We start from the raw sequence: 57,671 nt of genomic DNA, 5'->3' as shown, positions 1-57,671 counted from the left end.
CTGGTAATGCGGGTGATGTTGATGGTAAATCCCCCGCTGTTGCCGGAATTCAGCGTTTCCCCACTGGAGCTGGCGAGGTAAATGTTGATACTGTTGCCGGTTTCAGAAGATGGATAAGGGCCTGTATGAAACGGCAACTCCGGTACGGCCAGTTTAAACGTAATATAATCGCCCGTATAGGTAGTGCCGGTGATTTCCATTACCGGGTAATCGTTATCCGGGTTGGAATCATCCAGCTTAGGCAGATACGCGGTTGCCTTTGGGTTTTCTGCCAGGTAAATCCGGTTATCCAGTTTCAGGGATATGAACTTCCTGTCGTCGGCGTCAGATTTTGTTTCCGTTTTCTCGCATGATACGCTGAAAAACAGTACAGCACCCAGTATAGCAGATAAATATTTACGCATAGGAGATAGTAATATATCAGATAAAATTAAGATATTATTTTTTTTGGAAGCGATTTATTTTGTCGCCACCCGGTAAAGATACCAACCCATAAACGCAAAGAAGCCCGTTCCAAGTATATAATATCCTCCCTGACCCAACGCGCCAAGGAAAGATTCCTGCAGGTTCAACTTTGCTAGTCCGGCTGCGGTAGAGTCGAAGCCCGCCATGATAGCGATGATCACCCCGGCCACAGCGCCGCCTGCCACAAGGCCGGTGGCAAACAGGTTGCCTCTGCCCAGCTCTTCTTCCCCGGCAGTGGTTTGGATATTGGCCTTCTTCTTCCGGTAATCCACAACGCCCCTGATAGCGCCCCCAATGAAGATGGGCAGGGTGGTGGACAGCGGAAGGTAAGCGCCTACGGCAAACGACAGCGCGTTAACGCCGCACAGCTCAATGGTAATAGCAAGGAAGGCCCCTACAAGTACAAACTGCCAGTCCAGCTTACCGGAGAGGATACCGATATCCAGTGTAGCCAGCAGCGTGCCCTGCGGCGCCGGGTAATACAGGCTGCCGATGGCATGGTCCTTCACGCCATGGGCAATCATATCCGCCGTAGGGCGGTCAAGGAACTTCACGGTCAGCCCGATGACGATGGAAGAAACAATAGCTCCGATGAACAGGGCTATCTGTTGGTTCATCGGCGTAGCGCCAACAATGTAACCGGTTTTCAGATCCTGGCTGGTACCGCCGGCATTGGCTGCGGCAATACAGATCATGCTGCCTACCACAAGGGCCATGGGTTCGTACATCTTACCCGTCCAGCCCACGGCGATGAACACCAGGCAGGTACCCATCAGCGTGGCGATGGTCATACCGGAAATCGGGTTATTGGAAGAGCCGATCAAGCCTACAATGCGGCTGGATACCGTTACGAAAAAAGCACCGAAGACCACTACCAGTGCGCCTACCAGCAGCTTCTGGCCGATGGAGCCTCCCGGCAGTTGCGGCAGGATGGCCATGAGCACCACCAGCGCCAGGCTGCCGAAGATGACCACTTTCAGGCTCAGGTCCTTTTCAGTTCGGGGCGCTGCGCCGGTTTGCTTCCCGGTGCTGTCTTTCACCGCGCCCAGGCTGCCTTTGAAAGTGGAGATTATCGTAGGAATGGTTTTCAGCAGGGTAATGAAACCGCCCGCAGCCACCGCGCCGGCGCCAATCTGCCGCACATAGGCGTAATAGATGGCGGAGGCATAATCTGAAAAGGTATGCGTGGCGGGGTCCCAGTTCCCTTGTCCGCCCGGGGTGGCCAGGTTGGCAAGGTAGCCGAGTTTCACCAGTTGGGTGGCAATCGTATCCGCCGGCAGCAGCGATGACAGTAAAGGGATCAGCGCCAGCCAGGAGAGCACGCCCCCTGCCACAAGTACGCCGGCAATACGGGGCCCGATGATGTAGCCCACGCCCATGTATTCAGGCGTTATATCCGCGCTGAGATTGGCGGACGGGAAGAATTTATTTACCTGGCGGGTCATATACCCCGGCGTTTCCGCGATCACGTGCAGGATCTTTTGCAGGATCGCATATACGAAAGCAAAGCCCAGGCCCCAGAAGGCGGTCTTCGCAAAGTCGCCGCCCTTTTCGCCCGCTACCAGCACATCCGCGCAGGCGGTGCCTTCCGGGTAAGGAAGCGCCCCATGCTCTTTTACAATCAGCGAGCGGCGCAGGGGGATCATCATGAGCGTACCCAGCACCCCGCCGATGATGGCCAGCGTCAGGATGGTGATGTAATTAAAAAATTGCGCGCCGGCGCCATCGCTGAGGAAGAGGAAGCCCGGCAGGGTGAACACCACGCCCGCAGCGATGGACTCGCCCGCGGAACCCGTGGTTTGAATGATATTGTTTTCGAGGATGGTGGTTTTGAAAAACTTACGGCCAAGGGTGATGGCTATCACGGCAATAGGGATGGAGGCGGATACGGTAAGACCGGCTTTCAGCGCCAGGTACACCGTGGCCGCGCCAAAAATGATCCCGAAAATACAACCCAGGATAATGGATTTAAAGGTGAATTCCTTCATCCGGGCAGTCGCGGGAACAAAAGGTTTGAAGTTGTTGTCGGACATATGTTGATTGTGTATGAGTATGGGCAAATATAACGGGTATTCTGTTTTTTTAGGGGGAGAGATCTACGGCTGCGGCGGGAGAATGGCATCGGCCGGGCGGCGGGAGTTACGGGGCCAGGGCCGTATTAAAACACAGAAGCCCCGCGCAGCGAGGCTTCTGTATGATTTTATGCGATACCGTTACTATTTAACGCCGTGCATCCATTTTTTGAGGAATGGAGAAATGAGGAACAGCAGTACAGCCGCTGTACCCGGCAGGATAACGAATACCATGAAGAATTCGAAGAGGTTGTGGATCGTGAAACCTGCAAAGGAAGGATAGGAAGCAGAGAGCTTCAGTTCATTCAGTTTGCTGAGGATTTCAGGCGTTTTAGCCACCGTGCCGTTCAGCACCCCTTGCAGGTCTACGCCGGCCTTAGCGGCATCCGCGTAGTTGTCAGGGTTGGGAGGCAGCAGCGCGCCGAGGGTACCGGCCAGCGCATAGCCGGCAGCGTTAGCAAGGAACCATACGCCCATCAGCAGGGAGCTGAAACGGGCCGGCGCCAGCTTAGCCACGAGGGAGAGGCCTATCGGCGACAGGCACAGCTCTCCGAGCGTGTGGAACAGGTACATGATAATAAGCCAGATAACGCCCAGTTTAGCGCCGCCTTCCAGGGATTTCACCTGCATGGCGATGATGAGGAAGCCGAGGGACAGTAAGGCCAGACCTATCGCCTGTTTAACAGGGGAGATAGGCTCCAGGTTCTTTTTGCCGAGCTTCAGCCACAGCGCAGAGAAAGGCAGTGCGAAAATGATGATGAAGATGGAGTTGGCGTTCTGGATGAAGCTGGGAGGCATATCCCAGCCCAGCAGGCGGCGGTCAGTCTGTTTATCCGCGATGAAAGTCAGGGAAGAACCGGCCTGCTCAAAACATGCCCAGAAGAATATTACGAAGAATGCCACGAAGTAGAGTACGAGGATCCTTTGTCTTTCTTTGGTAGAAATGGATTTATCAGTGAGGATCAATACGGCCAGGGAAATACCGGTCGCATAGATGAACGGATAGATCCAGGATTTGATCGGGTTAGGATCGTTGGCCACAAAATGGAAGATCAGGAACAGTGCGATCAGCAGGCCTGTGCAACCCAGGATAGCGCCGGTGGAGAATTTGGCTTTATCCGCTTCGCCGGTAGCAGTAACGGCGGAAGGGTTGAAGGTAGGCTTGGCGCCGATAGGTTTGCCATCAGGGGTAACTACATACTTGTTCTTCAGGAAGTAGAACAGGATAGTACCGAGGAACATGGCTATACCCGCAGCCAGGAAGCCCCATTTGAAGGCGCTTACCACACGGGTGCCGTCAGTGAGCTTCACGTCCCCGAGGATAGGGCAGATGAGCATACCCAGGAAGGCGCCCATGTTGATACCCATGTAGAAAATGGTGAAGGCCGCATCCAGGCGGTTGTCGTTCTTCGGATACAGGCTGCCTACCATGGAAGAGATGTTAGGTTTGAAGAAGCCGTTCCCGAAGATGATAACGAAGAGCGCGAGCCACATAACCAGGCGGGCTGTGTCCACGCTGCCGGCGTATATCGTGGCGCTAAGCACCATCAGGAGCTGACCAATCCCCATTATGAACCCACCGAGCAGGATACAGTTTCTGTTACCCAGGTAACGGTCGGAGATGTAACCGCCCAGCATAGGCGTCAGGTAGCAGAGTCCCAGGAACCCGCCATAGGCATAAGATGATTCAGCTTCTGAGAATTGCAGTGCGTTTACCAGGAAGAGGGTCAATAATGCCCTCATACCATAAAAGTTAAACCTTTCCCACATTTCCGTGGCAAAAAGCACCGAGAGGCCCTTTGGATGCCCCTTTTCTGAGGCAGTCTCAGGTCCTTGTGCAACAGCAGTTTGCATCATAAATGGTTAGTTTTGTTGTCGATTGTTTTAAGGTTCTGTTAAGCTTTAACCTGAGCAAGTTAAAGAAAATCGGGAATTCGCCTAAAAAAATGCTATAAAAGGCAAATTTTGAGGTTTTTTTGCTCTTACTTTGCATTTTCTTTCGCATCTGTTTTTAATTCATTATGAACATACTTTTATTAGGAAGTGGTGGTCGGGAACATGCACTGGCCCTGAAAATGTCGCAAAGTCCACTTTGCGGAAAACTGTTTATAGCACCTGGCAACGCCGGTACGGCTCAGTGCGGTACCAATGTGAACATGGGTGTGAGCGAATTCGACAAGATAAAAAGCTTTTGCCTGGAGCAGGACATCCAGTTGGTGGTACCAGGGTCCGAAGAGGCGCTGGTAAACGGTATTTACGATTATTTCGGCCAGGACGAGGCCCTGAAACACATCCCGGTGATGGGGCCTTCCAGGGAAGGCGCACAGCTGGAGGGCAGTAAGGCCTTTGCCAAACTGTTCATGCAGCGCCATAACATCCCTACCGCCGCCTACAGGGAGTTCAATGAAGAAACCTATGAAGAAGGAGTCGCCTACCTTAAGCAGCATTCCTTACCAATCGTGCTGAAAGCCGACGGCCTGGCTGCCGGTAAAGGCGTGGTCATCACCTCCGACCACGACGAGGCGGTGGAAGAGTTTACCCAGATGATCAAGGCCGCCAAGTTCGGCGATGCGAGCAAGAAAGTGGTGATTGAGCAGTTCCTGACAGGCATTGAGCTGTCGGTTTTCGTTATTACCGATGGCCATACGTATAAAATCCTACCTGAGGCCAAGGATTACAAGCGGATCGGCGAGGGCGATAAAGGGCTGAATACCGGCGGTATGGGTGCCGTATCCCCCGTTCCGTTTGCAGATGCCGCCTTTATGAAACTGGTGGAGGATAAGGTGATCCGCCCTACCATTGATGGCTTGTCAAAAGAAAAAATTATTTATAAAGGTTTTGTATTTTTTGGCCTGATTAATGTAGCAGGTGAGCCTTTCGTGATAGAATACAACTGTCGTATGGGAGATCCCGAAACGGAAGTAGTGATGCCGAGGTTACAGAACGACCTGGTGGAACTCTTTGTGGCTGTAAATGAAGGCAAACTGGCCTCCCGGCAGATCTTCACCGATCAGCGTGCAGCCGCCACCGTTATGCTGGTATCCAAAGGATATCCTGAGGCTTATGAGAAGAACAAGGAAATTTCAGGTATTCCGGCGCCCGGCAAAGACCAGATCGTATTCCATGCAGGCACCAAACAGGAAGGCGATAAGGTATTGACCAACGGCGGTCGCGTACTGAGCATCACCTCCCTGGCAAGCAGCCTCTCACTGGCCCTGGGTCATTCCGTTCAAACAGCCAACCATATAGCATTTGAGGGTAAGACTTTCCGTCGCGACATTGGTTATGAGTTTATTTAACTGACACAATAAAAGGAGCTTCGATCCGGCATGCGCTCCTGCCCCCGGGCAAAGGGCGAATGCCGGGCACAGGCTCATATCCTGCAACTATGTTAACTGGCGCAGCGAAGGGAGGGCTGTCGATATCACGAGAAAGCGGAGCAGTAAGGCATTATTTTAGCGCGGAATTATTAAAACGGGATTAAAATCCGTCTGATTGATCGGTACTTAAAGAGAGCAGTTACTATACCGTTTGTACAACAAATAAGATTTTTTAATATTTAGCCGTATTATTGCAGGAATATCCATTTTTTGCATCGTATATTCGTTGGAATTATTCATTTTTGCATTCTAATTTTTGACCGTATCAACAATGGGATTTTTTAATTTTTTAACGCAGGAAATCGCGATTGATCTAGGTACAGCTAATACGCTGATAATACATAATGACCAAGTGGTTGTGGACGAGCCTTCCATTGTAGCGATAGAACGGGCTAGCGGCAAAATTGTGGCGGTTGGTAAGAAGGCCATGATGATGCACGAAAAAACTCACGAATATCTTCGTACTATACGTCCCCTGAAAGATGGCGTAATTGCGGACTTCAACGCCGCAGAGGGCATGATCAGGGAACTGATAAAAATGATTTACCCTAAGAAACCTTTGTTTGCTCCAAGCTGGCGAATGGTTATCTGCATTCCTTCCAGTATCACGGAGGTGGAAAAAAGAGCCGTGCGCGACTCTGCAGAACAGGCAGGCGCCAAGGAAGTTTACCTCATACATGAACCAATGGCAGCTGCGCTGGGTATTGGTATTGACGTGGAAGAACCGGTGGGTAACATGATTATCGATATCGGAGGCGGTACCACCGGTATCTCCGTTATCGCGTTAGCGGGTATTGTTTGTGATCAAAGTATTCGTATCGCCGGTGACGAGTTTACCGCCGATATTATGGAAGCACTCCGCCGCTATCACTCCCTGCTCATCGGGGAAAGAACCGCTGAGCAAATCAAAATCCACATCGGGTCAGCCCTTAAAGAGCTGGATAACCCGCCTGATGACATCCCGGTAAACGGTCGTGACCTGGTAACAGGTATTCCTAAACAGATCATGGTATCTTACCAGGAAATCGCCGAAGCGCTGGACAAATCTATCTTTAAAATTGAGGAAGCCATCCTGAAAGCGCTGGAAACAACGCCGCCGGAGCTGGCATCAGATATTTACCGCAGAGGACTTTACCTGACCGGTGGCGGTGCGCTGCTGCGCGGCCTGGATAAACGCCTTGCCCAAAAAATCAAGCTGCCCGTGCATGTAGCGGACGATCCGCTGCGCGCTGTAGTAAGAGGTACCGGCATCGCACTGAAGCATGTGGGTAAATATCCGTTCCTGATGCAATAAACCTATTTTGAGATTTAGGGTAACGGTAACCCTGTTACCCTAAATCAATACATCTCAAAATTTTAGCGCGCTTGTGCGAAACCTGATCATTTTCTTAAGGCGATATTTCAACTTCTTCTTATTTCTGCTGCTGGAAGTGATTTGTATTGTATTGGTCTTTCAAAACAACAACTTTCAGCGGACCGCCTACATTAACTCCGCCAATAACATTAGCGGTAAGCTGTACGACAAATACAACAATATCCAATACTACTTCCACCTCAAAGCCACCAACGATAGCCTCGTAGCTGAAAATACCCGCCTGCACAATGCGCTCGCAAGCAGTTTCGACAGCGTATCCACCGCCAACGGCGTCCGGATCGACACTATCCGCAAATACAGCGATGACAGCGCCCGCAAGGTCATCGGCGCGGAAGTCCGCAAATACTACTACGCAGAGGCAAAAGTGGTGAACAACTCACTGAACAAGCCCATGAACTATATCACCATCCACCGCGGCAGCAAACAGGGCATCAAACCCAATATGGGCGTGATCAGCTCCAGCGGCGTGGTAGGCGTGGTGCGCAGCGTTAGCGACAACTATGCGGTGATCCTCTCCCTCCTGTCCAAATCCAATTCCGTATCCATCAGCGCCAGGCTGCAAAATGGTAAGGAAATGGGCTCCGTACACTGGGATGGCGATGATCCCGAATACGCTACCCTCCGCGATATCCCTAAAAGCGCCAAAATGCATAAAGGAGATACCGTGGTTACCAGCGGCTTCTCCGCCCTCTTCCCTGAAAATATTCCCATCGGCTATATCGTAGGGTATATGCAGGGCGATAAATCCAGCACCTCTCGTCCGGTCAAACTGAAGCTGGCCACTAACTTTTACAACCTGCAATACGTTTACGTGATCGAGAACCTGCTGAAAGACGAACAACAAAGGTTGGAAGACTCGACTTACAAGCTGATTAAATGAGTATCTTATTAAGAAATATCATCCGATTTGTGCTGCTGTTGCTGATACAGGTATTCGTCCTGAACGAAATCCTGATCCATCAGCTGGTTAGTCCGTATATCTACATGCTGTTTATCCTGGCGCTGCCCTTCAACCTTCCCCGCCCGGCCTTAATGCTACTGGGCCTGCTGATGGGCCTCTCCCTGGATATGTTTATGAATACCATGGGTATGCACGCCGCAGCATGCGTGTTCATCGCCTACCTGCGCCCGTTTATTATCAACATCCTGTCGCCGCAGGGAGGATTCGAAACCACCCAGAAAACCCCGTCCATGACAAGCATGGGCGTGTCCCAATTCCTGATCTATGCAGCCATCCTGGTATTTCTGCATCATGCCCTGTACTTCACACTGGAAGTATTCGGCTTTGCCAACCCGTTATACCTGTTGCTGAAAATTATTTTATCCTCCGCAGCCAGCCTTTTCCTCATTATTCTTTACGAAATGTTATTCTTTTCGAGAAAATAACGGAAAACATACATGGCTGATCGTAGGATCAATTGAAGGTTTAAATTTGCAAAAGCTACAACAATTGCATGTCTGTTTTTAATCAGCCCAGGAGAAGAGTAATTCAATTGATTATACTCGGCATGATGTCTATTATCATTGTCCGACTGTTCTTTCTGCAGGTGGTGGAAAAGAAATACGCGAAACTCGCGGATGCCAACGCCGTACTCAGAAAGGTGGTTTACCCGAGCCGCGGTATCATCTACGACCGCAAAGGGAGAGCCATACTCAGTAACGATGTGCTGTACGACCTGGTAGTAACCCCCAGGAGCGTGAAGAACATCGATACCGCCTACCTGTGCACCATCCTCAAAATCGATAAGGAAGAGTTCAAAAAGAAAATCGCCGACTGTATCAAGAAAAACGGTCCGGTGAGGCAATCCGTTTTCCAATCCCTGCTGCCCGCCGAAATATACGGGCAGCTCCAGGAAAGCATGTACCTCTTCCAGCCCGGCTTTGAGCTGATACCACGCCAGATTCGCTCCTACCCCTACGGTGCGGGCGCCAATATACTCGGCTATATCGCAGAGATTTCCCCTGCCATGCTGAAAGATTCCAACTACGTTTCCTATAACTCCGGGGATTACCTCGGCTTTACAGGGCTGGAGAAAACCTACGAAAGCGTATTGATGGGTCAACGCGGGATACAGTACCTCGTGAAGGACAATCTTAACCGCCCGCAGGGCCCGTACGAGAATGGTGAGTTTGACAGCGCCGCCGTCGCCGGGAAGAATTTACGTCTCACCCTGGATATAGAATTACAGGCATTCGGTGAAAAGCTCATGCACGGCAAGATAGGCAGCATCGTAGCCATCGATCCATCCGATGGCGGTATCCTCGCCATGGTGAGCGGCCCCAGCTTCGACCCGAACCTGCTGACCGGCTCATTCCGCAGTGCCAACTTCAACCGCCTCTACCAGGATACCACCCTGCCGCTGTTTAACCGCGCCATCCAGGCGCAATACCCGCCAGGGTCCACCTTCAAGCCGATGATCGCGCTCGTAGGGCTGGACGAAGGCGTGATCACCCCCAGTACCGGCTACCCCTGTACCGGGGCATACTATGGTTGCGGCCGGCCTATCAAGTGCGAACACCACGACGCCGGGCACGCCTCCAACCTGCGCAACGCCCTGTCGCACTCCTGTAACTCCTACTTCAGCCATACCTACCGGCTCAGCGTGGACGCTGCCAAATGGGGCGGCATACGCGTAGGCGGTATGCAGAAGTGGGCCGATTATATGAACAACTTCGGCTTCGGTCATAAAATTGGGGTGGACATCCCCAGCGAAAGACCCGGCCGCATCCCCGATAAAAAATACTACGACGCTAAATACAAAGGCTCCTGGAACTCCTGTACCAACGTATTCCTCGGCATAGGCCAGGGCGAGGTGGAAACCACCCCGCTGCAAATGGCCAACGCCATGTGTATCGTCTCCAACAGAGGTTCCTTCTTTATCCCGCACTTCGTGAAAAGCATCGATAACGATGATACCCACCTGCTGGATAAATACAAGGAGCGCCACGTAGTGGCCCACATCTCCGATACCGCCTACAGCGCCGTAATCCACGGTATGCAGGACGTAATTGAGAGCGGTACCGGCCGTGTGGCACAAATCGACGGTATCACCATGGGAGGTAAAACCGGTACGGCTGAAAACTACGCCATCGTAGACGGTAAGCGTACCAAAATGCCGAACCACGCTCAGTTCGTGGCATTTGCACCGGCCGAAAATCCTAAGATCGCCATCTGCGTGATCGTGGAACGCTCCGGATTCGGCGCCCGCTACGCCGCGCCAATCGCCTCCCTGATGATCGAGAAATACCTGAGAGATTCCATTTCTTCCAATCCGAGAAGACAAGGACTCCTCAAAACCGTACTGGAAACAGTGACCATTCCGGAAGCCATGAGGGCTAAATCCAAACTGGACTCGCTGAACAGTACCGTTATCAAAAAAAGACCATAACCATAACCCGTAAACGCACAAACAGATAAACAGATAATGAACCGCCCGCAAACCAAATTGACGCAAGGGATCGACTGGCCAATAGTTGGCCTCTACCTGGCATTGGTGATCATCGGATTGATGTCCATTTTTGCTGCGGAGTACAGAGGAGATGACAATATCTGGCAAAACATCATCCACCTGAGTAAAAACTATTCCAGGCAGCTGATGTGGTTCGGTATTTCCATTGTAGTAGCCTCGGTCATATGGCTGACGGACAGTAAGTTCTTTACTGCCACGGCCAACCTCGTATATGCGTTCGGGATATTACTGTTGCTATTGGTGTTGGGGATCGGTAAGGATGTAAAAGGCTCGCACTCCTGGCTGGTATTGGGAGGTTTCCAGTTTCAACCGGCGGAGCTGACCAAGCTCTGTACCAACCTGGCCCTCGCCAAATACCTTAGCTCGCAGGAAACAGATTTTAATAAACTCCGCTCCAGGCTGATCGCCGCAGCCATCGCACTGGTGCCTGCCGGCATTATCATCCTGCAGTCGGAAACCGGCCTGGCGCTGGTGTACTTCTCCTTCTTCCTGGTGATGTACCGCGAAGGCCTGCCGGGCGTCCTCCTGGTAATCGCCTTCTCCGGCATCGTGCTGGTACTCTCCGCCCTGCTCGTAGATAAAATGATCCTGTTCATCATCTTCTCGGTGATAACGGCGCTGGTCATCTATTTCAGCCGGCGGGAAATAAAGCGAAAGCGCAGCCGCCTGCTCGTCATCCTCGGTATCTACGCTTTCTGCTCCCTGTTCGTAATGTTCATCGTGCCTTTCGCCTTCACCAAGGTACTGAAGGACTACCAGGTACGCCGCATCGAGGTAATGCTCGGTAAGGAAAACGACCCGAAAGCTACTTACAACACCCGCCAGAGTATGATCGCGATCGGCTCCGGTGGCTTCTGGGGGAAAGGTTACCTCAAAGGCACCCAAACCCGTTTCGACTTCGTGCCGGAACAGAGTACGGACTTCATCTTCTGTACCATCGGGGAGGATTTCGGCTTCGTCGGCAGCGTGCTGTTCATCGCTATTTATGTGGCCCTGCTCTTCCGGGTAATCCATGTCGCGGAGCGACAGCGATCGACGTTCACGCGAGTCTACGCCTATGGGGTGGCCAGTATCATCTTCTTCCACCTGGCCATCAACATCTCTATGACCATAGGTCTGGCGCCGGTAATCGGTATCCCGCTACCGCTCGTGAGTTATGGAGGTAGCTCCCTGCTGGCCTTTACCATGTTGATATTTATTATGTTGCGACTGGATGCCGACAGGCAGATGGTATTGAGATAAACACTGCAAATGATTGGGATGAGGGGAAAGTGCCGCCGGCGCTTTCCCCTCATCCTTTTATAACCACCCTGCCGTTGGCGGTATAAATCACATCAAACTACTTAGTATCTTTGTTGAATGGCACGTATTATACCATTATCCGAAGGGTCATTTACCGTAGACGGAACCAAGCAATTCACTCCATTTAACCTGGAGACAGACAAGATGCAGGACAGGCCTCACGGCTCGCTCCTGGTAGAGATTCAGCCATTCCTGGTGATCACCGATAGGGATTACATCCTCTTTGATGCGGGCCTCGGCTTCCGTAACAACGACGGGGTGCTGCAGATCCACCAGAACCTGATCAACGAGGGCATCAACCCGATGGAGATCACGAAAGTCATGATGAGCCACCTCCACAAGGATCACTCCGGCGGTATATCCTCCGTGGATCCGGTGACCGGCGAACGGAGCCTGTCTTTCCCCAGCGCCACTTACTATGTGAATAACGAGGAAATGCTGTACGCCCTGGAGCATGCCGGCAAATCCTACCATTCCGAAGATATCGTGATCCTGCAGCAGCGGGATAATATCGTGTTCACCACCGGCAACGGTACCATCGATGGGTACATCCATTACGAAGTTACCGGCGGCCACTGTCCTTATCACCAGGTATTCCTGGTAGATGATGGCGAGGATAAGGTGTTCTTCGGCGGCGACGTAGCCCCGCAGATTTCCCAGATGAAAAACCGCTTTGCCGCCAAGTATGACTATGATGGCAAACGCAGTATGGAATTGCGCCAGGAGTTCCTGGAACGTGGTAAAAAGGAAGGCTGGACTTTTATGTTCTACCACGATGTTAAACAACCGACAGCCAGGTTTGAATAAATCGACACAGGTATGTACAGCCGCTATGACAGTTTTAGTTTAAGTGGGCAGTCGTATATCAATACTGAAAAATTTGAAGGCCGCGACTGGGCGGCCTTCAGCATGTATGCCAGCGCCGCCGTGCATGAGCTGCTGGTGCCGCATACCGTTGTGAACCTGGTGACGGCAGGGGAAAAGCGGATGTATTGCGGCAATAAGGTGATGCAGCTGCGCCAGGGCGATGTGCTGGTGATACCCGCAGGCTCGCTGGTGAGTTCAGAGATATTGCACACAGGCAATGGTTATAGCAGTCTGAATATGGTGTTACCTGATGAGGTCATTACCAGTGGGCCCGTGCCTGGAAACCAGTTTATTTCGGGGGAGATGCAAATGCTGCCCCGCAACGATTGCAGGAAACTGCTGCAAGGCGTCCTGGCGGCGCTCCGGGGCAACGCCGTTACGGACCTGCACCCACGGGAATGGCAGGCCCTCCTGTGGCGGCAGTTGCGCTCGCACAGTGCGCTGGCGGCCATGTTGCAGCGGGTGGCCAGCTCCCGCATGGACCCCCTCATGGAGCGGTTGCGTACCGGTATCCAGGAGGATTGGGAGATGGAAGACCTGGCCCGGGCAGCCTGCGTGAGTGTGGCTACCCTCAAACGCCGGTTCAGGGCATTGTATGATTGCAGCCCTATGGAGTGGCTTTGGAAGATGCGGTTACAGCGGGCGGCGCTGCTGCTACGCTCCGGGCAGCTGCCGGTGAAGGAAATCGCCTATAGCACCGGGTTTACAGACCTCTCACACTTCTACCGCTTATTCCGCAAACAGTACGGGGTAACGCCGGTGGCCTGGCGCCAGGCCGGATGCAGTGCGTGAGCGGCATGGGGCCTCAGCGCCGGCGAAAAAATGAGCTTTTCAGCCAATACCCTGTCAGCCGCCAGTCGTACCTTGTAATCAAAAAAAGCATGACGGACAAACAAGCATTTGGCCAGGCATGGGTAGCCGCCTGGAATAGCCATGATATAGACGAGATCATGTCGCACTACGCGGAAGACATTGAGTTTCATTCCCCCGTTGTACAACGCTTAAACAATGAGCCCAGTGGTAAGCTGGTAGGGAAAACCGCTTTGCGCGCTTATTTTTTACGGGGCCTTGCCGCCTACCCTGATCTGCATTTTGAACTGTATCATATCCTCGAAGGCGTAGACTCAGTCGTGCTATACTACAAGAGCATCAATAACAGCCTGAGTGCGGAAATGATGGTATTGAACGGGCAGGGGCTGGTAAAGGAAGTGCGTGCGCATTACAAGCAACAGCAATAAGTAAAGTAAAAGCGGAAAAAATACGTCAGGCGCCCCAGAGGCGCCTTATTGTCTTGGTTTAGGTATTTGTTGCTGATTGATACGCTGGATTCTTTTATTGCTGTTCAGATGGCGGATCATCATGCGCCTGAATTCCTGTTCGCTGCTGAATACGGCGCCGGCTTTGCGGGCGGGCAGCACGCGCTGGAACTCGGCGGTGTAGCGGGTCTTGATGTCGAGCATGCGTTTATCGAAGCTGAGGTCCTTGTCCATATTGCTTCTGGCAATGGCGTCGGCATCCAGGCCACGGGCAGCCTTTTCGTTTAATTTCCGGCTGCGTTGTTTTTCGGCAATGAGTTGATCAATTTCGCCGCGATAGTTATTGTACACCGGCCAGAATTTCTGGGCTTCATCCGGCGTAAGGTCCAGTGTCCGTGCGATGTAGGCTATTTCTATTGATTTCAATTGCTGCTTGGCTGCATCATCCTGCTGGGCGAAAGCGTGAGGGATGCAGGTGAGCAATGCGGCAATAAAAATCAATATGCTATAAAAATTTCTCATTTATTACTCATTGGGTAATTCATCATTAGCAAGCGAGGCTTCGAGCATATAATGCTGAAGTACTTCGCCGGGTACTGTTTCATGGATTTGTTTTTCCAGTTGAGGAATCACTGCTGATTTTGCAGCCTGCGCATAAATGGTTTCGGTGTCAAAAGCGTCCGCATGGTTTTGCAGGTAGGCGATGATATCCTCATCACTGATGGCGGTCAGCTGGTTTTCGATATCGCTGTAATCGTGGTGGTAATGTTCCTTACCGATAAAGAACAGGGCACTCACGCCAAGGATAACGAGGATGCTGGCGGCAGCAGCCCACCGTAGCCACGGGCGTTTCCGGGTTGTACTAATGGGTATAACCGGGGTAGGTTCGGTAATAGCCGTTTGAATATTTTCAAAATAGTTTTCCGGTAGTGAGAAAGGGTTGGTTTTGGGCAGGGAGGCCAGCAAAGGCGACACTGCTTCCAGTTCTTCCGCTACGGACACTTCCTTCACCTGGCTGAGAATAGCAGCCGGCAGTTGCGCGAAGTAGCTTTCCGGGGGCGGCGAAAGCGGGGAGCGGCGGGATACAGGCGCGCCCAGCGCATCCTGCAAACGAATTTTATCAGCAATCATCTCCGGAAGCTGATCAAAGTATCCGGCAGGCGCCGAAAACGGTTGATCAGCAGGCCAGGCGGCTCCCGGTGCGATCTGCTTTAATTCATTCAATATGTCGTTCCCTCTTTTCATTACTGTTTTTAGACAGTTCGTCCAATAAATGGTTTAATTAGATTTTAATCTTCTCCCAAAAAACTTTAAAAAACCCTTAAAAAGCTTGCAATAACTGGCTTTTTCAACTGTTTTTGATATATTCTTCGATTTTTTTGACAGCGTGGTGATAGGATGCTTTGAGGGCGCCTTCGGAGGTATCGAGTACTTTACTCATTTGTTCGTAGGGCATTTCATCGTAGTAGCGAAGGTTAAACACAATCCTCTGTTTTTCAGGTAATTGTAGTATTGCTCTCTGCAGTTTCCATTCCAGTTTATTGGCGTCAAACTGCGCATCTGCCTTTAATTTATTGCTGAGTCCGGATTCCACATCTGTGAGGGAAACAGACTGTTTTCGTTTCTGCTGTTCCAGGAAGGTGAGCGACTCGTTGGTGGCTATCTTATAAAGCCAGGTGTAGAGTTGCGCATCTTCCCTGAACCCTTCGAGATTTTTCCAGACCTTGATGAATACATTCTGCAACACGTCGTTGGCGTCGTCATGGTCAATAACGAGGCGCCTCACGTGCCAATACAGCCGTTCCTGGTATTTCCTGATAATTAAAGTAAAGCCTTGTTCTCTGGTGTCCGCATTGCGGTATATGGCCAGAAGAGATTTATCGTCCTGTGAAACAGCCATAGGTTAAATGGTTCATGACAGGTTTGGTACCCAATATAGATAAAAAAAACGGATGCGGGTTTAATGCAGTGCCGTTAAAAATATGAACCATTCATAGGGGGAAGGGAGGGGGTAAAAGAAAAAGCCACCGTATTGCGGTGGCTTTCTACATTTATTTCTTTTTACGCGCTATTGCTTTTTCGGCAGCAGCAACGATATGCGCCGGATCGAGGCCGTACTTGGTGAGCAGTTCCAGTGGTTTACCGCTTTCCCCGAAGGTATCGTTGGTACCTACGTATTCGATAGGAACCGGGATATGACGGGATGCTACCTGTGCAATGGAGTCGCCCAGGCCGCCGAGTACGTTGTGTTCTTCAGCAGTAACAGCACAGCCGGTTTTGCTTAAGGATTTGATCACCGCTTCTTCGTCCAGTGGCTTGATCGTGTGGATATTGATGATTTCCACGCTGTAGCCTTTTTCTTCCAGGATTTTACCGGCTTCGATGGCGATCCACACCAGGTGGCCGCAGGCGAAGAGGGTAATGTCGGAACCTTCGTGGAGGATTTGCGCCTTACCGATTTCGAAGGTCTGGTTTTCCGGGGTGAAGTTAGGCCATTTCGGACGGCCGAAGCGGAGGTACACCGGACCCTCATGGTCAGCAATCGCGATGGTAGCGGCTTTGGTCTGGTTGAAATCGCAAGGTACGATCACGGTCATGCCAGGCAGCATTTTCATCATCCCGATGTCTTCCAGGATCTGGTGGGTAGCGCCGTCTTCCCCGAGGGTCAAACCTGCGTGGGAAGCGCAGATTTTCACGTTTTTATTGGAATAGGCTACGGACTGACGGATCTGGTCGTACACCCTTCCGGTGGAGAAGTTGGCAAATGTTGTGGTGTATGGAATCTTTCCGCCGATGGTCATACCTGCAGCGATGCCGATCATATTCGCCTCGGCAATCCCTACCTGTACAAAACGGTCCGGAAATTCTTTAATAAAAGCGTTGAGTTTCATGGAACCGAGCAGGTCAGCTGTCAGCGCCACGACATTAGGGTTTTTGCGACCCACTTCAAGGATACCCTCGCCGAATCCGGCGCGGGTTTCTTTTTCATTCAGCGGTTGAATATCTTTTACCATAACGGATTTTTAAAATGATGCATAAAAGTAAACAATTAGAATGATGGTTTCTAATTACTTAAAACTTTATTACGGAGGCTCACTTCCCACTGCCATGCCGTGCGCATGCAGTCCTCTATCCCAATCTGTGGCAGCCAGCCCAGCTTTTCCTTAGCCTTGCTGTTATTGGCATAGATGGCGATCACATCTCCCGGGCGGCGGGGGCCCATCACGTAATTCAGTTTAACGCCTGAGATTTTTTCAAAAGCATGGATCGCTTCCAGCACGGTTACGCCGTTGCCGGTACCCAGGTTGAAAATCTCGCAGTTGGTTTCATTTTTATGATCCAGCAGGTATTGGAGCGCTTTCGTATGTGCGGCAGCGATGTCGGTAACATGGATATAATCCCGTACGCAGGAGCCGTCGCGGGTGTCGTAATCAGCGCCGAAAACCGTCATTTTAGGAATTTTTCCTATCGCCGTTTGGGTGATCACAGGCACCAGGTTATCCGGTTTGCCCAGCGGCAATTCGCCGATCAGGCCGGAGGGGTGCGCGCCAACCGGGTTGAAATAGCGGAGGATGATGGACTGGGTGTCGTTTACGCGGCTGTAATCCTCAATTATCTGCTCGCCCATTTGTTTGGTGCGGGCGTAGGGCGACTGTGCCTCGCCGATCGGCGTTTCTTCCACTACCGGTAAGGCTTTGGTATTGCCGTAAACGGAGCAGGAAGAGGAGAATACGAGGTTGGGAATATTGAATTCCTTCACGCATTTCAGCACATTGACGAGGGAGGTCAGGTTATTGTGGAAGTACAGTAAAGGGTCAGCCACTGACTCAGGAACGGTTTTCAGGGCTGCAAAGTGGATCACGCCTACGATATCCCTGTTTTCATGGAAAACAGCATGCGTATCTTCGAGGTTGCACAAATCCACTTTGTAATTACGGACTTTCTTTCCGGTAATTTTTTCGATGCCGTCCAACAATTGCGTGGTACTTCTGATGTTGCTGTCTACAGACACTACATCGAATCCATTATTAATCAGATCTACAATAGTATGGGCGCCAATATAGCCACAACCACCGGTAACAAGAACCTTCATGATAATTTCAGATTTACAATTTATTTTTTCAGATCAATTTTTGTTGGAGCACGGTTTCCAGGTATTGCCCGTAACCGCTTTTCAGCAGTGGTTTGGCCAGTTGCTGTAACTGGGCCGCATCGATAAAGCCTTTACGGTAGGCGATTTCCTCGATACAGGCGATTTTAATTCCCTGGCGCTGCTCGATCACCTGTACAAACTGGGAAGCCTGCATCAGGGAGTCGAAAGTGCCGGTATCCAGCCATGCGGTACCGCGGGGTAAGATAGATACTTTTAATTTGCCGCGCTTCAAATATTCTTTGTTCACGTCGGTAATTTCATATTCGCCCCTTGGGCTTGGCTGCAGGTTTTTCGCAATTTCCACTACGGTATTATCATAGAAGTACAGTCCCGGTACGGCAAAATTGGATTTAGGCTTCGCCGGTTTCTCCTCGATGGATACCACTTTCATATCATCGGCAAATTCCACCACGCCATACCTTTCCGGATCGGATACCTGGTAGGCATATACGATTCCCCCGTCCGGGTTCACGTTGTTGGCCAGCTGGGTACCCAGGCCTGCGCCGTAAAAGATATTATCGCCCAGTACCAGCGCCACATTGTCCTTACCAATGAATTGCTCGCCGATGACGAAGGCCTGTGCCAGGCCGTTAGGCTGCGGTTGCTCCGCGTAGCTGAGGGAAAGGCCCAGCTGGCTGCCATCTCCAAACAGGCGTTGGAATGCAGGCAGATCATGAGGGGTGGATATGATAAGTATTTCTTTGATACCCGCCAGCATCAGGGTGGAAAGCGGGTAATAGATCATCGGTTTATCATAAACGGGCATAATCTGTTTGCTGATCGCGTAGGTGATGGGGTGCAATCGGGTGCCGGAACCGCCGGCCAGGATAATTCCTTTCATTGGTAATTCAATTCAGTTTAGTAATCGTACAAAAATAATAGTTTATGGGTATAAATATAAGACACACGTTTGCGTAAAATCCGAACTGGCGCGAATGGATGGCAGCGCGCTGCCGCTAAAAGCAAAAAACCTGCGGCAGGCGCAGGTTTCAGCAAATATGATCCGGAGGGCATCCGTATGAATTAAATGAAAATACTTACGATCGCATAGGTAAGCGCCGCGAGCAGGCCGCTGATAGGGATGGTCAGTACCCATGCCCAGAGCAGACTAACGGTAACGCCCCATCTAACGGCGGAAAGGCGTTTGGTAGCGCCCACCCCCATGATGGCTCCCGTGATAACGTGCGTGGTACTGGCCGGGATACCCAGGTGTTCGGTGAAGAACAGGGTTACGGCGCCGGCGCCTTCCGCAGCCACCCCTTCCAGCGGGGTTACCTTGGTAATACGGGTACCCATGGTTTTCACGATCTTCCAGCCGCCGCTCATGGTTCCCAGCGCGATGGCGGTAAAGCAGGCCAGCGGAATCCAGTCCGGCATCGCCTTAATGCTCGGGATATAACCGGCAGATACCATGGCCGCAGCAATGATACCCATTACCTTCTGGGCGTCGTTACTACCGTGGCCAAGGCTCAGGGCGGCGCTGGACAGCAGCTGTAAGCGCTTGAACCAGTTTTCCGCCTTGTATGGGTTGGCCTTGCGGCAGATGTTCACGATGATCAGGGTGAAAATGAAGGATACGATCATACCAATCAGCGGCGCCAGTACAATGAAGTACACGATAGGCAGTACTTTATGGTAGTTGATCACATCCAGGGTGCCTGCGCTGGTTACGGCCGCCCCGATGAAGCCCCCGATCAGGGTGTGGGAGGAGCTGGACGGGATACCGAGCCACCAGGTGAACAGGTTCCAGGTGATAGCGGCTACAAGCCCGCTAAAAATTACTTTCAGTGTGATAAATTGTTCAAAAACCGAGCTGGCAACGGAGTTGGCTACTTTAAACTCTCCAATGATATACTTGGCAATGAAAAACGCAGCAAAGTTGAATACTGCGGCCCAGAGTACGGCCTGAAACGGCGTCAGTACCTTGGTGGATACTATCGTGGCGATAGAGTTGGCGGCGTCATGGAAACCATTGATATAGTCGAAGATGAAGGCCAGTATAATAATAATAACTAGTAAGGTCATGGTGCTACCGTGATTATGCGTTCAGGAACAGTCAGGCACTCCTTAGGAGTACTTGATAATAATGGTTTCGATCACATTGGCGCAGTCTTCGCACTTATCGGTAGCGATTTCCAGGGCCTGGTAGATCTCACGCATCTTGATCAGTTCAGCGGCATTTTGCTCTGTATCGAACAATTCGGCAATGGCCATATCATAAATATCGTCTGCATGGTTTTCCAGGCTGTTGATTTTTACGCAGGCGTCCGTAATCACGCGCATGTTCTGCATGTTACGCAGCTCGTGGATGGCCTTGTGCAGTTCCAGCACGCCCAGGTGAATCAGTTCAGCCAGCTTGCGGATGCTGTCGTTGATATTGTGAACCTTGTAAATGTCCATTCTTTTGGCAGAACCATGGATGTAGTCGGCAACGTCGTCCAGGGTGGCGGCCAGGTAGTGAATATCTTCACGGTCAAACGGGGTAATGAAGTTTTGCCCCAATTCAACAAATATACGGTGGGTGTAATCGTCGTTTTTGTGCTCCAGGCGCTCGATCAGATGTACTTTATCTTTTCTTACAGACAGGTCTGTAGTAGCTACCAGCTCGTTCAGGACCTGAGACATTTCTACCAGATTGGAAGCAACATCTTCAAAAAGAGAATAAAATACCCGGTCTTTCGGCATGAATAATTTTACAAAAGAGTTGAAGCCTCCCATACGTTTGAGTTTAAAAATTTGCCGCAAAAATAGGCCGCACATCCCATTGCTGCCAACTTCCTGTAGGAATTAATAATTCCTTAACATTGGATTAATATAAAAGTAATATAGCGATTTTTCCTTTGTATTGAAAATTATACTCATAAAACAAGCTGGTTCGCCACTTGTTCATACCTACAATTGAATGGCAGACAAGCGTCCTTTAGATATAGCCGTTATCTCAGATGTTCACCTCGGCATCTACGGCTGCCACGCCAAAGAGCTTATACAGTACCTGGACAGCATCGATCCCCGTATCCTGGTGCTGAACGGGGATATTATCGATATCTGGCAGTTCAGCAAGCGCTACTTTCCCAAGTCGCACACCAAGGTTATCCGCCGCATCCTGAAAATGATCGGGAAAGGCACCCAGGTGGTGTACCTCACCGGCAACCATGACGAGGCCATGCGCAAATACTCCGGCTTTGAACTGAGCAACTTCCGGATCGACGATAAGCTGATCCTGGACATTGACGGCAAAAAGCACTGGTTTTTCCATGGGGACGTGTACGATGTCACCATGAAAAACTCAAAATGGCTGGCCAAACTGGGCGGAAAAGGGTACGACCTCCTCATTATCCTCAACCGCCTGGTCAATAATACCCTGGAAAGATTCGGCAAAGAGAAAATGTCCTTCTCCAAAAAAGTGAAACAAGGGGTCAAACAGGCCGTGAAGTTCATTTCCGACTTCGAACAAACCGTGGCCGAAATAGCCGCGGATAAGCATATAGACGTGGTTTGCTGCGGCCACATCCACCAGCCCCTGATCAAGGAAATGAAGGTGGGCGATAAAACCGTTACCTATCTCAACTCCGGCGACTGGGTGGAAAGCCTTACCTCGCTCGAATATGCCAACCAGCAATGGACCCTGTACCAACACCCCGTTTCCAAATCCCGGGTGGTGATCCCGGAAGACGAAGATGACCTCCCGTTAGCCTTCCCTTCCAATGCATTCTAATTTTTTACATATTTTATAAAAAATCATAAGTTTCACATAAACATAACAGGTACTTAATATTAAATTAAAAGTAGCTTTCTACTTTTGTCAGTAAATAAAACAAGTATCCGTATTGGACCTTTTGAAACAGAAAGATCATACATCAAGATGAAAGTACTGAAGTTACATCCGCTCATGACCATTTCCCTCCTGCAAATGCAAATGCAACGTTTGTTGTCTTGCAACGTAGCGGTATATATGCGTCATTCTGTGGCTAATGCGTTTGATACCCTGAAAGAAGCCGGCTTCCATGAGGATAGCCTCATCGAGTTTCCCATTGATGAAACCCTGAGCCTCCGCGAGTTCGAAGAAGAGGTGGAAGAACGATTCAATTTCACCCTGGAGTTGTGCAATAAAGACAATAAACCCTTCACGAATAAAAGCCAACACCTGTTTCAGATCTCATCTTCCCAACCTAAAAGAGAAGAAAAAAACTACCAGCTGGATATTTCATTGGATATGCTGATGAATAACCGCCAGTTCCCCTCCCAGAATATTTCCTTCTGATTGATCCGTTATAAATTTTTTTCCCCTTGCGGGAGATGAGAGACCAGCGGTTTCACATCTCCCGTCACTTTTTTATTATCCACGGGCGCTTTATGCCGTATTTCGTATATCCGTCGCAGTTAGAACGATTTAATATTACGTTAACCCGCTGTTAATACCCTGTTAATATGCTGGAAATAGTTTTGTAGCAGAAATTAAAATGCGATTAGCGCCAGATTAGAATCAACGTATTTGTAGATAGCTTATAAATTTCTTCATCCGTGCAACGAATTTATTCTGTACCGTTTTTTACACTGATAGTACTATGTTTTCTCTCGCTATCAGCCTTTGCCACCGGACCGGGAAAAGTTACCGGAAAAGTAACCGATAAAAAAACAGGTGAGGCCATCCCCGGCGTTACCATTATTGTGCAGGGTACTTCCCAGGGTACCGTTACCGACGTGGAAGGCCGCTATGTGCTGGCCGTTACCTCCGGTACCTATACCATCGACTTTAAATACATGGGCTACCAGACGAAGTCTATCAGTGAAGTGAAAGTAGCGGACAACCGCGCTGCCAACCTCGACGTCATCCTGGAAGTAGCCGCCTCCAAGGACCTCAGGGAAGTAGTGGTAAGAGGCTCCTATAAACAGGAAACCATCAACGCCCTCTATGCCGCGCAGAAAAATAACGCCGTAGTATCCGATGGTATATCCGCTGACCTGATCCGTAAATCCCCTGATAAAAACACCGGCGAAGTCCTGAAACGCGTTAGCGGTACCAGTATCCAGGATAATAAATTTGTAGTAGTGAGAGGTTTGAGCGAGCGTTACAATACCACGCTCATGAATAATGCAGTCATGCCAAGCACGGAGCCGGATAAAAAGGCGTTCTCCTTTGATATTATCCCTTCCAACCTGATTGACAATATCACGATTTATAAAACCGCTTCTCCTGACCTGCCCGCTGACTTTGCCGGCGGCGCGGTAAAAGTCTCCACGAAAGACTTTCCTGACCAGGCTTTCCTGGATTTGCAGCTGAGCACCGGTTACAATACACAAACTACCTTCAAAGATTTTTATACCACGCCGCCAAAAGGTAAAACTGACTGGCTCGGCTTCGACGATGGTTCCAGGAAATTACCGGATGCCTACAAACAAGCCGTGAAAGGCAACTACAGCCTCCTGCCGGATGCGGATAAGATCGCCATCGCCAAACAATTCCCCAATAGCTACAGCAGTGGCGACCTGCAAGGGAAAAGCCGCCCTCCCTTTGGCGTGCAGCTGGCAAACGGGAACAGCTGGCATACAAAAGGCAATAACCGTTTCGGCTATATCTTCTCCCTGAACTATAGCAACAGCCTGCGCCGCGTGTACCGCGAGCGTAGCGAGCAAAACCTGACCGAGCACCTTTTTGACTATAAGGATTTCTCCTATACGCAAGCCAATAACCTCGGCGCTGTGCTGAACCTGGCTTATAATTTTGGCAACAACAAAATTGCGTTCAAGAACTTCTTTAACAACGATTTCAACAACGTATTCACCCATCGTGCAGGTTTACAGTTCGATAACAACGCCGGTCAGCCACGTATCAGCTACAACGCTGAAATGACGCAGAACAGCCTGTACAACTCCACTGTGGAAGGTACCCACGTACTGGGCAACCGGAAATGGAATGTGGACTGGAACATCGCGTACGGCCGCGCCGCCAGGAACCAGCCGGATCAGCGCATCCTCTCTTTCAAACAATACGAAGGCGATGATTTCTATACGCTGACCCTCTCCAACGAAAACAATCCCAACATCCGTGAAGCGGGCCGCGTGTACACCAAGCTGACGGAAAACATCTACAGCGCCAACCTGAATATCGCGCTGCCGTTTGAAATGTTCGGGCAATCCCAGAAGTTCAAATTCGGTGGAACGAAAGTGTACCGGAGCCGCGATTTCTCCGCCATTGCGCTGGGGTACGCCTCTGCCGGCGCCAACGCCAACATCCCGCTGGATAAGAACACGACGGTAGGCCAGATCTTCACCAATGAAAATATCGATAAATACAGGATATTGCTGGCAAAGATTGACCTGAACAATAAAGACTATAAAGGCACCGGCGACCTGAGTGGCGGTTACCTCATGCTGGATAATAAACTCACCGAAGCGCTGCGCCTGGTATGGGGCGCCCGCCTGGAATCCTATACGCAGGAGCTGACTACCGCAGGCGAACCGAAGCAACACTATAACAATGTGGACATCCTGCCTTCATTGAATGCCACCTATGCATTGAATGAGCAGTCCAATCTCCGCTTCTCCTATTCACAAACCGTGAACCGTCCGGAGTTCCGCGAGCTGGCCACCTTCCGTTATTACGACTTCGATAACGAATACCTGATTGAAGGTAACAAGAACCTGAAACGCAGCCTGGCGAACAACCTGGACCTGAGATGGGAAATGTTCCCCGGCGCAGGCGAGATCATCTCCGGCTCCGTGTTCTACAAACATTTCAAAAACCCGATCGAGCAAACCAACGACGGTAACAGCATCTTATCTTACAATAATGCCCCCAGCGCTACCGATATCGGTGCAGAACTCGAGTTCCGCAAGCGCCTGAATTTTATTTCCGCTTCATCCATTTTTGAGAACCTCGTATTCTATGCGAATGCGGCCTACATCAATTCCCATGTGGAACTGCCTGCAGGCAGCGACGGGAAGAAGACGCCGCTGCAGGGGCAGTCGCCTTACCTGATCAACGGCGGATTGACCTATGCCCCGGCAGACAATGACTTCTCCCTGAACCTGCTGTATAACAGGATCGGGCAGCGGCTCCGCTTCAGGGGTACTGCCGACGGTCTGGATACCTACGAGCGCCCGAGAGATATCATCGATTTCCAGATCAGTAAAAAAGTATTCCATAAAGCGGGTGAATTCAGGCTGAATATCAGCGATATCCTGGCGCAGCCAATCGCTTGGTACTACAAGTTCCCCGGTAGCGATAAAACGGCGTACCAGGCAGGGCATGATTACATCGTGAACTCCGTGAAACCCGGCACCACATTCACCCTTTCATTCAGATATAATTTCCTTTCTAAAAAATAATTAAATCTGCACACAACATGAACAAGCATTATGTACTGGCACTGATGGCCGCTGCATCTCTCGCTGCCTGCAGTAAGAATGATGACAACAACACCACTCCGCCGCCAACAACATCTACTGACACGGTAATGGTAAGAAACACCATTTCTGCCAACACTACCTGGTCTAAAAACAAAGTATATGTACTTCGTGGATATGTCTACGTGGATGCGCCGGCAAAACTGACTATCGAAGCCGGCACTAAAATTATCTCCTATCGCGACTCCGCAGGTGTGCTGGTAGTTTACAAAGGAGCTAAAATCGACGCAAACGGTACTACTGATAACCCGATCGTATTTACTTCCGGTCATGCTGACGCTAAGCCGGGCGACCTGGGTGGTGTTATCCTCGTGGGTAATGCAACCGGTAACGGTAACCACTCCAAGCTGGAAGGCGGTGTAGACGCTGCGCACAACCAGTTTGGCGGTACCGATGATGCGGACAACTCCGGTAGCCTGACTTACACCCGTATCGAATACGGTGGTAAAGCAGTGGCGCCGAACGACGAGATCAACGGTCTTACCCTGTATGCAGTCGGTAGCGGCACTACCCTCCACCACATTCAGATCCTGAACGGCCTGGATGATGCGATCGAAATCTTCGGTGGTACTGCCAACCTGAAATACATTATCGCTTACAACAACGCGGATGATGATTTCGATTTTGACGATGGTTACAGGGGTAAAATCCAATACGCTGTTTCTATCAAACAGCCTACTTTTACCGATACCAAAACTGGTGGCGATGTTTCCAACAACTTTGAAGTGGATAACACCAACCCAAGCACCAAACCTATCACCAGCACGCCAATCACCGCGCCTGTACTGTCCAACTTTACTGCCATCGGACCTGGCGTTGGCGCTAACGTAAGTAAAGATTATGGTTACGGTATGCGTTGGAGAAGAGGTTCTAAATTCACCCTCGGTAACTCTATCGTTGCTAACTCTTACCTGGCTGCGCTGCGCATTGATGACCAGGTAGGTATCGACTTCTATACTGCCGGCGACAGCAAATTCGTGAATTCCCTGCTGCACAGCGCTGGTACTGAAAGCATCTCCCTGTTTGCCAATGGCGCCGTAGTGGACGCCGCTGCGCTGACCCAGCTGGTAACCGGCCGTGATTTGTCAGTAGTACTGGCTGCAGGTAGCCTGGCTGACCTGAAACTGAAAGATCCTACCAACAACGCCAACCCGGACCTGGTACCTCAAACCGGCTCTCCTGCTTTAGCAGGCGCTAAATTTGAAGGTTCCCTGAACGATGCCTTCTTTGATAAGGTAGCTTTCCGCGGTGCAGTTGATCCTGCGAATGACTGGACTAAAGCGAAGTGGGTTTCCTGGAACAGAATCGTAAAATAATAAAACGATATATCAACTTTTTAGCTTAAACGTTGATTTTATAAGCTGTATTTACAATTTAATCCCCCGTCCCGGTTTCCCGGGACGGGTTTTTTATGGGAGGATTATTTGCCGAGTTTGGCCATGTATTTATCCGGCGCTTTCAGGAAAACTTCCTTGCAGGTAGAGGAGCAGAAGTGCAGGGTATCGTTTTTATAAACGGTCCATTCCTGGTAGCTGGTGTCGTATGGCATTTCGCATACCGGGTCAGGCAGTTTGCCGCTAACGGCGGCAGTTTTTGTTTCGGGCGTTGTGGCCCCGGTGGTGGCGGTTTCCGCTGGTTTTGCCTGCTGGGCGCATGACATCACGAAGAGTGCAGCTGCTACGAGTACATATTTCATTTTCAGTCTATTTTCCATCGAAGATACTAAGGATTAAAAAAATGGAGAATCATGGGCTTTTATATCTCCCCATGATTCTCCATTTGCTGTTTTTTCCGGAACGGAAGGAATCAGTTGTTTATTACCAGATTACCACACGTTTATCCGCAGGCAGCACCATTTTGCTGGTATCGGAGCAACCCCATGCCTGCTGGAATTCTACCAGGTGAGGCAGCGGGCCGTTGATGCGCCATCTTGCAGGAGAGTGAGGATCTGTTTGTACCTGGTTGCGCAGGGCGGCGTCGGTGATGTTACCGTGCCATACCTGTGCCCATCCGAGGAAGAAGCGTTGCTGCCAGGTGTAGCCGTCGATAGGCTTAGGCTGCTCTTTACCTTCGAAGGATTTTTCCAGGGCGTGGTAAGCGAGGGTCAGACCGCCGAGGTCAGCGATGTTTTCGCCGATGGTCAGGCCGCCGTTGATTTTGAAGCCAGGCAGTACTTCGATGTTGCTGAAGTAATCGATATAGCTTTTCGCGAGTTTATCGAAGTTGGCGCGGTCCGCAGCGGTCCACCAGTTTTTCAGGTTGCCTTCCGCATCGAACTGGGAACCCTGGTCGTCGAAACCGTGGGTGAATTCGTGGCCGATCACCGCGATGATACCACCGTAGTTGATGGCGTCGTCAGCATTGGCGTTGTAGAAAGGCGGCTGGAGGATACCGGCCGGGAATACTACTTCGTTGTTCAGCGGGTTGTAGTAAGCGTTTACGGTTTGCGGCGTCATACCCCATTCGGTTCTGTCTACCGGTTTGCCGATTTTGGCTACTGCTTCCTTGTGCTGGTAGTTCATAGCGCTGATGGCGTTTTCTACCAGTTTATCCTTTTCGATTACGATAGAGGAATAGTCTTTCCATTTATCAGGGTAACCGATTTTGTAGGTGAAGGAGGCGAGTTTTTTATGCGCCATGGCTTTGGTGGAATCGCTCATCCAGGTGAGTTTGTCGATTCTTTCGCCGTACACTTTGCGCACGTTTTCGATCATCTCGGAAACTTTCTTCTTGGAGCTTTCAGGGAAGTATTTAGCGGCAAAGAGTTTACCCAGCGGCATGCCCAGGGTGGCATCCGTAGAGCGGATAGCGCGTTCAGGGCGTGGTTTCTGGGCTTTTCTGCCGGTAAGTACGGTGCCGAAGAAGTGGAAGTTTTCCGCATCGAAGCTCTTAGGCAGGTAACCGGCAAAGCGGGTCAGGAGCTGCCATTTGGTATAAGTTTTCAGTACGTCCAGCGGGGTAGCCTTCAGTAATTTGTTGGCGTTGGTGAGATAGGCTTTGTTCTGGATAACGAGGGTATCGGTTTTGATATCCTGTTTGCCGGTGAAGCCGTCCCAGTCGAAATCAGGCGCCAGGGCTTTCAGTTCCCCGTAGGCAGCGCGGTTATAGGTTTTCACCGGGTCGCGCAGTTCCACGTTGGAGAGCTGTAATTTAGCGAGTTTGGTTTCGAAATCCAGGATGGTTTTACCCGGATCAGCTTCTTTGAAGCCGGCCAGGGAGAACATTTTGTTCACGTGGGTTACGAACTCGGAACGAACGTTCCGGGTAGCGGAATCCTGTCTTTCATAATAGCTCTTTTCGCCCAGGGAGAGGCCATCCTGACCCTGGTACAGCACGTTCATTTTGCTGTTTTTCGCGTCTGCCTCTACGTAGAAGCCGGTAAAGGTGGATACGCCGATTTTGCCCAGCTCACCATTAACATTAGACCAGTCGGCAAGCGTTTTGATGCCTTCAATTTTGTAAAGGTAAGGTTGTAATGGGGTGATACCGCGTTTTTCGATGGTAGCGGTATCCAGGAAGGAGGCATAGTAATCAGCGATCTGCTGTTCTTCCGTACCTTTTTTGAGGTCAGATTTAGCGCTGATCTCCGCGATGATACCTTTGAGGCGTACTTCCTTGTTTTCTTTGTCGAGGATGTTGAAAGCGCCCCAGCGGCTTTCTGTTGAAGGTACAGGGTTGTTTTTCTTCCAATTACCGTTTACGAAGTTGTCGAAATCGTCACAGGCTTTGTAGGAGCTGTCGATATCAGCGAGGTTGAAGGCGGGCGCCTTAGTTGTGTCGGCGCCATTGGATTGCGTGGAACTGCCTGAGTTACAAGCTGCAAATGTCACCATGGCAGCAAGTAAAGGTAGCTTTACCGCATTAGTTTTACTCATATTATGATCAGGTTTTACTTAAAGTTATAGAAAAGGGACCAAGTAACACAATTGGTATTACATGAGTGGCAAACTTCGGTAAAAGTGCCAGAAATACCTAAAACCCGGAAATTTCTGATTATTTAGGTAGGTTTGTAGCTTATAAAAGGTAGTTGAATGACATTTAAGTTTAGATTATACAGGATTCTGACGTCGATTTGCTTGTTTTTTTCCAGTTTTCTGACACTTACGGGGATAAGTTTACTTTTCCAGAGTGGTTTTAACCCGTTGATGCTGCTGTTAGCTGCTTTCCTGAGCCTTTTCTTTGTGAACAGCATCTTGTCGCTGTACCTGCAGCGCAGCCTGCTGATCCCGCAGTTCAACCTGAAGGAAAGTACCCCCAGCGGTATTAAGATCACCGGCGGTATTATCCTCTTTTTCACTACCATTTGGATCATCCGGGCCGTGCAGCTGATCGTTACCGCCAAAACCGGCGTGGAAGCGATGCGGGAACAGGTGGCAGCGCTGAACGAGGAGCTGGCCAAAACCATTTCCTCCGAACTGCTGGTAGGAACGGGCATCATCATCCTGGCGTTTTCCGCCCTCTTTTTCAGCAACGCCCTGTTGGGGATCATCTACCTGAAAAAATGGAAGAAACAGCAGGAGGAGCAGCATAATCACTATCCTGACGACGACAACCTGCAATTGTAAACCTTATTTGCGGACAAATTATTTGTAAATACCATGGAAAAGCATGACATAAAAACAAGGGAAGATATTGAGCTGATGGTAAGGACTTTTTATGACAAGGCTACCAAAGATGACCTGATAGGCTATATTTTCAACGATGTGATGAAGGTAGACTGGCCCAGGCACCTGCCCATCATGTACGATTTCTGGGAAAGCCTCCTGCTGGAAGGCGCCTACCGGGGCAACGCCATGCAGCCACACTTTGCCATCAATAAGCTGGTGCCATTGGAAACGCCGTTATTCCGGCGATGGGTACAGCTGTTTGAAGCGACGGTGCAGGAGCTGTTTGCCGGCGAAGTGGCCGACCTGGCCATCACCCGGGCCCGCTCCATCAGCGAAATCATGAACTTTAAAATGAACGCCATTAATCACCCTGAACAGCAGAAAGGTAATATACCGCTCGTTAACCCGGGCAATCAAAACGGATAGCGTATGCAACCACTAGCAGAGCGACTCAGGCCCGCCACCCTGGATGAACTGGTGGGACAGGAACACCTGACCGGAAAAGACAGTATTTTAAGAAAAGCGATTGAGCAGGGCCGTATTCCCTCCATGATCCTCTGGGGGCCTCCGGGAGTGGGAAAGACCACCATCGCCAATATTATTGCGCATACCCTGAATGTGCCTTTTTACACGCTCAGCGCCATTTCCGCCGGCGTCAAGGAGGTAAGGGAAGTAATTGAAATAGCGCGCAAGCAATCCCACGCGGTTTTGTTTATCGACGAAATCCACCGCTTCAATAAATCCCAGCAGGATGCCTTGCTGGGCGCTGTAGAAAAAGGAATCATCACTCTCATTGGCGCTACCACGGAGAATCCCAGCTTTGAGGTGAACGCGGCGGTACTCTCCCGCAGCCAGGTGTATGTACTCAAGCCGTTAGGGCCTGATCAGCTGATGCAGCTGCTCCGGCAGGCCATGGAGAGAGATAAATGGCTGCAGTCGAAGCATATCGAGTTAAAGGAAACCACCGCCTTGTTTAACATCTCCGGCGGAGATGCGCGTAAACTCCTGAACCTGTTTGAGCTTGTAGTAAGCACTATACAAACCGACCCGATTGTCATCACAGATAATGCAGTGATGGAGATTGCGCAGCAGCGTGTAGCCATTTACGATAAAAGCGGGGAGCAACACTACGATATTATTTCCGCCTTTATCAAATCCATCCGCGGCAGCGATCCCAATGCGGCCGTGTACTACCTGGCCCGTATGATCGACGGTGGAGAGGATGTGAAGTTTATAGCCCGGCGGCTGGTGATACTGGCCTCGGAAGACATCGGGAACGCCAACCCCAATGCCTTGCTGCTGGCTACCAACTGCTTCCAGGCGGTGAGCATGATCGGCTACCCTGAATCCAGGATCATACTTTCCCAATGCGTGACCTACCTCGCCTCCTCGCCAAAGAGCAATGCCGCCTATATGGCTATCAACGCCGCGCAGCAGATGGTGGCTAAGACCGGCGACCTGCCGGTGCCGATGCATATCAGGAACGCCCCTACGAAATTGATGAAGGAGATGGGGTACAACAAGGGATATGCGTATGCGCACGATTACGAGAATAACTTTGTGACACAGGAATTTTTGCCGGAAGCCATTGCCGGTACCAAGTTCTACGATCCGGGCAAGAACGCCAGGGAAGAGGAGCTCCGGCGGTATCTCAAGCAACTGTGGAAAGAGAAATATAATTATTAGAGAAAGCATAAGGGGGCCTGTGGGCCCTTCGCTTTTTGCGTGACGTACGTGGCGTTCCCTGCCGGGCAGTTATGAGGCGCTTAGTTTTTATCTCTCTCCTTATCCAAAATTGTAAACTCGCAGGAAATCCTTTCTCCATTTTCGTCTACCAGCGTAATAGTGTGTTTGCCGGCCGGCGGGCGCAGCGCCATCTGGTGAAAATCAGTGGTAGTGCCGAGGAAGGTGTTATCCAGGTTCCAGAATATTTTAGCGGCAGTATTGCGGTGCGTGGCGGTGAATATCGTTTGGCCGGGATTACCGTCGATTTCCACGGGCACGAATATACGCGCATTGGGCCGGGGGTAGATCAGTTCCATCGGCGCTTTGTCCAGCCCGAGGGAAGCGAGGCATTCCGGCTTATACGGCGGCAGTGGCTCGTAGTAGTTTTTGCTGCGGTAATAATACTCCTGCGAAGGCGGCAGTATAAACCAGGATTTGTGTTGCATATATTGGGGAGATTCGCATGCCGCCGTTACCCGGTATTTCCCTTCCCGGTCCAGGTGTACCAATTGATGATAGGGGCAAACGCCAGCCCTCGTCCCCGCAGTGGGTACCCATAACGAATCCTTTTCCGTACAGATATCGCTGGCTCTGAAGCCGCTTTTGCGGCATACTTCCACCTTTTTCATCTGTTCATATGGCGGGGTAAACCAGCCGTTGGCCGGGAGGAGGCGAAAGATGTCGAACAGTATAGGCGCGGCCGTGGAAACGCCGATCAGGCCTGGCCTGCCTTCCCCGTCTGCATTACCCACCCAAACGCCTACCACATATTGCGGCGTAACGCCGATGGCCCAACCGTCCCTGAAGCCGAAGCTGGTACCGGTTTTCCAGGCGATGCGCTGGGAGGAGGAAAATTGTTGCCAGAGCAGTTCCTCACCCGGGCGCATGACTTCCGTCATGGCCTCAAACGTCCACCAGATGCTGGCGGCATCCAGGGGCGCGCTGTTGCTCAGTCCGTGCTCAGCAGGCTGTTCCGCATTATGGATATAGTTGGGCGCGTGGATATCATCCGCATCGTATTTGCCATTGTACTGGCGCAGGTGCAGGAGCATGCGGGCCATGCTGGCGTACATGCCGCTCATTTCCCAGAGGGTGGTTTCGCCGCCGCCGAGGATCATGGACAGGCCGTAGTGGTCCGCCGGTTTGTTGAGCGTGGTGATGCCCATTTGCTTCAGGAGTACATGAAACCGTTCGTAGCGGTAGGTCTGTAACATCCGCACGGCGGGGATGTTCAGCGAGCGTGCCAGCGCCCGGGAGGCCGGCACCGCGCCATCGTAACCCAGGTCAAAGTTCTGCGGGGAGTAGCCGGCAATTTGCGTGGGCACGTCCGGGATGAGGGTGTTGGGAAGTATCATACCGTCGTGCAGCATGGCCGCGTACAGGATGGGCTTGAGCGTGCTGCCGGGGCTCCGCCTGGATTGTATGATATCCACATGGCTTTCCAGTTCGGGATCGGCGGTGTTATAAACATTGCCCACATAGGCGAGCGTGTTCCCTGTTTCCACGTCCAGCACGATGGCGGCGGCATTGTTGATACCGTTGGCTTTGTACGACTGGTGGTAGCGTGTAACGATGTCCGTTACATTTTTTTGCAGCGGTGCATCGAGGGTGCTTTTAATGCGGGTAGGCAGTGCGGACGATTGCTTTTTATAATCGCTGCGGAACTTATCCAGCAGGTGCGGCGCAAACTGCGGCAGCGGCAAAGGCTGATCCGGCAAGGGCTCCAGCTGGGCCAGCTCATAAGTGGATTTGTCGATGGTTTTGTTGAGATAGAGTTTATGCAGCAGCTGATTTCGTTTAGCCAGCAACGTTTGACGGTTACGGCCGGGATGTACCAACGCCGGGCTGTTAGGAAGTACGGCCAGCGCCGCCATTTCGCCCCAGGATAATTGGTTGGCATTCCTGCCATAATAGCGCCATGCGGCGGCTTCGAGTCCTACTACGTTGCCGCCGAAAGGCGCGTTGGCGGCGTAAAGCGCCAGTATTTTCTTTTTGGAAGCGCCGAACTCCAGTCGTGTAGCGAGAACAGCTTCAATACATTTTTGCCAGAGGGTGCGCGGTTTGTTGCGCGCAATACGTATCACCTGCATGGTGATGGTGCTGCCGCCGCTGACTACTTTCTGCCCGCTGAGGTTTTGCCTGATGGCCCGCGCCATGGCGATGGGATCGACTCCCCAATGGTAGCGGAAGCGCTTATCCTCGTAGGCGATGATGCATTGGCGGAATTTCTCCGGAACGGCTTCCTGGTAAGGGAAGCGCCATTGGCCATCGGCGGCGATGGTGGCGCTGAGCAGGTCGCCGTTACTATCTTCCAGCACAAAGGAAGTGGGATTGTTGAACAGGTTTTTAGGCAAGCAGCAATAATAGGCAATGAGCAGCACGGTGAAGGCGGACAGCCACCACTTTTTGCGCATGCACCATTGTTGGAATTGGAGTCGGGTCATCGGGTGCAATGATAGGATAAAAGTTTGATCTGTTCATTACCGACATCCACGAATTACTTCAAACTAAACCCTGCCTCCTTCACATCCCTGCTATTCCCGCCAATAAACACCTTAAACGCTCCCGGCTCCGCCACGTACTTCAACTCGCTGTTATAAAACTTCAAATCATTTTCTCCAATCGTAAACGTAACCTGCCTGGATTCGCCGGCTTTCAGTGCAATGCGCTGAAAGCCTTTCAGCTCCTTTACCGGCCTGGTGATACTGCCTACCAGGTCGCGGAGGTATAACTGTACCACTTCCACGCCGTCGTATTTGCCGGTGTTGGTCACCGTTACGGTGGCGCGGATAGTACCGCCTGCTTGCAGCGTATTGGAAGAGAGTTGTATATCACTGTAGGAAAACGTCGTGTAGCTGAGACCGTAGCCGAAAGGATATAACGGTTCATTCGATACGTCCAGGTAATTGGAACGGAATTTAGTAAACCATTTATCGTTGCCGGCAAGCGGGCGGCCGGTATTCTTTTGGCTATAATACAGCGGCAGCTGGCCAACGTGCTGCGGGAAGCTGGTGGTGAGCTTACCGGAAGGATTTACGGCGCCAAAGAGTACATCGGCAATGGCAGTACCGGCTTCAGAACCGCCGAACCATACATTCAGGATCGCGGGCACATGCTCATTTTCCCAGCCCAGCGTCATAGGCCGGCCGGCGAAGAGTACCAGCACCACGGGTTTGCCGGTGGCTACCAGGGCGGCGAGTAATTCTTTCTGCGTGTCAGGGATGCCAATGTCAGTGCGGCTGGAACTCTCCCCGCTCATTTCAGACGATTCGCCCAGGGCAGCCACAATGATGTCTGATTTGGCGGCGGCTTCCAGCGCTTCCTTCTTCAGTTCCGCAGCGCTGCGTGCATCCCGGTGCAGGGAGCGGCCAAACATCGTGCTGTTGATCTCCAGCGTGGAGTCCGAGGTGAGGTTGGAACCTTTCGCATAATGGATCGTGACCTGGTTGCCAACTTCCTGCTGCAGTGCTTCGCGGAGGGAAAGATGTTTACCGATGTCGGCAGAAACGGACCAGGTGCCGGTCATGTTCTCCCTCGTATCTGCCAGCGGCCCGATCAGCGCAATGGCGCCCTGCTTTTTCAGCGGCAGTAACTGCTGCTGGTTTTTCAGCAATACGAAAGATTCCGTGGCCGCTTTGCGGGCTTCCATGCGATGGGCAGGCGTGTAAATATCTCCGGCGCGGTCGCCTTTACAGTTGCGGTACGGATCAGCAAATAAGCCCAGTTTGTATTTCGCTTCCAGGATGCGGCGGCAGGCAGTATTGATTGCAGCGATATCCACCTTTCCTTCCTTTACTGATTTGGCGAGGGTGCCGGTGAAACCTTCGCCTACCATGTCCATATCCGTACCGGCGTTGAGGGCCAAGGCGGATACGGTCTGCAGGTCGCCCATGCCGTGGGCTATCATCTCGTTGATGGCGGTGTAATCCGTTACCACAAAGCCTTTGAAGCCCCATTGCCTGCGCAGCACATCCGTCATCAGCCATTTGTTGGCCGTAGCCGGGATGCCGTCCACTTCATTGAAAGAAGTCATTACCGTGGCTACGCCGGCATCTACAGCGGCTTTGTAGGGAGGGAAGTATTCGTTGTACATGCGTACGCGGCTCATATCAGTGGTATTGTAGTCCCTGCCGGATTCAACGGCGCCGTAAAGCGCAAAATGTTTTACACAGGCAAGGATATGGGTGTTGTCCGCGAAGTTGTTGCCCTGGTAACCTTTTACCATGGCTACAGCGATTTTTGAACCGAGGTATGGATCTTCGCCGGAGCCTTCTGCAATCCTTCCCCAGCGGGCATCGCGGGCGATGTCGACCATCGGGGAGAACGTCCAGTTGATGCCATCCGCGCTCGCCTCAATCGCAGCAATGCGCGCGCTTTTTTCAATCATCTCCATATCCCAGGAGCAGGATAATGCGAGCGGAATGGGAAAGGTGGTCTTATAACCATGCACTACGTCCAAACCGAAGAGCAGCGGTATTTTCAGGCGGGATTGCTGCATGGCTATCTCCTGCGTTCTGCGGATATCTTCCACCTTCGTCATGTTGAGCATGGCGCCCACCTGGCCCGCTTTGATCTTGGCTTCCACGCCGGTACTAACGGCAGAACCGGTCACCACTTCGCCGGAGGTAAGCAGGTTGAGCTGCCCTATCTTTTCTTCCAGCGTCATCTTCTTCATCAGCGCATCAATAAAGGTGTTCATTTGCTGCTGATTTTGTGCAAATGCTGTTTGGCAAAATAAGCTGAAAGCCAGCAGCAGTGGTAGTTTTGAGTGTCTCATGTCAGAATTGTGTGGGAATGTGATTAAAAACGAATGGTGCAAACAACCGGGAAGTGGTCTGAAGGAAAACGCAGGTCCCGGGAATCCGTCAGTACTGCATAATCGAGTACTTCTATATTATTATTAACAAAGATAAAATCGATTCGGCCTTCTTTGACCACATTTATCCAATTGTGATATTTAAAATCCTGGAAAGTACTGTCGGGCCCGTATGGTTTGGTGTTCGAAACCAGTTTCGCATCCCTTAACTGCTGTACAATGGCGCCATAGGCACTGGTAGCCGGGCTGGAATTGAAGTCGCCCGTGATGATCACCGGTGTGGACGGATCAGACAGCTCGTGGATTTTTTCCAGGATCATCTTCGCGGAGTTCTCCCGTGCCTGTACGCCTTCGTTATCGAAATGCGTGTTGAAGAAATAGAACGTTTTGCCGGTACGCTTCTCCGAGAGCTGCGCCCACGTGCAGATGCGGATATACGCGGCATCCCAGCCCCTGGATGGTACCTGCGGCGTGGGAGATAACCAGAAGTTACCGGACTTTAGGAGCTCGTATTTTTCTTTGTTGTAAAAAATGGCGGAGAACTCGCCGCCTTCTTTGCCATCATTTCTCCCCACACCCACATGTGCATAAGCAGTCATCGCCTGCAGGTCGTGCATTTGATCCAGGAGCGCCTCCTGTACGCCAAACACATCAAATTGATGGTATTGGATCAGGTCGCGCACCATATCCTTGCGGTGCGGCCATGCATTGGCGCTGTCGTAGGCAATATTGAGGCGGAGGTTGAATGTAGCCGCTTTCAGCGTGGTCAGCTGCTGGTCTACCAGGTGCGGGGCCAGCGCCTGTTGCCAGATGCGGTAACCTGCCGGTTTCATGTGCAGCTGGTCTTCTTTAAACAGCTCCGCCTTAATTGTGCCGTCCGGCGCTAACATGCGGGAGAAGACATCTACAAAGGAAGTATTAGCCTGTTTGGCCAGGAACTGGCGGATCGCCTTATTGGTCTTTACCATTTCCGGCAGCAGGCGGGCCCTGCTGGGGCTTGGTTTTATGGAGATGTAAGTGACGGGGATGTGCGGCATACGCTGCCGGATCATCCCGTACAGCGTCTGAAAGCGCCTGAGCACCACTGCCGCCTTTACGGTATCAGATGCGAGATCATTTTCGCCGCAATAGATAACAATTTGCTTAGGCTGATAGGCGAAAATAACATCGTTGGCGTAATGGATCACATCCAGCAGGTTGGAGCCGCCAAAGCCGCGGTTGAGAATATGATGACCGGGAAAATAATAATTCACATCCTGCCAGTAGGTAAAGGAGGAGCTGCCGATAAACAGGATTTCATGACCGGTAGGCGCATGCAGGGAGTCCTGGTGTTTGAATGCCTGGATGTCGGCATAATAAGGATACTGTTGGGCATAGGCGCTGCTGAAGAGGCAGCATAATACTGCAACCAAAATTTTTCTCATGGAACGTTGATTAATAGCTTCACTTTGATGTATAGTGTGTGGAAGCTATCAACTTACCCCATGGCGGCGGAAAATTTTTATTGTCCTTCCCGGTCGCGTAAGAGGATGGTGTTGCTGTCGCGTTTAATCACCTCGGTATTCAGTACAGTGGAAAGTACAAACAAGGCATCATCCAGCGAGGAAATGAGGATAGGCCCGTTGACCGTTCTGTTGTTCAGTTCTTTATTCTCCATAATAATTTTTTTCCCAAAGTTATCCTCAAGGTAAGAGAGAATATCATGCACTTTGGGGTCCTGGAGTATGAGCTTTTGTTCTTTCCAGGCGGTGAATTTTTCCGGGGAAGCGCCGGCGGTGATGAGCTGCTGATCCGCCTCGTTATAGGCTACCAGCTGCCCCGGTTCCATGATGATATCAGGCTTTTGGCCGTTGCTGAAATGCAGGCTTATCTTGCCACTTTGTAATACAACCTCGGTTTTCAGGCGACGCTGCCGAATGTCGAACACCGTACCCAGCACAGTTACCGTGATATCTTTGGTATGCACCAGGAACTTTTCGCCGGCCTGTATGCGATTGGTATCCCGGTTAAGGTGACTCACCTGGAAAAGCGCCTCTCCTTCCAGCCATACTTCGCGCTCCTTGCCTTTTTTCCAGTTTTTGCGGTAGGTGATTTTGGAGTTGGCGTTGAGGTCCACCCTGGACCCGTCCGGCAGGGTGATCTGCCGGATTTCACCAAAGCCGGTGCTGGCAACCAGCTGCTCATTGTTGTTATTAAGTACGAGGTAAGCGCCGGCTGCCAGTATGATAGCGGCTACCGCGGCGGCTATACGGAGCAGGGCACGGCGGCGGATGCTGTGTACCCGGGTGGTTTCCGCTGGTTGCGGGCGACTAGCCTGTATGGCCTGAAAGTGCCGCTCCCAGGAGGCTTCCACTTCCTCGTTGGATGGCGTATGGGTAGTAAACGTGATATTTCTTAAATAGGTACGGGCATTTTCTATGGTTTCCCTTTGCTGCGGCACTGCGTTGATCACCTCCTGCCAGAACTGTTCACTATCTGCCGACGGTTGATATACCCACTCCTGGAAATAGGGATCCGTAAGGAAATCGTTTTCCTTATAATGAACATATTTCTGTGCGATGGATTCTTTTTTCATGCTATTTAATATAGTACCCGGTGCTGCTGATTTTACCCCAAACTATTTTATAAATTTTCTTCAAATAGTAGAAACAGCAAATATTAGCATAAAAACAAAAAGAACATAACCTTTTCTTTGAGCGCTAACAGGCTCCTTGCCATTATCTTATATGTAGCTTTTACCGAGATATTGAGAATCGATGCCACCTCTTTGTAGGAGAGATTTTCATAAAACCTGAGGAAGATCGCCTCCAATTGCCGGCCCGTCAACGTTTTTATTGCCTTTTGTAATTTAACTTGCATCTCCTCATTGAGTTCATGGCTAACGATGACATGCTCGATGGAGAATTCGTGTTCTTCTTCAGCAGATTGATTGAATACCATTTTATCATGCTGCCTGATCTTTTTTATGAGAACATACCGGAACGATGAATAGAGATAAAAGTTAGGCGACTCAACATGCGATAGCTTCTCCCGCCTGTTCCACAAGTCAAGGAATACCTCCTGGATGCTGTCTTCTATAAGATGGGTATTGCTGGTAAACTTCCTTCCGTAGTTGTAGAAACGCTTGTAATATTCCTTGTACAATCCGGAATAGGCTTCGATATCGCCATTCATGATATGTTGAAAAACCGGATTGTCCATTGTCAAGGTCAGAGATTGGAATGTTGTGGAACGCAAAATTATTGAAAAAGGAAACGATTATACCAGCACCGGCCCCTTTGGAACCGGCTTATTATGTTAAGTTATTGTTATTGGCAGCTGGCCGGGAGTTGGCAGCTGCCGGGTTTATGAGAATAGTAAAAATTAATACAATTATTAATATCATGATTGTCAGCTTTTTAGAAGGTATGTAGCCGCAGGTATTCTTCAATGCCCGTCTGCCGGAAAAAAAATTAATCCCTGGGTGGGGTAATTTTTTCAGTTCCCGGCACTAACACCTTAAAAGGAACAAATTCCACTTTATCTAACGAAAAAAAATTCGCCAACTATGACGCTGCGCTATTTTAAGCGGTTGCTGGTCGTACTATTGCTGGCTGCAACCGGCCAGGTGTATGCACAGAAAGCTGTCCCTGTAATTGAAGCCTTGAAAGCCATTACCCGCGAGTACAAAGCCGATTTTGTGTACGATCCGCAGGTAGTGAAGCAAAAGACAACCACCTACAATGTTTCCAATTTTAAAGGAAAATCGCTCGAAGATGTACTGAAAGGGGTATTGTACCCGAACGACCTCGTATTCCTCTACGTAAAGCCTAACTACTACACCATCGTAGAAAAGGACCGGGTAGGCGAATACCAGGCCCCGTCTAAAAAATTAAATGACGACAACCTGCAGGCCACTACACAGGCCAATCAAAAGCTGAAAGTAACGGGAATCGTTACCGATGCCAACGCGCGCCTCTTTAGCGTGATGGTGCTGGAAAAAGGTACCAGCAACGGTACGATGACAAAAGAAGACGGGAGCTACGCCATCACGGTTTCAGGGCCCAATGCCGTGCTGGCCTATACGATTATGGGCTACACCACCAGGGAAGAAGTAGTGGGCGGCCGCACCTCCATCGATGTGCAGCTGGAAGAATCCACCAAACAACTGGGTGAAGTGGTAGTAACCGCCCTCGGCGTAAAGCGCGAGGAAAAAGCCCTGGGTTATGCCGTACAATCCGTGAAAGGCGCTAACATGCAAACGGTAAAGGGCGTGGACCTGGGTACCTCCCTCACCGGCCAGGTGTCCGGCCTGACGGTGAAGAACTCCACAGAATTCAACGGTACGCCCAAACTGGAAATGCGTGGGGAAACCCCGCTGCTGGTGATCGATGGAGTGCCTTATGGTAACATGACACTCCGTGATATCCCCACCGATGATATCGAAAGCATCAACATGCTGAAAGGCCCTACCGCTGCAGCTTTATATGGCGCGCGCGGCGCTGCCGGCGCGGTGATGATCACCACCAAACGCGGTAAGGAAGATCGCATCAGCGTGGATGTGAACAGTAATACCATGTTCAACCTCGGCTACCTGGCTATTCCTGAAGTGCAGACTTCCTACGGCCACGGGCTGGATGGTAAAATCGCAACCGACTACGTTTGGGGCCCTAAGCTGGACATTGGCCAAACTGCCGTACAGTGGAACCCCATCACCAAACAGAACGAAGAAATGCCACTGGTATCCAGCGGTAAAAACAACCTGCGCAACTTCATGCAGGCCGGGCTGATTACCAACAACAGCGTAAGCGTTACCAAAGGTGGACAGAACGGCTTCTTCAGAGCCGGCGTGAACCACATCTATAATAAGGGCCAGTTCCCTAACCAGAAACTGAATATCCTCAACTATACCATGAGCGGCGAACTGAAAGCGGGCGATAAATTCTCGCTGGAAAGCCACATGGGATACACCCGTACCACCGCGCCGCAGCTCTGGGGCAGCGCGTATAACCAACAGGGTTATATCTACCAGATCCTGATGTGGACAGGCCCGGATTATGACATCCGCCAGTATAAAGACTACTGGGTAAAACCGAATGTGCAACAGAACTGGCTGTACAACGCCTGGTACGATAACCCTTACCTCATCGCTTACGAAAAGCTGAGAAGTACGGAACAGAATAAACTCAATGCCAGCCTGAGCATGAACTACAGCTTCACCAAGGACCTGAAGCTGATGTTCAGAAATGGATACGACTATTATAAGAACGAAGATATCGTGCAGAACCCTGCCGGCATTTACTCCACCAGGGGTATTACCATCGGCAACAGCTTTCCGTTTGACTTCAGCAACAAAGGATTGTACGGGCAGAACCAGAGCTGGGGTAACAGTATCAACAGCGACCTGATTCTCACTTACAACAAGCAGGCAGGTAAATGGAATATCGACGCGTTGGGCGGCGCCAGTATCTTCTACTACAAACAACGGGAGCAGGGCGCAAAAACCAGGAACGGTTTAGCGGTGCCCGGCTGGTATTCCCTCGCCAACGCAGTGCCCTCCACCGTTGCAGGGCTGGATGGTATTGTTACCAACTACAACACGCAGGCGAAGCAAACCAACTCTGTGTATGCCAAAGCGACCCTCTCCTGGAACAGCGCTGTATTCCTCGATGTTACCGGCCGTAACGACTGGAGCTCTACCCAGGATGCAGATGCAAGATCTTACATCTATCCTTCTGTAGCTACCAGCGTGCTAATGTCCGAGTTCATTAAAATGCCGGAGTGGATTAACATGTGGAAAGTGAGAGGCTCCTGGACCATGACCAAAACTCCGCTGGATATCTATGCCAACAACCTCGCCTATACGATCAACAACAGCTGGGGTACTATGAGCGCCACCACGCCGGATAACCTGGCCGGTACCAACCTGCTGCCAAGTACTACCCGTACCTGGGAGTTTGGTACCGCAGCCTACCTGTTCAACAAGCGCCTGCATGTGGACCTGGCTTACTTCACCAAACTGTACTACAACAACCAGATCAAACAAACCCTGGCGCCATCTTCCGGTTACGCCACCACCCTGATCAATACGGATGAAACCTATGCCCGCCGCGGCTGGGAGGTAACCCTGGATGGTACCGTGATGCAACGCAGCAAATTCCAGTGGAATGCAATGCTGAACTTCTCTACCCAGCACAGGTATTATGTGGATATCGATCCGGTATATTCTGCCAAAAACCTCTGGACCAAAGCAGGCGGCCGTATGGACGTATATGCCAACACCCAGCAGGCGCTGAGGGACCCGCAGGGCAACGTGATCCATCAGAACGGTTTGCCTTTGCTCAGCACTTACACCCAGCAGTTTGGTTATACCGATCCTGATTTCGTATTTGGCTTTATCAACAACTTCAGCTACGGCAACTGGAACCTGGGCATCAGTATCGACGGCCGTATCGGCGGTGTGATGTACGATTACATCTATGCCAAAATGTTTGATACCGGCTCCAACCCTGAAACCGATAACCAATGGCGTTATGACGAGGTAGTGAAAGGTTTGAAGAACTACGTAGGTAACGGGGTGAAAGTGGTAAGCGGTGAAGTGAGCTTCGACAATTACGGCCGTATCGTTAAGGATACCCGCACCTATGCGCCAAACGACGTGCCGGTAAGCTACCAGGCTTATATGCGTAAATGGGGTAACTCCTATGAAAACGGCGTGATGAGCAAAAGCTTTGTAAAAGTCCGCGAAGTATCTATAGGATATAAATTCCCGCAGGCATGGTTTGGTAAATCTGGCATCAAGAACGCATCCGTGGCTGTAACCGGTCAGAACCTCTTCCTCTTTACCAAATTCAAATACTCCGATCCGGACGTGGATGCTGAAGATATGAACGCGCCTGCGCAACGTATGGTGGGTGTGAACGTTAAGGTTGGATTCTAAAAAATAATAACATCATGACTAAGCATATTTCTAAAATATCGGTTATCGCTACGCTTGTGGCTGGCTTCAGCCTCAGCAGCTGCACCAAAAAATTCGATGCTATCAACACCAACCCTGACAAGCCTACGCAGGCTTCTTCAGAATGGCTGGCTACCAACATCCTTACGTCCGTCACCTCTAAGGATATCTCCCAGGGAACGGGCTTCCGCCAACCTTTTACCCTCGGTAAATACATCGGCTGGACGGAGCTGGTGAGCGATTACCAGTATAATAAACTGACCCGGGTCGACTTTGCGCGCCTCCTCGTCCTGCGGGACGTAGAGCCAATGATTAAAAATGCTGCCACGCCGGAGCAGAAGATTACTTTCGAAGGCTTCGGGCATTTCATCCGCGCCTGGCAGTTTTTCCAAACTACCATGCAGGTGGGCGATATCCCTTATGCAAATGCTATACAGGGCGCCAGTGGCGTAATTAAAGCGAAATACGATACGCAGAAAGACGTATTCCTGGGCATCCTGAAAGAGCTGGACCAGGCAGATTCCCTGCTGGCGAAAGGTACCAACTTTACCGGCGACTTCATTTACCAGGGTAATGTGGATAAGTGGAGAAGGCTGGCCAACAGCTTCCAGCTCTATGTGCTGATAAACCTGTACAAGAAAACCGGCGACGCTGACCTGGATGTGATCAACCGTTTTAAAACGGTGGCCGCCCGCCCGCTGATGCGCGATTTCAATGATAACTTCGCCGTTACCTACACGGCTTCCGCCGGGTACTGCTATCCGTGGAGCAACACGCCGGCGCAAACCAACTCTTTCCTTGACTACCCGGTACTATCCAACTACCTGCTGGATCCGATGAAAGCCACCGGGGATAAACGCCTGTTCTACATGGCGGAGCCTTCCCCTGCGCAAATCAAAGCAGGTAAGGCCGCCAGCGATTACACCGCCTACCTGGGCATCGATCCGGCGGATGAAATGGCTTCTATCGTTTCCCGCAAAAGCGCAGGTAATTATTGCCCGGTGAACAAGCGGTACGAGCAAATGTATAATGCGGAACCGGTAGGACTGCTGAACTACTGGGATGTACAGTTCATCCTCGCGGAGGCCACAGTGCGTGGCTGGATTTCCGGCACGGATGCGCAAACCTACTATGCCAACGGGATTAAGAGCCACATGAATTTCTTCCTGAAATATGTACCGGCTTCGTATGCGCACGGTATGGTGATGGATGATGCGTATATCAATGCATTCCCTGCTACCGTAGCGTTAACTGGTTCCACCGAAAACCAGATCAAACAGATCATTACACAGAAATACATTGCAGGTTTCTTCCAGAACTCCGACTTCACTGCATGGTACGAAAACAGGCGTACAGGCTACCCGGTATTTACTTTAAATACCAGCACCAACCTGAATACGCCGCCTGCTGCTATGCCGCTGAGATGGATGTATCCGCAGAAAGAACTGGATTACAATTCAGAGAATGTTACAAACGCGCTGAACACACAGTTTGGCGGTAACGACGATCCTAATAATGTAATGTGGTTACTGAAATAGGCTTTAACACTGTGCAGATAAAACAAAGGGTGTTCCGTTACGGAACACCCTTTTTGTATGAGAGGGATTTTGTGTTTACTTACTTCTTCACTTCTACCCATTTACCCGGGGTAAAGGCGCTGATGGTATTGTCGTACATGGCCTCGCAGCTGGTAGCCGGCAGATAGAACCTGCCGAGATAGGCCGCGTTGAGCAATACGTTGTAGGTGCGGGACCGGTTTTCTTCCACATTGAAGTAGGTGTACACCCTGTCGTCCCGTATATCCATATACGTAGCCGGGGAAGATTGGTTCGCACTGTCGTTACCCATCAACCGGGTATTGAGGATTTCCCAGCCGGATGGGAATATCTGCGACAGCGCCATCTGTTCGTAGTATCCGCGCTTGCCCGGGTTTCGTATAGTCACGGAGGCTACGAAGTCCTCGCCCTGGCGCAGGCTCGTTGGGTCGAGCGGCTGCCCGCCACGGGTCAGGTAGCGCACCTGCATATCCAGGATGTCAGGATTGTTGCTGGCGGCAGGCTCAGTGCCGGATTCCGGCTGGCCGCGGGATATCACTCTTACATACAGCGTATTGCTGCCGCTGTTGTTGATGGTGATCGTGCCGGCGGTATTGGCGTTCAGCGGAATCTGCGATACCACGGATTTGCTGTTGACGGTAGCTTTCGCGCCGTTGACGGCATAACTGAAATTCATTTTGCTGCCGCCTTTATTAGTGCCGGTGAACCTGGCAATCGCAATCAGGGAGTAAGCCGTTGTTTGCGTACTGTACCAGGCATCGTTCTGGGAGAGCTTAATGGCTATTTCCCTGGTGAGGGCATTGGCTTTGGCCGTTTGCCCCAGAATGGCCTCTGTTTCCAGGATCATGGCTTTATCGCGCAGGTCGGAGCCGAAGGTACCGCCCAGCTGGTTATAGGCTTTCACATCAGTGGTGAGGCCAGCCACCAGGCTGTTGGCTACTTCCGGTTGCCCGGCGAGTTTATAGGCTGCCGCCAGCCGCCATTTGGCCGGTGCGGATATATAGCGGAACTCTTTGAGCCTGTTCATCGCGCCCAGCTCCGGCACTTTGGCCAGCGCCAGCAGGTACAGGCGGTAAGCCTGCGTCAGGTCGCCGCCGTAGAAGTTGGTGGTATTCGGCGCCCAGGTATTGGCCTTATTACGCTGGTATTTCTTCCATTGATCCAGCAGGCCGGCAGGAAGGGTATAACCTCTTGCCTGCGCTTCCACGAGGAAGTGGCCACCGTAGTTGGTGCCCCATTCGTCCGCAGTAGCGCCGCCAGGCCAGTAGGCAAATCCGCCGTCGGAGGTTTGGAAGCCGCGCAGCCTGTTGATACCGGCTTTTACGTTGCGGTCAATCTCCGCTATCTGGGATTCCTTCAGGTCCATCAGCTGGTTCAACACCAGTTGCGGGAACACGCCGGAGGTAGTTTGTTCTATACATCCATGCGGATAACTAATGAGGAATTGCAGGCGCTTGCCCAGGTTCAGCGATGGAATGGCAGATACTTCCAATACAGCGGTATTGGTGCCCGCCATGCCCACCGGCGTATAGTTGGCAGTCCATCCTTTGCTGCCTTCCAGCGTATATTCTTCTACGTTAGTAATAAACGGATTCGGGTTTCTTACCTGCAATTCTATATTGTCTTCCGCCTGTTCGCGGCCGCTGGCGGCCAGCACTTTGATTTTCGCCACGCCTGCCTGCGGTCTTACCTTCACATCAAAATACACAATCTGCTCGCCCGGCATCGGGAAGCTAACTGTTTTCGTACGCTCGCCTACCACTTCCAGCAACGGATTGGTGCTGAGTGTAACGGTAGCTGTTTTCACCGTTGGCTCAAGACCAAAGACGGTTACCGGCAGCTGCATGGTTTCGGATGGGCCGAGTACGCGGGGCGCAGAAGTCAGTACCATCAGCGGTTTCTTCACGGCCACGGTTTTTTCCGCCTGGCCGTATGCGCCGTCCTGGCCGGCTACCACCATCGCTTTCACGGAGCCGATGTATGGCGGTAATTTGAATTTGTGGGTTTGCTTCTGGCCTGATTTCAGGTAGAATGGTCCCATGTATTTTACCACCGGCTTAAAGCGGTTTGCTTTTGCAGCGCCGGCATTGCGGTTCAAACCTTCGTCCCCGCCGATGCTGAGGATGCGGTCCATATCCACGCCCCAGGCGCCTATTACGTAATCAAACAGGTCCCAGGTACGTACGCCCAGCGCTTCACGCGCATAGAAGGCGCTGTGCGGGTCCGGGGTTTTGAACCGGGTAAGGTCCAGCAGGCCTTCGTCCACAATAGCAATGGTGTACGTCATGGCTTTGCCGCTTGCCTCGCTCACGGTGATGTTGGCTTCGGATTCCGGCTTCAGCTTTTCCGGCATCGCGATGACCGGTTTCAGGATCGTCTGCGGATCTTCCACCAGGATCGGGATAGTACCGTACATGCGGATGGGAAGGTCGTTAAGGGTCTGCGCATGCGGTTGCAGCAAACTAACGTTTACGTATATATTAGGCGCCATGTTTTTGGCGGCCTTGAATTTATAGATAGTCTGTCCTTTCTTGGTATTGATCCATTCCGTTTGCAGCACCCTGCTGCCGCTTTCAATGCTGATCAAGCCCCTGCCGCCTTCGCTGCTGGGGATGGTAAGGGTAATGTCCTCCCCGGTTTTGTAACTGGTTTTATCGGAGGTAAACACCAGCATGGAGGCCTCTGCAGGGTTTTCCTTCTGCATGCGCTCTGCCCATCCCGGGTAATCGATATAAACGGATTTACCGGCGGTATGGCCGCTCTCCAGGTCTTTCACGCGGATGAGGAAACGGCCCCATTCCGGTTCGTTCACCCTTAGGTTCCACTGGCCTTTACCATTGCGGAGGGTGACAACGGTTTTTTCCAGCAGCTGGTTATAGCTGTCCTGCGTAAAGTTGGAGTAGTCGTCGGCATCGCCGCCATCCCACCACCATCTCCAGCGCACTTTATACAGTTCTACCTGTACCTCCCTGGAGCCGGAGAGCAGGCGGCCCTGGTCGTCCACGCTTACCAGGTCTACCGGGTGGGCCCTGTCCGTGAGCAGCATGCCCGTGGTACGGTCGCCCTGCGGCACGCGCAATCCTACATAGGAAGTGTACGGGTTATACGGCAGGGAGAAGTTATCGATACTGAAATCGCCTCCCGGCTCAAATACCTTTACTTCAAAGTTCGCTTTCAGCTGTCCCGGCGCCGGCTTGCCCAGCGGGATGTTGGCGGTTACCGGCGCGCTGCCGTTATCGCCCAGGCTGCCTTCAAAAATGGTTTTATTTTCTGCCTCAAAGCGGGTGACAGGATCATCGAAACTATAGTCCTGGAAGCCTTTAAAGGCGGTTTTTTGCTGGGTGAGATTTACGTCTACCTTGGCCTTCAGGTGTTGCGCGGTAGCGCCAAACAGCCACATGGCCGTCAGCGTGCCCTGGGTGCCGGATTTGGACAGGGAGTTGCCCGGGAAGTCCATTTTAATTTTCAGGCGGTTGGGCTTCACCGTTTCAATGCGCACATTCTTCGTAAAGGTGGCGCCGCCCACTTTTACTTTGGCGAGCCAGCTGCCGGTAATGTCTTCCGGCTCGGTAGCGGTAGCGAAGTTATAGAAGCCATTCAGGCTGTTGTTGGCGTTGATGCGTTTATACAGCTGCCCTTTCGGATTATAGAGTTCCAGGGTCACCGGCATATCAGCCGGCAGCTTCTTATCCTTGTCTTCCAGGATGAAGGTGAGGTAGATGGAGTCGCCGGGGCGCCATACGCCACGCTCTCCGTACAGGAAGCCTTTAATGCCCTGCTGTACTTCCTCGCCTTTCACATCGAAGCGACTGAGCGGCAGGGAGCTGCCATCGTCCAGCTTCAGGTAGCCGCGTTCGGAACCTTTTTTGGCAATGAGCAGGTATGGTTTGCGTTTGAGGTCAAAAGTGGCCATGCCATCCCCATCGCTTTTGGTTTTGAAGATTACCTGGTTCTGGAAGTCGAGCAGTTCCAGTTCTACAGCCATGAGGGGCTTGGTATCCCGGATGTCCGTCACGGCTACAACCATGCTGTTGTCGTTACCGCGTTTGGCCGTCAGCCCGATGTTGGACGACATCACGTTGCGGGAAGCCCACCTGTCTTTATTGTAATAGGAATTGGAACAAGGGTTATCCCGCTCGTCCCAGCGGAAGCCCATTGGATAATAGGAATCATAATTGCCCCAGAACTCATCATCTTCATCCACACCGGCATTGTCGGAGTAGTAGTTGTAATCGCCTTCATACTCGTCGCCTTCTTCAGCTGTGCCGGAGGAGGCGGTATTGCCGGCAGCGCAGGCCGTGAGCGCGTAATCCTTACGGAAGCCGATGGTAATACGGTAAATAGCGCCCGGCTCTGTTTTAATCAGCTGATCAAGGTCCAGGAAGAAACGGTTTTTCTTGTGGAGGTTCAGGGACTTATCGTTATCCAGGCGGATGGTTTTTTGCACTACCGGCTTACCTACCCTGCGCAGCTCCTGGGAGCCGTTCAGGTCATTCTGTTGCAGGTATTGCGGGATGTTGTTCTCATAGATTTTAATGATGCTTACATCTACCGCTTTCAGGTTCACCGCTTCAAAAGGCATCACCATTTTGTTGCTTTCCGGCAGTATCACGCCTTTCCCGGGAATGGTGACAGATGGCAGGGTGTTCTCGAAGTTCACGTTGGCGCTGTAATTCTTTGCCAGTCGTTTATCCGTGATGTTGAGGATACCTTCGTTGATCACCACGCTGTAGTTACCTTCCAGCCGGTTCGGCGCATAGACTTTTACCTCGCTGCCGTCGATGCTGTACCGGAGGTCGCTCTGGCCGCTGATGCTGATCAGCCCTTCCAGCGACTGCGCCATGCTGACCGGGTCGGAGAACTGTACGAGCAGGTGCTGCTCCGGGTCGGACATGGCTTTGGTGTTTAACACCTTAAAATCTCCAACGGCGGGCACTTCTATGGTTTCCTTCCCTTCCTTGTCCACCTTCAGCGGCGCGCCGCTCCAGGTGAGCGTCAGGCTGGTGGCGCTGTTGTTGCGCTGGATATTGTTGATGGTGTATTTAGACGTATGTTCCGCAGCGTTATGCTCCCACGTGACAGGCAGTTTTTTGCCCTGGTAGGTGGCAGTGAGGATCTTCTCGATAGCCTGGGGTTGCTCCGCATCCGCGGTAAACAGGCTGCCCGAAAAGGACATCCTGTCCAGCGAGGAGTTGTCCGCCGCGCGGAGGCCGTTCATTTCAACTGTAAAAGAAGGCTGGATTACTTTAAAACTGAATTCAAACGTTTTAAGGTCCGCCGGTACGTCCATCACTTTGCTCAGCAGGAACTTCGCGTTGTACTGCTTGCCCGGTTCCAGGTTTTCATCCGGCCTGAACTCGATGGTGGTAGCGTCGATCCAGTAGGTTTTTCCCTTGATGGATGGCGAAAATTCGAATACCTGCTTATCTACAGGTTCGTTTTGCGTGTGGGTAACATTGGCTTGTCCGGCCAGGTGAACGCGGATAGCGCTTTGTTTTGAAATAATCCCCGCCGTATAGGCTTCGATGTATTTCGCAAAGGCGACACTGGGTTCTTTCTTAGTAGTTCTACATGCACTATACAGGCATACAAATGCTACACAAAATAGGGATGCTAAAACAGCATGACGTATTTTTGGGTACATCAGTAAAGGATTATGGTGATTAACTGGTGCGAATATACAGATTATATCATGTGCCCCCTTTCCAGCCGCAGGAATTTATTCACGCAGGAAGGCAGTTCCTCTTCATAATGCGTCACATAGATCAGCGTAACGGGCATATGTTCGCACAGCTCTTCTATCACTTTCTTGAAATGGTTTTTCTGTTGCAGGTCCAGCCCCTGGCAGGGTTCATCGAAGATCAGCAACGGCGGATTCTTTACCAGCGCCCGCGCCAGCAATACCAGTCGCTGGTTGCTTTCCGGTATTTGTTTGAAAGGTTGGGAAGCCGTATGGCCCACGCCCAGTATATCCAGCCAGCTGGCGGCAATGGCTTTCTGCTCCTCCGTGGCTGGCCTGGTGCTGCCTATAATATCGGAAAACCCGGAGCATACTACCTGCAGGCTGTTATCCCTGGCGGTAAAGTACTGATGCAGTTCCGGGGAAACAAAGCCTATTTTTTTCTTGATATCCCAGATGCTTTCCCCGCTGCCGCGTTTACGGTCAAACAGCCATAGCTTATTGGCATACGCCTGCGGGTTATCCCCGTTCACAAGGCTGAGCAGGGTGGATTTACCGGCGCCGTTATGCCCCAGCAAAGCCCATTTGTCATTGGGTTTCACGGTCCAGTTAATATCTTCCAGGATGGTGTTTTCCCCGTACTTCACTTTCACCTGCTCCATGCGGATGATATCTTCGAACTGCTGCGGAACAATATGTTTGGTAAGGGATGCTATCTTTTCCGCTTCAATCACCGGCAGGTCTGCAGCCGATTCATCAGGCAGCGGGAGCTGCAGGAATTCATCGCGTGTGTACTTGCCCGTTATAGTCCCGTTTTCCAGCGTCATTACATGTGTAATATGCGCAGGTATCTCGCGTGGAGAGGTCGTGAGTATCACGGTGGTGCCGCCCTTGATAATTTCGTTTACCATTTGGGTAAAGTCCTTGCGGGTTTGTACATCCAGGCCGATGTATGGGTTATCCAGCATAAGCAGCTTCGGGCTTTTCAGCAACCCGTGGGCAATCATCACCCGGCGGGTTTCCCCGTTGGAGAGCTTGATCAGCCGCTTCGCCAGCAGGGGTTGCAGTTTCAGTGGCGCCAGCAGCGCGGGGATGTCGGTTATGCCCAGGTGCTCGGCCACGGTAGGACTGTTATCAGCATCCATACTGTTGAACCGTTGTTGGTAATAAAAGTCAGTAGTGGTGTTCGACAGGTTTTTGAAGGTATGATGATGCCCCACGAAGGCTATCAGGTTGCGGTAATTGAAATAAGGATCGGTGATGGTATGCGTTTGCCTGTACTGCTCATAAAAGTAATACCGGATACCGCCGTTGATGACGTTAAACTTACCTAGTATGGTATTGAGCAACGCCGTTTTGCCGGAGCCGCTTGGCCCCGTAATGGCCCATTGTTCGTTTTCCTTAATGTCCCAGGAGAGATTGGAAAAGATGGTTTTATCAAGATATCTGACGGTAATGTGTTCCAGCGAGAGGAACATGGCTGCATTGGTTCCCATGTTAATCTGTTATTTAGTGATGCATACAGGGGTAAAAATAACAGGATTATTGAAAGGTTCACGTATTTTTATGTGAATAAAACAACGGTTATGCGCTGGGAGATAAAATCATTTGACGAGCTGACTACATCAGCGCTGTACGCGATAATTCAGCTTCGCGTGGAAGTATTTGTAGTTGAACAGAATTGCCCTTACCAGGACCTCGATTATGCGGACCAGAAAGCCCTGCACCTGATGGGATACGACGAAGAAAACAGGTTGGCTGCCTACACCCGTTTATTTGATAAAGGCATCAAGTACGCAGAAGCGAGCATTGGCAGGGTCGTTACTGCTCCATTTGCGCGGGGGAAAGGCGCAGGCCGGGAGTTGATGGAAGCCTCCATCCAGCAGATCTACCGGCAGTTTGGCAGGCAACCCATCCGCATCAGCGCGCAGCAATATCTTGAAAAGTTTTACAGCTCCCTGGGTTTTGAAACCGTGAGCGATATGTACCTGGAAGATAATATCCCGCATGTGGAAATGCTGAAGGCGTAAGGTATGCAGGCGATAAAGGATATAAAAAAATAAAGGAGCCATTGGCTCCTTTGTTGTAATAATTTATCCCGTGAATGGCTTTTTCAGCAATTTAAGAGGTCCGGAGTTATTTCATTTACCTCGTCGACACCTCCTTCTTCACCTTCGGCGGCACATACCGCTCGCGCACCTTATAAAACGGCAACACATACGAAACCGTATATTGCATATCAAATACCGTACGCTTAGACCCGCTGCCAAATCCCGGGATAGTCAGCGGCTTGAAACCATCCTTCTCCACACTGTTCATCAGTATCCTGGTTCTCACATTCCAGCCCAGGAAGAAATTTTTTAAAACCTCCGTTTTCAAACCCAGCACCAGCTCTGCCCAATGCGCCGTGACGTTGGTTTTGGGATAGGAGCCGGAAAGCTGCCCGCCCCAGTACGGCGAGTGGATGGTATAAGTTGGCACCTCGTAGTTAAAATGTGAAATACCGTAACGGATACCTCCGTAAAACATGTTCTTTTCATTCACATACTGGCGTTTGAGGAAGTTGTAATCCACCCCTAGCGTGGCAAACATCCCGTTGCCTTTGTATGTGTAATTGGTATCGGAATGCGGCGTATTGGTATAACCCACTTCCACGGCAGCGTACGTACGTGCGTTGATGCGCGCATCGGCCACGATGGTGTACTCCTGGCGGTACGGATAGTAAATGTTATTCACAATCCTGCCCAGGTCCACCCCCAGGCGCAGCCCGCCGGGAATCAGCCAGGAGCTGTCCTTCGGAGGAGCGACGGTAATTTTTTTAACAGCGCTCTGACGCGTCGTGTCTTTCGCCGGTTTGGCGGCAGGGGCAACTGGCTTGTTCTGCGCAAACAGGGTTCCGCAGTAAAGGCAGCTACTCAGTATAAAAGAAAAGTTGAACGTGCGTATCATTGCTGTTTACTACTGACTTTTGAGTAATTATAACCGAGTCGATCAGGTGCCTGGTGGCGATGACGGTATCCAGCTGGAAAGTAGTGCCAAAACCGCATCCCGGCGATATAAACATCGGTGTTCGTTTATACCTGAACGTTAGTGTGTCCTTACCCACCAGGGAGTCGATCCGCAGCATAAAGCGACTGGAATCATGCATGGGGTCCAGGGTAAAATACACGTTGTTGGTACGCACATTTTTCAGGAGGGTATCCTTGTCCAGCGCCAGGGTAGTCACGGCGCGGAAGGTGGAGTCCCATACAAAGCCTGCGCTGTCCCGGCGGAACTCCACGTGCGCATCGGCGCGCAACGTCTGGTCGCAGACCTTGGTTTCATTTTCGCAGGCCGCCATCCCCACGAGGAAGAGGCCTGCGATTATCAGTTTATAAATCGTTTTCATGCTGAAATTTGCGATGGCAATATATTAAATTCCCAGCTCCTTTTTGAGAAAACGGGCAGTATGGCTGTCTTTACAGGTACTTACCTGCTCAGGAGTGCCGGTACAGAGTATATTACCGCCGCCGGCGCCGCCTTCCGGCCCCAGGTCCACGATATAATCCGCCATCTGTATCACATCCAGGTTATGTTCAATCACCAAAACGGTGTTGCCCCTGTCTACCAGCTTGTTCAGTACCTGCAGCAGCAGTTGAATATCCTGGAAGTGCAGGCCCGTGGTAGGTTCATCAAGAATGTAGATCGTCTTACCGGTATCTTTTTTGGACAGCTCGGTCGCCAGCTTCACGCGCTGCGCCTCGCCACCGGAAAGGGTTACGGCGGACTGCCCCAGGGTGATGTATCCCAAACCTACGTCCTGCAGGGTTTTAATCTTGCGGTATATCCATGGCACGGCCTGGAAAAATTCCACGGCCTCGTCTACCGTCATGTCCAGCACATCGGAGATGGATTTGCCTTTATAGCGGATTTCCAGCGTTTCCCGGTTGTAGCGGCGGCCATTGCATTTTTCACAAGGCACATATACATCCGGGAGGAAGTTCATTTCAATCACGCGCATACCACCGCCTTCACAAACGTCGCAGCGGCCGGTTTTTACGTTGAAGGAGAAACGGCCGGCGTTGTAGCCGCGGATCTTCGCTTCCGGCACCTGGGAAAACAGGGTGCGGATGTCCGTAAAGAAGCCGCAGTACGTAGCCGGGTTGCTGCGAGGAGTACGGCCGATCGGCGACTGGTCAATCTCAATTACTTTATCTATATGCTCCAATCCCTTGATGCTCTTGTATGGCATGGGTACCATCTTGGAATCGTACGCATGTTTGGAGAGGATCGGGTATAAGGTTTCGTTGATCAGCGTGGATTTGCCGCTGCCGGAAACGCCGGTAACGCAGATGAAAGTCCCCAGGGGGAATTTCACGCTCACATTCTTCAAATTGTTGCCGGTAGCGCCTTTCAGTTCCAGGAAGTTGCCGTTGCCTTTGCGGCGCTCCTTCGGGATTTCCGGCAGGGTGGTACCGTTCAGATAACCGGCAGTAGGCGTTTTCAGCTTCAGGATTTCCTTTGGCGTGCCGGCCGCGATGATCTGGCCGCCGTGTACGCCGGCGCCCGGGCCTATATCTACCAGGTGATCCGCATGGAGCATAATGTCCTTGTCGTGTTCCACGACGATCACGGTATTACCCATGTCTTTCAGGTTGCGCAGGGCGTCTATCAGCTGCATGTTATCCCGCTGGTGCAGGCCTATGCTCGGTTCGTCCAGGATGTAGGTGATCCCCATCAGCTGGGAGCCGATCTGCGTGGCCAGCCTGATACGCTGGGATTCGCCCCCGCTCAGCGTTCTCGTGCCGCGGTTAAGCGTGAGGTAGGTGAGCCCTACATTCAGCAGGAAGCCGAGCCGCTCGCGGATTTCCTTGAGGATATCCTTTGCGATTACGTTCTGTTTATTTTCCAGCCTGTCCTCAATATTGGCGAACCATTTATACAGCTGATCCAGGTCCATATTGCCCAGTTCCGCGATATTTTTTTCGTCCACCTTGAAGTAGAGGCTTTCCTTTTTCAGCCGGGTACCTTCGCACACAGGGCAGGTATCCAGCTGCATAAAGCTTTCCGCCCAGTTGCGCACATGGTCGGAGGAGGTATCGTTAAAAAAGCGGCGCACGGTGTTGATCACGCCTTCAAAATCAGCGGAGTACTTGGAGGTGTCGATGGTTTCGTCCACATCCACATCCGCTTCCAGCGTGCCGTTTTCGTCGCCGAAGAGCAGCATGTTCAACGCTTTCTGCGGGATCTCGGAGATCGGGGCGGAGAGCGAGAATTTATATTTTTTAGCGAGTTGCTGTACCTGTTTGAAGGTAAAGGTATCGCGGGCTTCGCCCAGTGGTTTGAGGCCGCCGTCGTTGATGGATACGCTGTAATCCGGGATTACCTCGTCCATATTGATCTGGTAGATGGTGCCGAGCCCTTTACAGCGCGGGCAGGCGCCGTAGGGCGAGTTGAAGGAGAAGGTGTTGGGCGATGGCTCTTCGTAGGACAGGCCGGTGTCTTCACACATCAGCTGCTTACTGAACTGGCTCACCTTTCCACTGTCATGGTCCTGGATGAACAGGAGGCCTTTGCCCATGGTGAGCGCTTTCTGCACGCTCTGGCTAATGCGGGTGCGGGCATCTTCCTGTACCTGTATGCGGTCGATCACGAGTTCGATTTCGTGGATCTTGTAGCGGTCTACCTGCATACGTTCTTTCAGGTCCATGATTTCCCCGTCTACCCTTACTTTGAGGTAGCCCTGTTTGCGGACCTGCTCAAAGAGTTCGCGGTAGTGCCCTTTACGGCCACGCACGAGCGGCGCGAGGATTACGAGTTTCTTTTTGTTGTAGTGCTTAAACAGGTGCGCGATGATCTCTTCTTCGGAGAAGCGGGTCATCCGTTTGTTGGTGTTGTAGGAATAAGCCACGCCTACACGCGCAAACAGCAGCCTGAGAAAGTCGTATATCTCGGTGATGGTACCCACGGTAGAACGCGGGTTTTTGTTGGTCGTCTTTTGTTCGATGGAGATCACGGGCGAGAGGCCGGTGATTTTATCCACATTGGGCCTTTCCATGTCGCCGATGAACTGGCGCGCGTAGGCGGAAAAGCTCTCCATGTAACGGCGCTGGCCTTCCGCATAGATCGTATCAAAAGCCAGTGATGATTTTCCACTGCCACTGATGCCGGTGATTACAACCAGTTTGTTTTTGGGCAACTGCAGGTCCAGATTTTTCAGATTATGCTCCCTTGCGCCGTACACGGCGATATGGTCATCTGAAGGGATCTGTGGAGCTAAAGCAGCAGATACATTCTCTTTTTTCTTTGCCATAATAAGTCAGGTGTTCACTAAAGTGCAGTCCGCTTAAGATTTAGAGTATAAGTAATTCACATCAGGTTAGCAGCATCTTAAGTAAGCGGGCAGTTGTGAACAGGAATTAAGGTATAAAGTTACCGGATTTTTGGCAAAGAAAAGAAGCCTGTCAGAATTGCTGACAGGCCTGCGTTTGGGTTCATAAATGACGGAAAGCGTACGGGTAGCGGTATCAGGGCACGGGAGTCCAGTTGAAGGTGTATTGAATAGCTCCCCACTTATAGGCCAGTAATTTTTTCCGGCTGTCGATCACATGGTCCGTCAGTATC

The 57,671-nt window shown here is 51.3% G+C and carries 44 protein-coding genes (2 of these 44 cut by a window edge); 20 read left to right on the top strand and 24 right to left on the bottom strand.

Features of this window, described 5'->3' with window-relative positions; genetic code table 11:
* From BOC67_RS20210 to BOC67_RS20200, 3 genes are all read right to left on the bottom strand, one after another.
* Nucleotides 1-404, bottom strand: the 5' portion of a protein-coding gene (locus BOC67_RS20210; protein ID WP_291912888.1) for a hypothetical protein. The gene continues 118 nt to the left of window position 1, outside the view; only the first 404 of its 522 coding nucleotides appear in the window; its start codon is at nucleotides 402-404; its stop codon lies beyond the left edge, outside the window.
* A gap of 54 nt (nucleotides 405-458) precedes the next feature.
* Nucleotides 459-2,498 carry an OPT/YSL family transporter gene (locus BOC67_RS20205; RefSeq protein WP_291912885.1) on the bottom strand — a complete coding sequence of 680 codons (2,040 nt, stop codon included), beginning with the start codon at nucleotides 2,496-2,498 and terminating at the stop codon, nucleotides 459-461.
* 183 nt (nucleotides 2,499-2,681) lie between these two features.
* Nucleotides 2,682-4,391, bottom strand: coding sequence for a peptide MFS transporter (locus BOC67_RS20200; protein WP_291912958.1), 1,710 nt, complete (start codon nucleotides 4,389-4,391; stop codon nucleotides 2,682-2,684).
* Between the two features lie 167 nt (nucleotides 4,392-4,558).
* Between BOC67_RS20200 and purD the strand changes: the two genes are divergently transcribed.
* The 9 genes from purD to BOC67_RS20155 all read left to right on the top strand — a co-directional run bounded on the left by purD (nucleotide 4,559) and on the right by BOC67_RS20155 (nucleotide 14,169).
* The gene (purD, locus tag BOC67_RS20195) at nucleotides 4,559-5,836 is read left to right on the top strand and encodes a phosphoribosylamine--glycine ligase (RefSeq protein ID WP_291912883.1); all 1,278 of its coding nucleotides are present in this window, start codon (nucleotides 4,559-4,561) and stop codon (nucleotides 5,834-5,836) included.
* Nucleotides 5,837-6,188: 352 nt separating this feature from the next.
* Complete coding sequence (locus tag BOC67_RS20190; protein WP_073078293.1) at nucleotides 6,189-7,211, top strand: rod shape-determining protein; 1,023 nt, start codon at nucleotides 6,189-6,191, stop codon at nucleotides 7,209-7,211.
* 73 nt (nucleotides 7,212-7,284) lie between these two features.
* Nucleotides 7,285-8,172, top strand: a complete 888-nt coding sequence (gene mreC, locus BOC67_RS20185) for a rod shape-determining protein MreC (RefSeq protein WP_291912877.1) — start codon at nucleotides 7,285-7,287, stop codon at nucleotides 8,170-8,172.
* Complete coding sequence (gene mreD, locus BOC67_RS20180) at nucleotides 8,169-8,678, top strand: rod shape-determining protein MreD (protein ID WP_291912874.1); 510 nt, start codon at nucleotides 8,169-8,171, stop codon at nucleotides 8,676-8,678. The genes mreC and mreD overlap by 4 nt, the downstream gene beginning before the upstream one ends.
* 68 nt (nucleotides 8,679-8,746) lie before the next feature.
* Nucleotides 8,747-10,681, top strand: coding sequence for a penicillin-binding protein 2 (gene mrdA, locus BOC67_RS20175; RefSeq protein ID WP_291912872.1), 1,935 nt, complete (start codon nucleotides 8,747-8,749; stop codon nucleotides 10,679-10,681).
* A 36-nt stretch (nucleotides 10,682-10,717) separates the two neighbouring features.
* Entirely contained in the window at nucleotides 10,718-12,004 is a 1,287-nt protein-coding gene (gene rodA, locus BOC67_RS20170) for a rod shape-determining protein RodA (RefSeq protein ID WP_291912871.1), read from the top strand.
* Between the two features lie 117 nt (nucleotides 12,005-12,121).
* Entirely contained in the window at nucleotides 12,122-12,871 is a 750-nt protein-coding gene (locus BOC67_RS20165; protein WP_291912868.1) for an MBL fold metallo-hydrolase, read from the top strand.
* A gap of 12 nt (nucleotides 12,872-12,883) precedes the next feature.
* A complete protein-coding gene (locus BOC67_RS20160) occupies nucleotides 12,884-13,723 on the top strand; it encodes an AraC family transcriptional regulator (RefSeq protein ID WP_291912866.1) in 840 nt (279 codons plus the stop codon).
* An 89-nt stretch (nucleotides 13,724-13,812) separates the two neighbouring features.
* The gene (locus BOC67_RS20155) at nucleotides 13,813-14,169 is read left to right on the top strand and encodes a nuclear transport factor 2 family protein (protein ID WP_291912865.1); all 357 of its coding nucleotides are present in this window, start codon (nucleotides 13,813-13,815) and stop codon (nucleotides 14,167-14,169) included.
* Nucleotides 14,170-14,214: 45 nt separating this feature from the next.
* On the opposite strand, the gene BOC67_RS20150 is transcribed toward BOC67_RS20155, so the two are convergent.
* The 8 genes from BOC67_RS20150 to BOC67_RS20115 all read right to left on the bottom strand — a co-directional run bounded on the left by BOC67_RS20150 (nucleotide 14,215) and on the right by BOC67_RS20115 (nucleotide 21,025).
* Complete coding sequence (locus BOC67_RS20150; protein WP_291912864.1) at nucleotides 14,215-14,709, bottom strand: hypothetical protein; 495 nt, start codon at nucleotides 14,707-14,709, stop codon at nucleotides 14,215-14,217.
* Between the two features lie 3 nt (nucleotides 14,710-14,712).
* A complete protein-coding gene (locus BOC67_RS20145; protein WP_291912863.1) occupies nucleotides 14,713-15,432 on the bottom strand; it encodes a hypothetical protein in 720 nt (239 codons plus the stop codon).
* A 103-nt stretch (nucleotides 15,433-15,535) separates the two neighbouring features.
* Nucleotides 15,536-16,087, bottom strand: a complete 552-nt coding sequence (locus BOC67_RS20140; RefSeq protein WP_291912861.1) for a sigma-70 family RNA polymerase sigma factor — start codon at nucleotides 16,085-16,087, stop codon at nucleotides 15,536-15,538.
* A 151-nt stretch (nucleotides 16,088-16,238) separates the two neighbouring features.
* Nucleotides 16,239-17,201, bottom strand: a complete 963-nt coding sequence (locus BOC67_RS20135; RefSeq protein WP_291912845.1) for a transketolase family protein — start codon at nucleotides 17,199-17,201, stop codon at nucleotides 16,239-16,241.
* 50 nt (nucleotides 17,202-17,251) lie between these two features.
* Nucleotides 17,252-18,280, bottom strand: coding sequence for a UDP-glucose 4-epimerase GalE (gene galE / locus BOC67_RS20130; protein ID WP_291912844.1), 1,029 nt, complete (start codon nucleotides 18,278-18,280; stop codon nucleotides 17,252-17,254).
* Between the two features lie 28 nt (nucleotides 18,281-18,308).
* Entirely contained in the window at nucleotides 18,309-19,181 is an 873-nt protein-coding gene (rfbA, locus tag BOC67_RS20125) for a glucose-1-phosphate thymidylyltransferase RfbA (protein ID WP_291912842.1), read from the bottom strand.
* A gap of 182 nt (nucleotides 19,182-19,363) precedes the next feature.
* Nucleotides 19,364-20,365 carry an inorganic phosphate transporter gene (locus tag BOC67_RS20120; protein ID WP_291912839.1) on the bottom strand — a complete coding sequence of 334 codons (1,002 nt, stop codon included), beginning with the start codon at nucleotides 20,363-20,365 and terminating at the stop codon, nucleotides 19,364-19,366.
* A 42-nt stretch (nucleotides 20,366-20,407) separates the two neighbouring features.
* Complete coding sequence (locus BOC67_RS20115; RefSeq protein ID WP_291912956.1) at nucleotides 20,408-21,025, bottom strand: DUF47 domain-containing protein; 618 nt, start codon at nucleotides 21,023-21,025, stop codon at nucleotides 20,408-20,410.
* A 217-nt stretch (nucleotides 21,026-21,242) separates the two neighbouring features.
* Here BOC67_RS20115 and BOC67_RS20110 point away from each other — a divergent pair, with 217 nt between their 5' ends.
* The 4 genes from BOC67_RS20110 (at nucleotide 21,243) to BOC67_RS20095 (ending at nucleotide 27,063) form a co-directional block, all read left to right on the top strand.
* Complete coding sequence (locus BOC67_RS20110) at nucleotides 21,243-22,055, top strand: UDP-2,3-diacylglucosamine diphosphatase (protein ID WP_291912837.1); 813 nt, start codon at nucleotides 21,243-21,245, stop codon at nucleotides 22,053-22,055.
* 147 nt (nucleotides 22,056-22,202) lie between these two features.
* Complete coding sequence (locus BOC67_RS20105) at nucleotides 22,203-22,601, top strand: hypothetical protein (RefSeq protein ID WP_291912835.1); 399 nt, start codon at nucleotides 22,203-22,205, stop codon at nucleotides 22,599-22,601.
* A gap of 260 nt (nucleotides 22,602-22,861) precedes the next feature.
* Nucleotides 22,862-25,669, top strand: coding sequence for a TonB-dependent receptor (locus tag BOC67_RS20100; protein WP_291912833.1), 2,808 nt, complete (start codon nucleotides 22,862-22,864; stop codon nucleotides 25,667-25,669).
* A gap of 17 nt (nucleotides 25,670-25,686) precedes the next feature.
* The gene (locus tag BOC67_RS20095) at nucleotides 25,687-27,063 is read left to right on the top strand and encodes a hypothetical protein (RefSeq protein WP_291912831.1); all 1,377 of its coding nucleotides are present in this window, start codon (nucleotides 25,687-25,689) and stop codon (nucleotides 27,061-27,063) included.
* A 104-nt stretch (nucleotides 27,064-27,167) separates the two neighbouring features.
* On the opposite strand, the gene BOC67_RS20090 is transcribed toward BOC67_RS20095, so the two are convergent.
* Together BOC67_RS20090 and BOC67_RS20085 are read right to left on the bottom strand one after the other, a co-directional pair.
* Nucleotides 27,168-27,443 carry a YHS domain-containing protein gene (locus BOC67_RS20090; RefSeq protein ID WP_291912829.1) on the bottom strand — a complete coding sequence of 92 codons (276 nt, stop codon included), beginning with the start codon at nucleotides 27,441-27,443 and terminating at the stop codon, nucleotides 27,168-27,170.
* Between the two features lie 121 nt (nucleotides 27,444-27,564).
* On the bottom strand, nucleotides 27,565-29,622 hold the full coding sequence (locus BOC67_RS20085; RefSeq protein ID WP_291912826.1) for a M13 family metallopeptidase: 2,058 nt from the start codon (nucleotides 29,620-29,622) through the stop codon (nucleotides 27,565-27,567).
* A 270-nt stretch (nucleotides 29,623-29,892) separates the two neighbouring features.
* Here BOC67_RS20085 and BOC67_RS20080 point away from each other — a divergent pair, with 270 nt between their 5' ends.
* Genes BOC67_RS20080 through BOC67_RS20070 form a run of 3 tightly spaced genes read left to right on the top strand, consistent with a single transcriptional unit; the run spans nucleotide 29,893 to nucleotide 32,040 of the window.
* On the top strand, nucleotides 29,893-30,312 hold the full coding sequence (locus BOC67_RS20080; protein WP_291912824.1) for a hypothetical protein: 420 nt from the start codon (nucleotides 29,893-29,895) through the stop codon (nucleotides 30,310-30,312).
* A gap of 33 nt (nucleotides 30,313-30,345) precedes the next feature.
* The gene (locus tag BOC67_RS20075; RefSeq protein ID WP_291912823.1) at nucleotides 30,346-30,780 is read left to right on the top strand and encodes a group III truncated hemoglobin; all 435 of its coding nucleotides are present in this window, start codon (nucleotides 30,346-30,348) and stop codon (nucleotides 30,778-30,780) included.
* Between the two features lie 3 nt (nucleotides 30,781-30,783).
* Entirely contained in the window at nucleotides 30,784-32,040 is a 1,257-nt protein-coding gene (locus BOC67_RS20070) for a replication-associated recombination protein A (protein WP_291912821.1), read from the top strand.
* An 80-nt stretch (nucleotides 32,041-32,120) separates the two neighbouring features.
* Here the strand turns inward: BOC67_RS20070 and pbpC are convergent, their stop codons facing one another.
* The 5 genes from pbpC to BOC67_RS20045 all read right to left on the bottom strand — a co-directional run bounded on the left by pbpC (nucleotide 32,121) and on the right by BOC67_RS20045 (nucleotide 40,096).
* Nucleotides 32,121-34,523 (bottom strand): penicillin-binding protein 1C, encoded by a 2,403-nt coding sequence (pbpC, locus tag BOC67_RS20065; protein ID WP_291912820.1) that lies wholly within the window; start codon nucleotides 34,521-34,523, stop codon nucleotides 32,121-32,123.
* Nucleotides 34,524-34,576: 53 nt separating this feature from the next.
* A complete protein-coding gene (gene bglX / locus BOC67_RS20060) occupies nucleotides 34,577-36,856 on the bottom strand; it encodes a beta-glucosidase BglX (RefSeq protein WP_291912818.1) in 2,280 nt (759 codons plus the stop codon).
* Between the two features lie 23 nt (nucleotides 36,857-36,879).
* The gene (locus BOC67_RS20055) at nucleotides 36,880-38,319 is read right to left on the bottom strand and encodes an endonuclease/exonuclease/phosphatase family protein (RefSeq protein ID WP_291912816.1); all 1,440 of its coding nucleotides are present in this window, start codon (nucleotides 38,317-38,319) and stop codon (nucleotides 36,880-36,882) included.
* 77 nt (nucleotides 38,320-38,396) lie between these two features.
* Nucleotides 38,397-39,470 (bottom strand): FecR family protein, encoded by a 1,074-nt coding sequence (locus BOC67_RS20050; protein ID WP_291912814.1) that lies wholly within the window; start codon nucleotides 39,468-39,470, stop codon nucleotides 38,397-38,399.
* 83 nt (nucleotides 39,471-39,553) lie between these two features.
* Nucleotides 39,554-40,096 carry a sigma-70 family RNA polymerase sigma factor gene (locus tag BOC67_RS20045; protein WP_291912812.1) on the bottom strand — a complete coding sequence of 181 codons (543 nt, stop codon included), beginning with the start codon at nucleotides 40,094-40,096 and terminating at the stop codon, nucleotides 39,554-39,556.
* On the opposite strand from BOC67_RS20045, the gene BOC67_RS20040 reads away from it, so the two are divergent.
* The 3 genes from BOC67_RS20040 to BOC67_RS20030 all read left to right on the top strand — a co-directional run bounded on the left by BOC67_RS20040 (nucleotide 40,096) and on the right by BOC67_RS20030 (nucleotide 45,370).
* Complete coding sequence (locus BOC67_RS20040; RefSeq protein WP_291912810.1) at nucleotides 40,096-40,308, top strand: hypothetical protein; 213 nt, start codon at nucleotides 40,096-40,098, stop codon at nucleotides 40,306-40,308. The genes BOC67_RS20045 and BOC67_RS20040 overlap by 1 nt on opposite strands.
* Nucleotides 40,309-40,442: 134 nt before the next feature.
* Entirely contained in the window at nucleotides 40,443-43,814 is a 3,372-nt protein-coding gene (locus tag BOC67_RS20035; RefSeq protein ID WP_291912809.1) for a SusC/RagA family TonB-linked outer membrane protein, read from the top strand.
* A gap of 14 nt (nucleotides 43,815-43,828) precedes the next feature.
* Nucleotides 43,829-45,370: a SusD/RagB family nutrient-binding outer membrane lipoprotein gene (locus tag BOC67_RS20030; RefSeq protein WP_291912806.1), complete on the top strand. Its 1,542-nt coding sequence runs from the start codon at nucleotides 43,829-43,831 to the stop codon at nucleotides 45,368-45,370.
* A 79-nt stretch (nucleotides 45,371-45,449) separates the two neighbouring features.
* Here the strand turns inward: BOC67_RS20030 and BOC67_RS20025 are convergent, their stop codons facing one another.
* Together BOC67_RS20025 and BOC67_RS20020 are read right to left on the bottom strand one after the other, a co-directional pair.
* A complete protein-coding gene (locus BOC67_RS20025; protein WP_291912804.1) occupies nucleotides 45,450-51,032 on the bottom strand; it encodes an MG2 domain-containing protein in 5,583 nt (1,860 codons plus the stop codon).
* Between the two features lie 41 nt (nucleotides 51,033-51,073).
* Nucleotides 51,074-52,564, bottom strand: a complete 1,491-nt coding sequence (locus BOC67_RS20020) for an ATP-binding cassette domain-containing protein (protein WP_291912802.1) — start codon at nucleotides 52,562-52,564, stop codon at nucleotides 51,074-51,076.
* A 90-nt stretch (nucleotides 52,565-52,654) separates the two neighbouring features.
* Between BOC67_RS20020 and BOC67_RS20015 the strand changes: the two genes are divergently transcribed.
* A complete protein-coding gene (locus BOC67_RS20015; RefSeq protein WP_291912800.1) occupies nucleotides 52,655-53,098 on the top strand; it encodes a GNAT family N-acetyltransferase in 444 nt (147 codons plus the stop codon).
* Nucleotides 53,099-53,213: 115 nt separating this feature from the next.
* Here BOC67_RS20015 and BOC67_RS20010 read toward each other — a convergent pair whose 3' ends face one another.
* The 4 genes from BOC67_RS20010 to BOC67_RS19995 form a co-directional block, all read right to left on the bottom strand.
* Entirely contained in the window at nucleotides 53,214-54,017 is an 804-nt protein-coding gene (locus tag BOC67_RS20010; protein WP_291912797.1) for a DUF6048 family protein, read from the bottom strand.
* Entirely contained in the window at nucleotides 53,980-54,456 is a 477-nt protein-coding gene (locus BOC67_RS20005; RefSeq protein ID WP_291912794.1) for a DUF6452 family protein, read from the bottom strand. Before BOC67_RS20005 ends, BOC67_RS20010 begins: the two co-directional genes overlap by 38 nt.
* Nucleotides 54,457-54,480: 24 nt before the next feature.
* Nucleotides 54,481-57,360, bottom strand: coding sequence for an excinuclease ABC subunit UvrA (gene uvrA / locus BOC67_RS20000; RefSeq protein ID WP_291912792.1), 2,880 nt, complete (start codon nucleotides 57,358-57,360; stop codon nucleotides 54,481-54,483).
* A gap of 214 nt (nucleotides 57,361-57,574) precedes the next feature.
* Nucleotides 57,575-57,671: the 3' portion of a hypothetical protein gene (locus BOC67_RS19995; protein WP_291912789.1), read on the bottom strand. Its footprint extends 761 nt past the window's final position; the window shows 97 of its 858 coding nt (coding positions 762-858); its start codon lies beyond the right edge, outside the window; it ends in the stop codon at nucleotides 57,575-57,577.

Source organism: Chitinophaga sp. CB10 (assembly GCA_001870995.2).
Classification (GTDB): domain Bacteria; phylum Bacteroidota; class Bacteroidia; order Chitinophagales; family Chitinophagaceae; genus Chitinophaga.
Note: the sequence above shows the minus strand (reverse complement) of the source record. Positions and strands in the feature narration are given on the sequence as shown.

What these genes read in the sequence shown, in the direction of transcription:
- mreD (WP_291912874.1), top strand. Translation starts at nt 8,169, where the DNA reads ATGAGTATCTTATTAAGAAATATCATCCGATTTGTGCTGCTGTTGCTG.
- rodA (WP_291912871.1), top strand. Translation starts at nt 10,718, where the DNA reads ATGAACCGCCCGCAAACCAAATTGACGCAAGGGATCGACTGGCCAATA.
- BOC67_RS20020 (WP_291912802.1), bottom strand. Translation starts at nt 52,564, where the DNA reads ATGGGAACCAATGCAGCCATGTTCCTCTCGCTGGAACACATTACCGTC.
- BOC67_RS20015 (WP_291912800.1), top strand. Translation starts at nt 52,655, where the DNA reads ATGCGCTGGGAGATAAAATCATTTGACGAGCTGACTACATCAGCGCTG.
- pbpC (WP_291912820.1), bottom strand. Translation starts at nt 34,523, where the DNA reads ATGACCCGACTCCAATTCCAACAATGGTGCATGCGCAAAAAGTGGTGG.
- BOC67_RS20115 (WP_291912956.1), bottom strand. Translation starts at nt 21,025, where the DNA reads ATGCCGAAAGACCGGGTATTTTATTCTCTTTTTGAAGATGTTGCTTCC.
- BOC67_RS20075 (WP_291912823.1), top strand. Translation starts at nt 30,346, where the DNA reads ATGGAAAAGCATGACATAAAAACAAGGGAAGATATTGAGCTGATGGTA.
- BOC67_RS20145 (WP_291912863.1), bottom strand. Translation starts at nt 15,432, where the DNA reads ATGAAAAGAGGGAACGACATATTGAATGAATTAAAGCAGATCGCACCG.
- BOC67_RS20120 (WP_291912839.1), bottom strand. Translation starts at nt 20,365, where the DNA reads ATGACCTTACTAGTTATTATTATTATACTGGCCTTCATCTTCGACTAT.
- BOC67_RS20140 (WP_291912861.1), bottom strand. Translation starts at nt 16,087, where the DNA reads ATGGCTGTTTCACAGGACGATAAATCTCTTCTGGCCATATACCGCAAT.
- rfbA (WP_291912842.1), bottom strand. Translation starts at nt 19,181, where the DNA reads ATGAAAGGAATTATCCTGGCCGGCGGTTCCGGCACCCGATTGCACCCC.
- BOC67_RS20045 (WP_291912812.1), bottom strand. Translation starts at nt 40,096, where the DNA reads ATGGACAATCCGGTTTTTCAACATATCATGAATGGCGATATCGAAGCC.
- BOC67_RS20030 (WP_291912806.1), top strand. Translation starts at nt 43,829, where the DNA reads ATGACTAAGCATATTTCTAAAATATCGGTTATCGCTACGCTTGTGGCT.
- BOC67_RS20055 (WP_291912816.1), bottom strand. Translation starts at nt 38,319, where the DNA reads ATGAGAAAAATTTTGGTTGCAGTATTATGCTGCCTCTTCAGCAGCGCC.
- mrdA (WP_291912872.1), top strand. Translation starts at nt 8,747, where the DNA reads ATGTCTGTTTTTAATCAGCCCAGGAGAAGAGTAATTCAATTGATTATA.
- bglX (WP_291912818.1), bottom strand. Translation starts at nt 36,856, where the DNA reads ATGAGACACTCAAAACTACCACTGCTGCTGGCTTTCAGCTTATTTTGC.
- uvrA (WP_291912792.1), bottom strand. Translation starts at nt 57,360, where the DNA reads ATGGCAAAGAAAAAAGAGAATGTATCTGCTGCTTTAGCTCCACAGATC.
- BOC67_RS20085 (WP_291912826.1), bottom strand. Translation starts at nt 29,622, where the DNA reads ATGAGTAAAACTAATGCGGTAAAGCTACCTTTACTTGCTGCCATGGTG.
- purD (WP_291912883.1), top strand. Translation starts at nt 4,559, where the DNA reads ATGAACATACTTTTATTAGGAAGTGGTGGTCGGGAACATGCACTGGCC.
- galE (WP_291912844.1), bottom strand. Translation starts at nt 18,280, where the DNA reads ATGAAGGTTCTTGTTACCGGTGGTTGTGGCTATATTGGCGCCCATACT.
- BOC67_RS20160 (WP_291912866.1), top strand. Translation starts at nt 12,884, where the DNA reads ATGTACAGCCGCTATGACAGTTTTAGTTTAAGTGGGCAGTCGTATATC.
- BOC67_RS20155 (WP_291912865.1), top strand. Translation starts at nt 13,813, where the DNA reads ATGACGGACAAACAAGCATTTGGCCAGGCATGGGTAGCCGCCTGGAAT.
- BOC67_RS20090 (WP_291912829.1), bottom strand. Translation starts at nt 27,443, where the DNA reads ATGAAATATGTACTCGTAGCAGCTGCACTCTTCGTGATGTCATGCGCC.
- BOC67_RS20080 (WP_291912824.1), top strand. Translation starts at nt 29,893, where the DNA reads ATGCTGCTGTTAGCTGCTTTCCTGAGCCTTTTCTTTGTGAACAGCATC.
- BOC67_RS20025 (WP_291912804.1), bottom strand. Translation starts at nt 51,032, where the DNA reads ATGTACCCAAAAATACGTCATGCTGTTTTAGCATCCCTATTTTGTGTA.
- BOC67_RS20005 (WP_291912794.1), bottom strand. Translation starts at nt 54,456, where the DNA reads ATGAAAACGATTTATAAACTGATAATCGCAGGCCTCTTCCTCGTGGGG.
- BOC67_RS20070 (WP_291912821.1), top strand. Translation starts at nt 30,784, where the DNA reads ATGCAACCACTAGCAGAGCGACTCAGGCCCGCCACCCTGGATGAACTG.
- BOC67_RS20135 (WP_291912845.1), bottom strand. Translation starts at nt 17,201, where the DNA reads ATGGTAAAAGATATTCAACCGCTGAATGAAAAAGAAACCCGCGCCGGA.
- BOC67_RS20190 (WP_073078293.1), top strand. Translation starts at nt 6,189, where the DNA reads ATGGGATTTTTTAATTTTTTAACGCAGGAAATCGCGATTGATCTAGGT.
- BOC67_RS20095 (WP_291912831.1), top strand. Translation starts at nt 25,687, where the DNA reads ATGAACAAGCATTATGTACTGGCACTGATGGCCGCTGCATCTCTCGCT.
- BOC67_RS20200 (WP_291912958.1), bottom strand. Translation starts at nt 4,391, where the DNA reads ATGCAAACTGCTGTTGCACAAGGACCTGAGACTGCCTCAGAAAAGGGG.
- BOC67_RS20205 (WP_291912885.1), bottom strand. Translation starts at nt 2,498, where the DNA reads ATGTCCGACAACAACTTCAAACCTTTTGTTCCCGCGACTGCCCGGATG.
- BOC67_RS20105 (WP_291912835.1), top strand. Translation starts at nt 22,203, where the DNA reads ATGAAAGTACTGAAGTTACATCCGCTCATGACCATTTCCCTCCTGCAA.
- BOC67_RS20165 (WP_291912868.1), top strand. Translation starts at nt 12,122, where the DNA reads ATGGCACGTATTATACCATTATCCGAAGGGTCATTTACCGTAGACGGA.
- BOC67_RS20010 (WP_291912797.1), bottom strand. Translation starts at nt 54,017, where the DNA reads ATGATACGCACGTTCAACTTTTCTTTTATACTGAGTAGCTGCCTTTAC.
- BOC67_RS20110 (WP_291912837.1), top strand. Translation starts at nt 21,243, where the DNA reads ATGGCAGACAAGCGTCCTTTAGATATAGCCGTTATCTCAGATGTTCAC.
- BOC67_RS20050 (WP_291912814.1), bottom strand. Translation starts at nt 39,470, where the DNA reads ATGAAAAAAGAATCCATCGCACAGAAATATGTTCATTATAAGGAAAAC.
- BOC67_RS20150 (WP_291912864.1), bottom strand. Translation starts at nt 14,709, where the DNA reads ATGAGAAATTTTTATAGCATATTGATTTTTATTGCCGCATTGCTCACC.
- BOC67_RS20035 (WP_291912809.1), top strand. Translation starts at nt 40,443, where the DNA reads ATGACGCTGCGCTATTTTAAGCGGTTGCTGGTCGTACTATTGCTGGCT.